At 74.2% G+C, this 55,976-nt stretch carries 55 protein-coding genes (2 of these 55 only partly in view); 20 read left to right on the forward strand and 35 right to left on the reverse strand.

From position 1 onward, the window contains the following. From dxs to ACGF5G_RS21720, 4 genes are all read right to left on the reverse strand, one after another. Positions 1-448, reverse strand: partial view of a 1-deoxy-D-xylulose-5-phosphate synthase gene (gene dxs, locus ACGF5G_RS21705; protein ID WP_393265332.1) — the start only. 1,505 nt of this gene lie to the left of the window's left edge; 448 of the gene's 1,953 nt are visible here — the first part of the coding sequence; the start codon lies at positions 446-448; its stop codon lies off the left edge, out of view. A gap of 146 nt (positions 449-594) precedes the next feature. Next, positions 595-1,764: an anhydro-N-acetylmuramic acid kinase gene (locus ACGF5G_RS21710; protein ID WP_393265335.1), complete on the reverse strand. Its 1,170-nt coding sequence runs from the start codon at positions 1,762-1,764 to the stop codon at positions 595-597. Then, positions 1,761-3,062: a class I SAM-dependent RNA methyltransferase gene (locus tag ACGF5G_RS21715; RefSeq protein ID WP_393265338.1), complete on the reverse strand. Its 1,302-nt coding sequence runs from the start codon at positions 3,060-3,062 to the stop codon at positions 1,761-1,763. Before ACGF5G_RS21715 ends, ACGF5G_RS21710 begins: the two co-directional genes overlap by 4 nt. After that, positions 3,059-5,134 carry an APC family permease gene (locus tag ACGF5G_RS21720; protein WP_393265340.1) on the reverse strand — a complete coding sequence of 692 codons (2,076 nt, stop codon included), beginning with the start codon at positions 5,132-5,134 and terminating at the stop codon, positions 3,059-3,061. The genes ACGF5G_RS21715 and ACGF5G_RS21720 overlap by 4 nt, the downstream gene beginning before the upstream one ends. Before the next feature lie 163 nt (positions 5,135-5,297). Here ACGF5G_RS21720 and ACGF5G_RS21725 point away from each other — a divergent pair, with 163 nt between their 5' ends. Next, complete coding sequence (locus ACGF5G_RS21725; protein ID WP_393265342.1) at positions 5,298-5,963, forward strand: potassium channel family protein; 666 nt, start codon at positions 5,298-5,300, stop codon at positions 5,961-5,963. 3 nt (positions 5,964-5,966) lie between these two features. Beyond that, complete coding sequence (locus ACGF5G_RS21730) at positions 5,967-6,656, forward strand: TrkA family potassium uptake protein (RefSeq protein WP_350681297.1); 690 nt, start codon at positions 5,967-5,969, stop codon at positions 6,654-6,656. A gap of 126 nt (positions 6,657-6,782) precedes the next feature. On the opposite strand, the gene ACGF5G_RS21735 is transcribed toward ACGF5G_RS21730, so the two are convergent. From ACGF5G_RS21735 to dut, 4 genes are all read right to left on the reverse strand, one after another. Further along, entirely contained in the window at positions 6,783-7,505 is a 723-nt protein-coding gene (locus ACGF5G_RS21735) for a DUF3159 domain-containing protein (protein ID WP_393265345.1), read from the reverse strand. 31 nt (positions 7,506-7,536) lie between these two features. Further along, positions 7,537-7,917, reverse strand: coding sequence for an OB-fold nucleic acid binding domain-containing protein (locus ACGF5G_RS21740; RefSeq protein WP_350681301.1), 381 nt, complete (start codon positions 7,915-7,917; stop codon positions 7,537-7,539). Between the two features lie 126 nt (positions 7,918-8,043). After that, a complete protein-coding gene (locus ACGF5G_RS21745) occupies positions 8,044-8,718 on the reverse strand; it encodes a DUF3710 domain-containing protein (protein ID WP_350710991.1) in 675 nt (224 codons plus the stop codon). A gap of 25 nt (positions 8,719-8,743) precedes the next feature. Further along, positions 8,744-9,313: a dUTP diphosphatase gene (dut, locus tag ACGF5G_RS21750; protein ID WP_393265348.1), complete on the reverse strand. Its 570-nt coding sequence runs from the start codon at positions 9,311-9,313 to the stop codon at positions 8,744-8,746. A gap of 90 nt (positions 9,314-9,403) precedes the next feature. On the opposite strand from dut, the gene ACGF5G_RS21755 reads away from it, so the two are divergent. Then, positions 9,404-9,904, forward strand: a complete 501-nt coding sequence (locus ACGF5G_RS21755) for a DUF3093 domain-containing protein (protein ID WP_393265604.1) — start codon at positions 9,404-9,406, stop codon at positions 9,902-9,904. A 110-nt stretch (positions 9,905-10,014) separates the two neighbouring features. Here the strand turns inward: ACGF5G_RS21755 and ACGF5G_RS21760 are convergent, their stop codons facing one another. Then, positions 10,015-10,935, reverse strand: a complete 921-nt coding sequence (locus ACGF5G_RS21760; RefSeq protein ID WP_393265351.1) for a hypothetical protein — start codon at positions 10,933-10,935, stop codon at positions 10,015-10,017. Between the two features lie 137 nt (positions 10,936-11,072). Then, the gene (locus tag ACGF5G_RS21765; RefSeq protein ID WP_007075406.1) at positions 11,073-11,369 is read right to left on the reverse strand and encodes a DUF4193 domain-containing protein; all 297 of its coding nucleotides are present in this window, start codon (positions 11,367-11,369) and stop codon (positions 11,073-11,075) included. A gap of 433 nt (positions 11,370-11,802) precedes the next feature. Here ACGF5G_RS21765 and ACGF5G_RS21770 point away from each other — a divergent pair, with 433 nt between their 5' ends. Next, positions 11,803-12,318 carry a LytR C-terminal domain-containing protein gene (locus ACGF5G_RS21770; protein ID WP_393265607.1) on the forward strand — a complete coding sequence of 172 codons (516 nt, stop codon included), beginning with the start codon at positions 11,803-11,805 and terminating at the stop codon, positions 12,316-12,318. A 118-nt stretch (positions 12,319-12,436) separates the two neighbouring features. On the opposite strand, the gene ACGF5G_RS21775 is transcribed toward ACGF5G_RS21770, so the two are convergent. Further along, positions 12,437-13,252 carry an inositol monophosphatase family protein gene (locus ACGF5G_RS21775; RefSeq protein WP_393265354.1) on the reverse strand — a complete coding sequence of 272 codons (816 nt, stop codon included), beginning with the start codon at positions 13,250-13,252 and terminating at the stop codon, positions 12,437-12,439. Between the two features lie 288 nt (positions 13,253-13,540). Between ACGF5G_RS21775 and ACGF5G_RS21780 the strand changes: the two genes are divergently transcribed. Beyond that, entirely contained in the window at positions 13,541-15,157 is a 1,617-nt protein-coding gene (locus ACGF5G_RS21780; RefSeq protein WP_393265357.1) for an RNA polymerase sigma factor, read from the forward strand. A gap of 244 nt (positions 15,158-15,401) precedes the next feature. Beyond that, positions 15,402-15,635 (forward strand): hypothetical protein, encoded by a 234-nt coding sequence (locus ACGF5G_RS21785; protein ID WP_036374862.1) that lies wholly within the window; start codon positions 15,402-15,404, stop codon positions 15,633-15,635. Positions 15,636-16,012: 377 nt separating this feature from the next. Here the strand turns inward: ACGF5G_RS21785 and ACGF5G_RS21790 are convergent, their stop codons facing one another. The 3 genes from ACGF5G_RS21790 to ACGF5G_RS21800 all read right to left on the reverse strand — a co-directional run bounded on the left by ACGF5G_RS21790 (position 16,013) and on the right by ACGF5G_RS21800 (position 18,845). Beyond that, the gene (locus tag ACGF5G_RS21790) at positions 16,013-17,743 is read right to left on the reverse strand and encodes a DEAD/DEAH box helicase (protein WP_393265359.1); all 1,731 of its coding nucleotides are present in this window, start codon (positions 17,741-17,743) and stop codon (positions 16,013-16,015) included. 192 nt (positions 17,744-17,935) lie between these two features. Continuing rightward, complete coding sequence (locus tag ACGF5G_RS21795; protein WP_393265362.1) at positions 17,936-18,586, reverse strand: trimeric intracellular cation channel family protein; 651 nt, start codon at positions 18,584-18,586, stop codon at positions 17,936-17,938. Positions 18,587-18,626: 40 nt separating this feature from the next. Then, entirely contained in the window at positions 18,627-18,845 is a 219-nt protein-coding gene (locus tag ACGF5G_RS21800; protein ID WP_091096469.1) for a DUF3039 domain-containing protein, read from the reverse strand. A gap of 86 nt (positions 18,846-18,931) precedes the next feature. Between ACGF5G_RS21800 and ACGF5G_RS21805 the strand changes: the two genes are divergently transcribed. Continuing rightward, positions 18,932-19,861, forward strand: a complete 930-nt coding sequence (locus ACGF5G_RS21805; RefSeq protein WP_393265364.1) for a pseudouridine-5'-phosphate glycosidase — start codon at positions 18,932-18,934, stop codon at positions 19,859-19,861. Then, positions 19,858-20,754, forward strand: a complete 897-nt coding sequence (locus ACGF5G_RS21810) for a carbohydrate kinase family protein (RefSeq protein ID WP_393265367.1) — start codon at positions 19,858-19,860, stop codon at positions 20,752-20,754. Before ACGF5G_RS21805 ends, ACGF5G_RS21810 begins: the two co-directional genes overlap by 4 nt. Before the next feature lie 47 nt (positions 20,755-20,801). Here the strand turns inward: ACGF5G_RS21810 and ACGF5G_RS21815 are convergent, their stop codons facing one another. Then, entirely contained in the window at positions 20,802-21,158 is a 357-nt protein-coding gene (locus ACGF5G_RS21815) for a DUF3099 domain-containing protein (RefSeq protein ID WP_350711071.1), read from the reverse strand. 106 nt (positions 21,159-21,264) lie between these two features. Between ACGF5G_RS21815 and ACGF5G_RS21820 the strand changes: the two genes are divergently transcribed. Together ACGF5G_RS21820 and ACGF5G_RS21825 are read left to right on the forward strand one after the other, a co-directional pair. Then, the gene (locus tag ACGF5G_RS21820) at positions 21,265-21,552 is read left to right on the forward strand and encodes a hypothetical protein (RefSeq protein WP_245724613.1); all 288 of its coding nucleotides are present in this window, start codon (positions 21,265-21,267) and stop codon (positions 21,550-21,552) included. Positions 21,553-21,565: 13 nt separating this feature from the next. Next, positions 21,566-21,877 carry a hypothetical protein gene (locus tag ACGF5G_RS21825; protein WP_350681320.1) on the forward strand — a complete coding sequence of 104 codons (312 nt, stop codon included), beginning with the start codon at positions 21,566-21,568 and terminating at the stop codon, positions 21,875-21,877. 104 nt (positions 21,878-21,981) lie between these two features. Here ACGF5G_RS21825 and ACGF5G_RS21830 read toward each other — a convergent pair whose 3' ends face one another. The 3 genes from ACGF5G_RS21830 to ACGF5G_RS21840 all read right to left on the reverse strand — a co-directional run bounded on the left by ACGF5G_RS21830 (position 21,982) and on the right by ACGF5G_RS21840 (position 25,723). Further along, positions 21,982-22,563 (reverse strand): HhH-GPD-type base excision DNA repair protein, encoded by a 582-nt coding sequence (locus ACGF5G_RS21830; protein ID WP_393265370.1) that lies wholly within the window; start codon positions 22,561-22,563, stop codon positions 21,982-21,984. Between the two features lie 140 nt (positions 22,564-22,703). Then, positions 22,704-23,375, reverse strand: a complete 672-nt coding sequence (locus tag ACGF5G_RS21835; RefSeq protein ID WP_393265373.1) for a response regulator — start codon at positions 23,373-23,375, stop codon at positions 22,704-22,706. Continuing rightward, on the reverse strand, positions 23,372-25,723 hold the full coding sequence (locus ACGF5G_RS21840) for a histidine kinase (protein WP_393265376.1): 2,352 nt from the start codon (positions 25,721-25,723) through the stop codon (positions 23,372-23,374). The genes ACGF5G_RS21835 and ACGF5G_RS21840 overlap by 4 nt, the downstream gene beginning before the upstream one ends. A 136-nt stretch (positions 25,724-25,859) precedes the next feature. Between ACGF5G_RS21840 and ACGF5G_RS21845 the strand changes: the two genes are divergently transcribed. The 3 genes from ACGF5G_RS21845 to dtd are packed head-to-tail and all read left to right on the forward strand — an operon-like array spanning position 25,860 to position 28,907. After that, complete coding sequence (locus ACGF5G_RS21845) at positions 25,860-26,996, forward strand: CPBP family intramembrane glutamic endopeptidase (RefSeq protein WP_393265379.1); 1,137 nt, start codon at positions 25,860-25,862, stop codon at positions 26,994-26,996. Positions 26,997-27,000: 4 nt separating this feature from the next. Then, positions 27,001-28,485 carry a methyltransferase gene (locus ACGF5G_RS21850; RefSeq protein WP_393265382.1) on the forward strand — a complete coding sequence of 495 codons (1,485 nt, stop codon included), beginning with the start codon at positions 27,001-27,003 and terminating at the stop codon, positions 28,483-28,485. Further along, positions 28,485-28,907, forward strand: coding sequence for a D-aminoacyl-tRNA deacylase (dtd, locus tag ACGF5G_RS21855; RefSeq protein ID WP_393265384.1), 423 nt, complete (start codon positions 28,485-28,487; stop codon positions 28,905-28,907). Before ACGF5G_RS21850 ends, dtd begins: the two co-directional genes overlap by 1 nt. 134 nt (positions 28,908-29,041) lie before the next feature. On the opposite strand, the gene ACGF5G_RS21860 is transcribed toward dtd, so the two are convergent. Beyond that, positions 29,042-29,830, reverse strand: a complete 789-nt coding sequence (locus ACGF5G_RS21860; protein WP_393265387.1) for a sporulation protein — start codon at positions 29,828-29,830, stop codon at positions 29,042-29,044. Between the two features lie 260 nt (positions 29,831-30,090). Here ACGF5G_RS21860 and sigB point away from each other — a divergent pair, with 260 nt between their 5' ends. Both sigB and ACGF5G_RS21870 read left to right on the forward strand, forming a co-directional pair. After that, the gene (gene sigB / locus ACGF5G_RS21865) at positions 30,091-31,107 is read left to right on the forward strand and encodes an RNA polymerase sigma factor SigB (protein WP_393265390.1); all 1,017 of its coding nucleotides are present in this window, start codon (positions 30,091-30,093) and stop codon (positions 31,105-31,107) included. 100 nt (positions 31,108-31,207) lie between these two features. After that, entirely contained in the window at positions 31,208-31,615 is a 408-nt protein-coding gene (locus ACGF5G_RS21870) for a VOC family protein (RefSeq protein WP_393265393.1), read from the forward strand. A gap of 68 nt (positions 31,616-31,683) precedes the next feature. On the opposite strand, the gene ACGF5G_RS21875 is transcribed toward ACGF5G_RS21870, so the two are convergent. From ACGF5G_RS21875 to ACGF5G_RS21885, 3 genes are all read right to left on the reverse strand, one after another. Further along, entirely contained in the window at positions 31,684-34,239 is a 2,556-nt protein-coding gene (locus ACGF5G_RS21875) for a GNAT family N-acetyltransferase (protein WP_393265396.1), read from the reverse strand. 24 nt (positions 34,240-34,263) lie between these two features. Then, the gene (locus ACGF5G_RS21880) at positions 34,264-35,445 is read right to left on the reverse strand and encodes an acetoin utilization protein AcuC (RefSeq protein ID WP_393265399.1); all 1,182 of its coding nucleotides are present in this window, start codon (positions 35,443-35,445) and stop codon (positions 34,264-34,266) included. 141 nt (positions 35,446-35,586) lie between these two features. Next, entirely contained in the window at positions 35,587-36,435 is an 849-nt protein-coding gene (locus tag ACGF5G_RS21885) for a sulfurtransferase (RefSeq protein WP_393265401.1), read from the reverse strand. A 155-nt stretch (positions 36,436-36,590) separates the two neighbouring features. Between ACGF5G_RS21885 and ACGF5G_RS21890 the strand changes: the two genes are divergently transcribed. Next, positions 36,591-37,286: a metal-dependent transcriptional regulator gene (locus ACGF5G_RS21890; RefSeq protein WP_393265404.1), complete on the forward strand. Its 696-nt coding sequence runs from the start codon at positions 36,591-36,593 to the stop codon at positions 37,284-37,286. 150 nt (positions 37,287-37,436) lie between these two features. Here ACGF5G_RS21890 and ACGF5G_RS21895 read toward each other — a convergent pair whose 3' ends face one another. The 3 genes from ACGF5G_RS21895 to ACGF5G_RS21905 form a co-directional block, all read right to left on the reverse strand. Further along, a complete protein-coding gene (locus tag ACGF5G_RS21895; protein ID WP_393265406.1) occupies positions 37,437-37,988 on the reverse strand; it encodes a hypothetical protein in 552 nt (183 codons plus the stop codon). A 91-nt stretch (positions 37,989-38,079) separates the two neighbouring features. Then, positions 38,080-38,322 (reverse strand): DUF5522 domain-containing protein, encoded by a 243-nt coding sequence (locus ACGF5G_RS21900; RefSeq protein ID WP_393265409.1) that lies wholly within the window; start codon positions 38,320-38,322, stop codon positions 38,080-38,082. A 20-nt stretch (positions 38,323-38,342) separates the two neighbouring features. Beyond that, positions 38,343-39,293 carry an asparaginase gene (locus ACGF5G_RS21905; RefSeq protein ID WP_393265610.1) on the reverse strand — a complete coding sequence of 317 codons (951 nt, stop codon included), beginning with the start codon at positions 39,291-39,293 and terminating at the stop codon, positions 38,343-38,345. Between the two features lie 550 nt (positions 39,294-39,843). On the opposite strand from ACGF5G_RS21905, the gene ACGF5G_RS21910 reads away from it, so the two are divergent. Beyond that, positions 39,844-40,158: a TraR/DksA C4-type zinc finger protein gene (locus ACGF5G_RS21910; protein WP_350710945.1), complete on the forward strand. Its 315-nt coding sequence runs from the start codon at positions 39,844-39,846 to the stop codon at positions 40,156-40,158. Positions 40,159-40,262: 104 nt separating this feature from the next. Here ACGF5G_RS21910 and ACGF5G_RS21915 read toward each other — a convergent pair whose 3' ends face one another. Beyond that, complete coding sequence (locus tag ACGF5G_RS21915) at positions 40,263-41,198, reverse strand: DUF2332 domain-containing protein (protein WP_393265412.1); 936 nt, start codon at positions 41,196-41,198, stop codon at positions 40,263-40,265. 17 nt (positions 41,199-41,215) lie between these two features. Continuing rightward, positions 41,216-42,796 carry a serine/threonine-protein kinase gene (locus ACGF5G_RS21920; RefSeq protein WP_393265414.1) on the reverse strand — a complete coding sequence of 527 codons (1,581 nt, stop codon included), beginning with the start codon at positions 42,794-42,796 and terminating at the stop codon, positions 41,216-41,218. A 67-nt stretch (positions 42,797-42,863) separates the two neighbouring features. Between ACGF5G_RS21920 and ACGF5G_RS21925 the strand changes: the two genes are divergently transcribed. Next, a complete protein-coding gene (locus tag ACGF5G_RS21925; RefSeq protein ID WP_393265417.1) occupies positions 42,864-43,061 on the forward strand; it encodes a DNA-binding protein in 198 nt (65 codons plus the stop codon). 173 nt (positions 43,062-43,234) lie between these two features. Here the strand turns inward: ACGF5G_RS21925 and ACGF5G_RS21930 are convergent, their stop codons facing one another. The 3 genes from ACGF5G_RS21930 to nrdR form a co-directional block, all read right to left on the reverse strand. Then, positions 43,235-43,816, reverse strand: a complete 582-nt coding sequence (locus ACGF5G_RS21930; RefSeq protein WP_393265419.1) for an NUDIX hydrolase — start codon at positions 43,814-43,816, stop codon at positions 43,235-43,237. A gap of 113 nt (positions 43,817-43,929) precedes the next feature. Continuing rightward, on the reverse strand, positions 43,930-46,803 hold the full coding sequence (locus ACGF5G_RS21935; RefSeq protein WP_393265421.1) for a vitamin B12-dependent ribonucleotide reductase: 2,874 nt from the start codon (positions 46,801-46,803) through the stop codon (positions 43,930-43,932). Positions 46,804-46,871: 68 nt separating this feature from the next. After that, a complete protein-coding gene (gene nrdR, locus ACGF5G_RS21940; protein WP_393265424.1) occupies positions 46,872-47,372 on the reverse strand; it encodes a transcriptional regulator NrdR in 501 nt (166 codons plus the stop codon). A 569-nt stretch (positions 47,373-47,941) separates the two neighbouring features. Here nrdR and lexA point away from each other — a divergent pair. Further along, the gene (gene lexA / locus ACGF5G_RS21945; RefSeq protein ID WP_393265427.1) at positions 47,942-48,724 is read left to right on the forward strand and encodes a transcriptional repressor LexA; all 783 of its coding nucleotides are present in this window, start codon (positions 47,942-47,944) and stop codon (positions 48,722-48,724) included. A gap of 55 nt (positions 48,725-48,779) precedes the next feature. Here lexA and ACGF5G_RS21950 read toward each other — a convergent pair whose 3' ends face one another. Both ACGF5G_RS21950 and hflX read right to left on the reverse strand, forming a co-directional pair. Continuing rightward, positions 48,780-50,513 carry a hypothetical protein gene (locus tag ACGF5G_RS21950; RefSeq protein ID WP_393265429.1) on the reverse strand — a complete coding sequence of 578 codons (1,734 nt, stop codon included), beginning with the start codon at positions 50,511-50,513 and terminating at the stop codon, positions 48,780-48,782. Between the two features lie 51 nt (positions 50,514-50,564). Further along, positions 50,565-52,019, reverse strand: coding sequence for a GTPase HflX (gene hflX / locus ACGF5G_RS21955; protein WP_393265432.1), 1,455 nt, complete (start codon positions 52,017-52,019; stop codon positions 50,565-50,567). A gap of 174 nt (positions 52,020-52,193) precedes the next feature. Here hflX and ACGF5G_RS21960 point away from each other — a divergent pair, with 174 nt between their 5' ends. Then, positions 52,194-53,660: an NAD-dependent malic enzyme gene (locus tag ACGF5G_RS21960; protein ID WP_357693731.1), complete on the forward strand. Its 1,467-nt coding sequence runs from the start codon at positions 52,194-52,196 to the stop codon at positions 53,658-53,660. A 175-nt stretch (positions 53,661-53,835) separates the two neighbouring features. Here ACGF5G_RS21960 and dapF read toward each other — a convergent pair whose 3' ends face one another. The 3 genes in view from dapF to ACGF5G_RS21975 are tightly spaced (at most 7 nt apart) and all read right to left on the reverse strand, a layout consistent with a single transcriptional unit that may run on beyond the window. Continuing rightward, positions 53,836-54,687: a diaminopimelate epimerase gene (gene dapF, locus ACGF5G_RS21965; RefSeq protein ID WP_393265435.1), complete on the reverse strand. Its 852-nt coding sequence runs from the start codon at positions 54,685-54,687 to the stop codon at positions 53,836-53,838. A gap of 7 nt (positions 54,688-54,694) precedes the next feature. Beyond that, positions 54,695-55,654: a tRNA (adenosine(37)-N6)-dimethylallyltransferase MiaA gene (miaA, locus tag ACGF5G_RS21970; protein WP_393265613.1), complete on the reverse strand. Its 960-nt coding sequence runs from the start codon at positions 55,652-55,654 to the stop codon at positions 54,695-54,697. Then, positions 55,639-55,976: the 3' end of a class III extradiol dioxygenase subunit B-like domain-containing protein gene (locus ACGF5G_RS21975; protein WP_393265437.1), read on the reverse strand. The gene runs 433 nt beyond the window's last position; 338 of the gene's 771 nt are visible here — the last part of the coding sequence; the start codon falls outside the window, past its right edge — the gene reads right to left on this strand; its stop codon occupies positions 55,639-55,641. The genes miaA and ACGF5G_RS21975 overlap by 16 nt, the downstream gene beginning before the upstream one ends.

The following is a 55,976-nucleotide window of genomic DNA, read 5'->3' on the forward strand; positions in this document are numbered from 1 at the left end:
CGACGCTGCGCTGCTCGCCCCGCAGGGCGTACGCCTTGGCCAGCCCGTCGGCGTAGGACAGGGCGGTGGAGGCGTGCGAGTTCTCGACCAGGTCGTGCTCGCTCTCGGCCTGGCTCGGGTAGCCGGAGAGGCCGCCGCGCTGGCGCAGCTTGTCGAAGCCGACCTGCCGCCCGGTGAGGATCTTGTGCACGTACGCCTGGTGGCCGGTGTCGAACAGGAGCCGGTCGCGCGGCGAGTCGAAGACGCGGTGCATGGCCAGCGTCAGCTCGACCACGCCCAGGTTGGGGCCGACGTGCCCGCCGGTGCGGGAGACCTTGGCGATCAGGAAGTCACGGATCTCGGCGGCGAGGATGTCCAGTTCCTCGGCGGACATCCGCTTGACGTCCTGCGGACCCCGGACGGTGGCCAGCAGCCCGGCGTGGTGGACCGTGCCCTCTTCAACACTCATGACGGAAGAGTCTATCGGCCGCCGCACAGTCCGCAGCCTGGCCGGGATCATCGCCGCCCGGTCGGGGTGCTGAGCGCCCGGTCAGCCGCGGATCCGCCCGGCCCGCTCCACCCGGCCGGGCGAAGCCCCCGGTCCGCCCGCCGTCGTCAGGGGCGGATCCGCAGCCGGCGGGGCGCGGCGGCGGCCGGCGCGTGCCGGCCCGCCGGCCCGGACGGGGTCCAGGAGCCGAGCACGGCTGCCCGGGTGGCGCCGGTCACCGAGGGCAGCGCGCCGGGCAGCCCGTGCCAGGAGAGCCAGCCCAGCAGCGCGAAGGCGTACGCCTCCTTGGCCTGCGCCGGGACGCCCAGCTCGTCGGTGGTGCGCAGCCGCCACCGGCCGGCCCCGAGCGCGGCCAGCCGGGCGGTCAGGGTGGGGTTGCGCACCCCGCCGCCGGCCGCCACCACCTCCGTGACGCCGTGCCGGTCGCACTCGGCGGCCACCACCCGGGCGGTCAGCTCGGTCAGGGTGGCCAGCACGTCGTCGGCGGGCACCGGCTCGCCGAGGGCGGCCAGCCGCGCGTCCAGGTAGCCGGCGTGGAACAGCTCCTTGCCGGTCGACTTGGGCGGCGGCGCCGCGTAGTACGGCTCGGCGAGCAGCGCGGCGAGCAGGCCGGGGTGCACCCGGCCGGCCGCCGCGCGGGCGCCGTCGAGGTCGCAGGGCCGGCCCAGGAGGCGCCGGGCCGCCGCGTCGAGCAGCGCGTTGGCGGGCCCGACGTCGTACCCGAGCACCGGCGCGCCCGGCGCGACCACGGTGAGGTTGGCGATGCCGCCCAGGTTGAGCGCGGCGCGCGGGGCCGCGCCGTCGGCCGGGTCGAGCAGCAGCGCGTCGAACGCCGGGACCAGCGGCGCGCCCTGCCCGCCGGCCGCGACGTCCGCCGAACGCAGGTCACTCAGCACGGGTACGCCGACCCGGGCGGCCACCCGCGCCACCGTGCCCAGTTGCAGGGTGCCCCGGGCCCGCCCGCCGTCGACCCAGTGGAAGACCGTCTGCCCGGGCGAGACCACGGCGTCGACCGCGCCGCCGGCCAGCTCGACGCCGACCGCCGCCGCCTCGGCGAAGACCTCGCCGAGGCGGTTGTCCAGCCGGCAGACCGCCTCGATCGTGGTGGCCTGCGGCGGCAGCAGCGCCCCGATCTCGGCACGCAGCGCGTCGTCGTAGTCGAGGCCGCGATGCCCGAGGGGGCGCAGCCAGAGCGTGTCGCCCTCGACGGTGAACTCGGCGGCGGCCACGTCCACCCCGTCGTACGAGGTCCCCGACATCAACCCGACGATCTTCATGTAAGGAAGGGCCCCTTCTTATCGGATCCGGTAGAGGAAGGGTCCCCTGCTAACACAAGGTCGGGCGGGAGGAGCAGACCCACCAGCTCGACGTGCTGGGTCATCGGGAACAGGTCGAAGCCGCGCAGCGCGGCGAGCCGCCACCCCGCCCCGGCGAAGGTGTGCACGTCCCGGGCGAAGGCGGCCGGGTCGCAGGCCACGTACGCGACCGCGCGCGGACCCGCGGCGACGACGTCCCGCACCACCCGGGCGCCCGCGCCGGAACGCGGCGGGTCCAGCACCACCACGTCAACGGGGCCGGTGACCCGGCGGCGGGCGAGCGCGGCCTCCACGCGGGCCGGCACGAGGTCGACCCGGGGCAGGTCGCGCAGGTTCTCCCGGGCCGCGGCGACGCCCTGCTCGGCGGACTCCACCAGGGTGACCCGGCCGGCGTCGCCGACCCGGCCGGCCAGCGCGGCGGCGAAGAGGCCCGCCCCGCCGTAGAGGTCCCAGGCGGTCTCCCCCGGCCGGGGGTCGAGCAGGTCGAGGACCGCGTCGACCAGGGTGTCGGCGGCTGCCGGATGGACCTGCCAGAACGACGACGCGGGCAGGACCCACTCCCGGCCGACGGCGACCTCGCGGACCCGCTCCGGCCCGCGCACCGGGCGCGGCACCCCCTCGGCGACGGCGGTCACCGCCACGTCCCCGCCGGTGGAGGCGACCGTCTCGACCGCGTCCGCCGCCGGCCAGCGCGCACCGCTCGGGGCCAGCACGGGCAGCTCCTGGATCGCCGGGTGGGCGATCAGGCAGCGGTCGATCGGCACCACCTCGTGCGAGCGGTGCTTGAGCAGCCCGGCCCGGCCCGCGGCGTCGACGGCGTAGCGGACCCGGGAGCGCCAGCCGAGCGGCCCGCCGGGCAGCGCCGCGACCCGGACGCCCAGCGCGTCCACCTCGGCGTCGGTCAGCCCGCCCAGGCGGGTGAGCTGCTCGCGCACCACCGCGGCCTTCCAGCCGAGCTGGGCGGCCGGGGCGACGTGCTGCAGGTCGCAGCCGCCGCACCGACCCGGCTTCGCGTACGGGCAGGGCGGCTCGACCCGGTCCGGGGCGGCCTCGAGCACGGTCACCGCGTCGGCCCGGACGAACCCCTTGTGCACCTCGGTGACCTCGGCGACCACCCGCTCGCCGGACAGCGCGTGCCGGACGAAGACCACCTGGCCGTCCACCCGCGCGACGCAGTGCCCGCCCGGGGCGACCGCCCCGACGGTCAACTCGACCCGCTCGGCCTCCTCCAACCCCCGGCCGTCCCGCGCCCCGGTCACCGCTCACCCCCACCGCTCGGGCCGCCCTCGCCGGGCGGCGCGGACACGACCGGCGGGACGCTCGGCGGCAGGGTGCCGCGCGGCGCCACCCGGGGCCCACGGGCCGGTCCCCGGCTCAGCGTGGCGTCCAGCCGGTCCAGGTCCTTGCTCGCCGTCGAGGCGAGCTGCCACGGCACGCTGGTCACCATCACGCCCGGCTCGAACAGCAGCCGGCCCTTGAGGCGCAGCGCGCTCTGGTTGTGCAGCAGGTGCTCCCACCAGCGCCCGACCACGTACTCGGGGATGAAGACCGTGACCACGTCGCGGGGCGACTCGCGGCGGACGCCGGCCACGAAGTCCAGGATCGGGCGGGTGATCTCCCGGTACGGCGAGTCGACCACGGTCAGCGGGACGGGCAGGTCCCGCAGCTCCCACTCCTGCTGCAACTCCCGCGTGTCCTTCTCGTCGACGTTGACGGTCACCGCGGTCAGCGTGTCCGGCCGGGTGGCCCGGGCGTACGCGATCGCCCGCAGCGTCGGCTTGTGCAGCTTGCTGACCAGCACGACGGCGTGGTTGCGGGCGGGCAGCACGGCGCGGCCCTCGTCCGGCGGGGTCAGCTCCGTGGCGACCCGGTCGTAGTGCCGGCGGATGGCCAGCATCAGCACGTAGATCATCGCCATGGCGGCGATGGCGATCCACGCGCCGAGCAGGAACTTCGTGACCAGCACGATGACCAGCACGGTGCCGGTCATCGCCATGCCGAAGGCGTTGATCGCCCGGGACCGGAGCATCCGCCGGCGCGCCTGCGGGTCCCGCACGGTCCGCAGGTGCCGGTTCCAGTGCCGGATCATGCCGGCCTGGGAGAGGGTGAAGGAGACGAACACGCCGACGATGTAGAGCTGGATGAGCCGGGTCACCTCGGCCTGGAAGCCGACGATCAGCACGATCGCGGCGACGGCCAGGAAGACGATGCCGTTGGAGAAGGCCAGCCGGTCGCCGCGGGTGTGCAACTGCCGGGGCAGGTAGCGGTCCTGGGCGAGGATCGAGCCGAGCACCGGGAAGCCGTTGAACGCGGTGTTCGCGGCCAGGAAGAGGATCAGCGCGGTGACCCCGGCGACCACGAAGAGCAGCACCGAGCCGGAGCCGAAGACCGTCTCCCCGAGCTGGGCGGTGACGGTCTTCTGCACGTACCCCTCGGGGCCGGAGATGATCTGCAGCTCCGGGTCCTCGACGAACTGCAGGCGGGTGAGCTTGGACAGCCAGATGATGCCGACGAGCATGGCCACCGAGATGGTGCCGAGCAGCAGCAGCGTGGTGGCCGCGTTGCGACTCTTGGGCGCCTTGAACGCGGGCACCCCGTTGGAGATCGCCTCCACGCCGGTCAGTGCCGCGCAGCCCGAGGAGAAGGTGCGCAGCAGCAGGAAGACCAGGGCGAAGCCGGTGACGCTGTGCTCGGCCTGGATCTCCAGGCCGGCGCTGGGCGCCCGCAGGTCGTCACCGAGCACGAAGACCCGGACCAGCCCGGTGAGCAGCATCCCGACCATCACGATGATGAAGCCGTAGGTGGGGATCGCGAAGGCCGTGCCGGACTCCCGCAGGCCGCGCAGGTTGACCGCGGTGAGCAGCACCACCGCGGTGACCGCGATCAGCACCTTGTGGGTGGCCACGAACGGCACCACCGAGCCCAGGTTGGCCACCCCGGAGGAGACCGAGACGGCGACCGTGAGCACGTAGTCGACCAGCAGCGCGCTGGCCACCGCGACGCCCGCCCGGGGGCCGAGGTTCACCGTGGCCACCTCGTAGTCGCCGCCGCCGGAGGGGTAGGCGTGCACGTTCTGCCGGTAGCTGGCCACGACGGTGAGCATCACCACCACGACGGCCAGGGCGATCCACGGCGAGAAGAAGTACGCCGAGGCGCCGGCGATGGAGAGGGTCAGCAGGATCTCGTCGGGCGCGTACGCGACGCTGGAGAGCGCGTCGGACGCGAAGACGGGCAGCGCGATGCGCTTGGGCAGCAGCGTGTGCTTGAGCCGGTCGGACCGGAACGGTCGACCGAGGAGCAACCGCTTCAGCAGCGAGGTGGGTCTGGCCACAACCGCCAAGAGTACGACGCCCCGGGCGGGCGGCGCGGGGTGGCCGAGCACGGGGCGGTGAACCGGCGGAGTACCGTCGGTCCCCGCCCCCGCCGGGAACGTGGCAGGCTCGCAGACGACACGCTCACCGGTCGGGCGGTTGCGCACCTTGAGGAGGGACGCGGTGCATGTCGTGATCATGGGTTGTGGCCGGGTCGGCTCGACCCTCGCCCACAGCCTGGAGTCCCGGGGCCACTCGGTCGCGGTCATCGACCAGGACTCCGACGCCTTCCGCCGGCTCGGCCCCGAGTTCGCCGGGATCACCGTCACCGGCGCCGGTTTCGACGGCGAGGTGCTCCGGCAGGCCGGCATCGAGCGCGCGGACGCCTTCGCGGCGGTCTCCAGCGGCGACAACTCCAACATCATCTCGGCCCGGCTGGCCCGCGAGACGTTCGGCGTCTCCCGGGTGGCGGCCCGGATCTACGACCAGCGCCGGGCGCAGGTCTACGAGCGGCTCGGCATCCCCACCGTGGCCACGGTCCGGTGGACCGCCGACCGGATGCTGCGGCACCTGGTGCCCGAGGGGAACGTGGAGATCTTCCGCGACCCGACGAGCACGGTGTCGATCGTCGAGGTGCCCGTGCACAAGGACTGGATCGGCCGGTCGGTGCTCGCCCTGGAGGATGCGACGGGGGCCCGGGTGGCGTACCTGATCCGCTTCGGCATCGGCACGCTGCCGACCGTGTCCACCGTCGTCCAGGAGGGTGACCAGCTCTTCATGCTGGTCACCGACGACATCGCCGGGACGGTCACGTCGGCGGCGGCGGCGCCGCCGGAAGGAGGGCTCTGAGCCATGCGCATCGCCATCGCCGGCGCCGGCAACGTGGGCCGCTCGATCGCCCAGGAGCTGATCGACAACGGCCACCAGGTGATGTTGATCGAGCGCCAGCCCAAGATGCTCCGGCCCGACCGGGTGCCCGCCGCCGAGTGGGTGCTGGCCGACGCGTGCGAGCTGACCAGCCTGGAGGAGGCCAACGTCGCCGGCTGCGACGTGGTGGTCGCGGCCACCGGGGACGACAAGGTCAACCTGGTGGTCTCGCTGCTGGCCAAGACCGAGTTCGCGGTGCCCCGGGTGGTGGCCCGGGTGAACCGGGCCGAGAACGAGTGGCTCTTCACCGAGCAGTGGGGCGTCGACGTCGCGGTGAGCAAGCCGCGGGTGATGGCCGCCCTGGTCGAGGAGGCGGTCACCGTCGGCGACCTGGTCCGGCTGATGACCTTCCGGCAGGGCGAGGCGAACCTCGTCGAGATCACCCTGCCGCCGACCGCGCCGTACGTCGGGCAGCCGCTGCACGCGGTGCCGCTGCCGCGCGACTCCGCGCTGGTGGCGATCCTGCGCGGCAAGCGGGTGCTGGTGCCCAGCCCGGACGACCCGCTGGAGGCCGGCGACGAGCTGATCTTCGTCTGCACCGCCGAGGTGGAGGACGCGGTCCGCGCGGTGGTGCTCGGGCCGGACAGCGTGGAGCGGACCCGCGAGCAGCGCTGACGGCGCGGCGGCGAGCACCGGCGCTCGCGGGGCTCCGCCACCCGGGCCGGCGTGCCGCACCGGGCCGCCGCACTCGGCCGCCGTGCCCGCGTGGCGGTACGGGCGCGCACCGAGTGGGCGCGCCCGTCAGCCGGGCAGCGGGGCGGGCCGGGGCTCCCGGGTCACCCGGCGGACCGTCCAGACCGTGATGAGCAGCAGCAACGCGTACGGCGGGTAGCCGAGCGCCAGCCGGGCGACGCCGAGCGCCGTTTCCATGTTGGCCGCGGCGGCCTCGTTGCCGGCGTCGTCGAAGTGGCGGGCGGCGAGGTAGAGCGCCGCCTGCACGCCGACCTTGGCCAGCCAGACGACGCCCCAGAGCACGGTCAGCCCGGTGAACGTCCGCACCAGGCGCGGGTCGTCGCGCCACTCGGAGCGCCCCTTGGCCACCAGCACCGACCAGATCCACCCCACCAGGGGCTGCCGGACGGCCGCCGAGACCAGCAGGGCCAGCCCGTAGCCGATGCCGTAGAGGATGCCGGGGAGGTAGAAGTCGCGTTCGTCGCCGGTGCGCCAGGCGATCGCGGCGCCGATGGCGACGCCGAACAAGCCGTTGACGGCGTGCCGGACGGGCCGCCGCTGGGCCAGCCGGAGCCCGGCGATCACCAGCGCCACCGCCACCGAGGCGATCACGGCGGGCCGCAGCTCACCGACGACGTTGGCCACCACGAAGACGACCACCGGGATGCTGGACTCGACCAGGCCTCGCCAGCCGCCGAGTTGGTCGGCCATCTGCTCGGCGAGGGTGGGCAGCCGCTCCTCGTCCTCCGGACCGCTCTCCGGCTGCGCCGCCCGGTGTTGTCCCGTCGTCATCGCACGCCTTCCGTCCGCCGCGCCCACCGGGTCACTTCGGCGGTTCCAGCTCGTAGTACGGGTTGTAGATCACCTTGCGGTCGTCACGCACCGCCACCCGCCCACGGGCGGTCAGGTGCCGGCCCGGCTCGATGCCGGCGATGTGCCGCCGGCCCAGCCACACCAGGGTCACCACGTCGCTGCCGTCGTAGAGGTCCGCCTCCAGCGTGGGCAGGTTGGTCCGCGGGGTGTAGACCACCGTGCGGAGCCGGCCGGCGACCGACACCACCTGCCCACGCAGGCACTCCCCGACCGGCTTGCCGCCGTGCTCGGCGCACTCCCGGCGCAGCTCCTGCGCCTCGATCTCCGCCTCGCTCGCGGTGAGTCGTCGCAGCATGCGGCGCAGCGAGCCCCGGTCCTCGTCGGTCGACATGACCTCCGCGTCACCCTCTCCACGCTGGCCGGCGCTGCCGGCACGGGCCTGGCACCCGGCGGCGCCGGGACCGTGCCGCCAGCGTACGCCGACGGGCCCGGTCCCGGCGTCGCCGGTGACGGGCGGTCAGGCCTCGCGCGGCCCGGGAGCGGGGTTGCCGCCGGCCGGCGCCCCGGCACCGGCCTGGTCGGCGACGTCGCGGGGCAGCCGCAGCGGCAGCGGCTCGCGCACCGGCTTCGCCTCCTGCCCCCGGTCGACCACCAGGCCGTCGAGGCACTCGGCGAGCGGGCCGGCGGCGGCCGGGTTGGTCGCCGCCTCGCCCTGGTAGACGCCGCGGACCATCCAGCGCGGCCCGTCGATGCCGACGAACCGCAGGTCGGTGATCCCGTCCTGGGTGCGCACCCGGGCGTGCAGCTCGGTGCCGTACTCGCCCTCGACCTCCTGGGCCGCCGCGCCGTCGTTGAACAGCGACTGGCGGATCTCCTCGCGCACCTCGTCCCAGATGCCCTCGGAGCGCGGCGCGGCGAAGACGCCGAGCTGGAGCGCGTTCTGGCCGTGCACCAGCACGACCTGCTGGATCACGCCCTCCGGGTCCGCCTGCACCCGCACCTCGACGTCACGCACCGCGGGGATCTGCAGGCTGCCCAGGTCGAGCCGCTGCACCCCGGCGGGCGCCTCCGAGACGTCGTACGGGCCGCGCGCCAGGGCCGCCGGGGCCGACTCGGTGGAGTCGAGGACCTCGGTCGTCCGCTCGTCACGGGCGTTCCGTCGGGCATCGTCCCGCTTACGGGAGAAGATCACTGCGCCCACCCTCCGCTGTTCGCACTCACCCTGCCACCTCTTCCGTCCGTCCGCCTGCCCGGTCCCGCTCGTCCGGCCGCCCGTCCGGCACGTCCGGCGCCCGCCGCCCGTCCGGCGCCCGGAGGGCCGCCGGGGACGGCACCAGGCCGGCGTGTCCGCCGGTGGAGCCGTGCCCGCCGGTCCCACGCCGGGACGTGGGCAGCTCGGGCACCGGCTGGAAATCGGCCCGCGCCACCCGCTGGACAACGAGCTGGGCGATCCGATCGCCACGGGAGATCTTCGCCGACGCCTCCCGATCATGGTTGATCAGGTTGACCAGGATCTCACCCCGGTAGCCGGCGTCGACCGTACCGGGCGCGTTGAGCACCGTCACCCCGAGTCTGGCCGCGAGCCCCGATCGGGGGTGGACCAGGCCCACGTACCCCTCGGGCAACGCGATCGCCACCCCGGTCGGGACCAGGGCCCGACCGCCGGGTGGCAGCTCGACGTCCGCGGCCGCCACCAGGTCGGCCCCGGCGTCACCGGGATGGGCGTACGCCGGCAGCGGCAGCTCCGGGTCGAGCTGCCGTACGGGCACGGGTACGACGTCGGTCACGGTTCCCCTCTTCCGTCCGGTTCGTGGGGTGACCCTGACATCCTGCCGGTTCCGCCGGCCGCCGTGCGCCGTACCCTGGCAGGAGTGAGCCTGTCGCCATCCTCGCCGTCCCCGGCGTCGCCCACCGCGGCGCCCCCGGAGCACACCGAGCGGCTCGGCCTGCCCTGGTGGCTGTGGCTGGGCGGGCTGGCCGCGGCCACGCTGCTGGCCGTGGAGCTGTGGATGGGCGCCCCCGGCGTGCGTGCCTGGCTGCCGTTCGTGGTGCTGCTGCCGACGGCCGTCGCCTGCCTGGCCTGGCTGGGCCGGATCCGGATCGCGGTACGCGACGGCGAACTGCGGGTGGACGACGCCCGGCTGCCCGTCCGGTTCGTCGCCGACGTCGTCCCGCTGGACGCCGCCGGCCGGCGTGAGGTGCTCGGGGTCGGGGCCGACCCGCTGGCGTTCGTGGTGCAGCGGCCGTGGGTCCCGGGCGCCGTCCAGGTGGTCCTCGACGACCCGGCCGACCCCACCCCGTTCTGGGTGGTCAGCACCCGCCATCCGGTCGAGCTGGCCGAGGCGGTCCTCGCCGCCCGCGACGCCGCTCGTTCCTGAGCCGCCCCCGCGCCCGTCCCGCCGCCCGGCTGTCCCGGGCCCGTTCCCCGGCCTGGCCTTCGGTCCCCGGGCCTGGTCTTCCCGCATCCTTCCCCGGCCCTGACGGGGCGTCAGGCGGGGCCGGGGAGGGCCGGCGGGCCGCCGGGGAGGGCGGGGCTCCTGCGGCGCAGGTCGCGGCGGAGTTCGTCGGCCATTGTCCGGGTGGCCCGGCGGTTGAGGTAGCTCGCCACCGCCGCCCCGGTGAGGAAGGGGCCGAGCGTGGTCAGGTTGCGGCCGAAGCGCTTGAGCAGCATGTCCCGCAACTCCTTGCGGGCGGCGGTGCCGAGCACCGCGCCCACCCCGACGCCGGGCATCATCGGGTTGATCCCGCGCTGGCCGGCCCAGGACTGCACCAGCGCGACCGCCCGCTGGGTGCCGCCGGGTGCCAGCGGCACCCCGTAGACCTCGTGCAACTCGCCGATCAGCTTGAGCTCGACGGCCACCACGGCGACCGTCTCGGCGGCGAGCAGGACCGGCGCGGAGAGCAGGGTCGGGGTGACGGCCCACTCGACCGCGGCGACTCCCCCGCCGGCGGCGCCGATCCCCGCCGTCGTCCGCGCGGCGTTGCGCACCAGCCGCTCGGCCAGCGCCTCGCCGTCCAGGCCGTCGAAGTGGCGACGCAGGGTCGCCAGGTCCCGCACGGGCACGTGCGGGGCGATCTCGGCGACCGTGTCGACCATCCACCGGACGGCGGTCTTCGGCTTGAACAGGTCGCCCAGCCCGCGCGCCCGCGCCTGCCCGACGAGCCGGCCGAGCAGTTGCCGCCGGCGGGCCGGTGCGACGTCGTCGGCGGTCAGGGCCGCGACGGTCGCGCCCAGCTCGTCGTCCGCGCCGGGCAAGGCGTCCGAGCCGGGCACGGCGTCCGAGCCGGGCACGGCGTCCGAGCCGGGCACGGCGTCGCCCCGGCTCCCGTCCGGGTCGCCGTCGCGTGCGCCCTCGGCACGGGTCCGGTCCGCGCCGCGCGTGCCGCGGGGCTCGCTCCGCTCGCTCATGGGTCCGACCTCCCGAATGGACTGTCGCCGGCGTGGCGGCACCCGTCACGAGTGAAGCAGGTCCCCCACCGCGTCGCACGGCAACTCGGGCAGCGGCGGCCCCACGAGGGAGCCGCCGCTGGTGGAGGCGCGTCGTGTCAGACGCACTCGCGGCAGATCAGCTCGCCGTTGCGCTCGACCGCCAACTGGCTGCGGTGGTGCACGAGGAAGCAGCGGGCGCAGCGGAACTCGTCCTGCTGCATCGGAAGCACCTTGACCGTGAGTTCCTCGTCGGCCAGGTCGGCGCCGGGCAGCTCGAAGCTCTCGGCCACCTCGGCCTCGTCGACGTCCACGGCGCCCGACTGTGAGTCGACGCGTCGGGCCTTGAGCTCTTCCAGGCTGTCCTCGCCGAGGTCGACCTCGTCGCGACGCGGGGCGTCGTAGTCGGTGGCCATCGGTTTCACTCTCCCATATCGATGTTGTCGCTTCCGGTTGTAACGCCGGACGACGCTGTTTCGGTTCCGCTGGCCGGCCACCACTTGTGTCGGTCACCCGACCCGAAGACAGCACGGACGGAGACCTCCGGAGGAACCCCCAGCGAGCGCGGAACCTTACCCCCCCTTTGGGCGAGGCATGTATACCGCCCTCGTGGCTGAGATGTACGCCCCCGCACGCGAAGTTGTTCCCAATGTGACTCAGGCGACACGAAGATAGGGGTAGTAGTACCCGGTTCCCGGATGGCGCGCCGGCATGTCGGGCTGTTTCCACGCGACGGCCGGACAACCGTTAACCTCAGCGGCGTACTCGACGGCCGGCGGGGCGGCCCGACCGCCGGCGGCCGCCGCCACCCACCTCTGTCCGGGGAGCACCCTGATGAGCTTTGCGCGAGTGCGAGCACTCGTTGTCGTCGGCCTGCTGGCGGTGCTGGCCCTGGTCTTCGTGGTGGTCGCCATGGTCCGCGACACCCAGGGCGACGGCGGCCTCGCCGGTGGCTGCCCGGAGGGCTGGCCGATGGCCGACGTGACCCTGCGCGAGCCCAAGGACGTCAAGATCAACGTGCTGAACGGCACGGACCGGATCGGCCTGGCCGGCGCCATCGCCGACGACTTCCGCAACCGGAAGTTCCAGGTCAAGAAGACCGGCGACGAGAAGAAGCAGATCGACGACATCGCGGTGCTCCGCTACGGCCCGAAAGGGGTCGGCTCGGCGCACCTGCTGCGGGCGTACTTCCTCGACAACGCCGAGTACGAGTACGACGCCAAGCGCACCGACGACGTCGTCGACGTGGTGCTGGGCAGCGGCTTCCAGCAGCTCGCCACCACCACCGAGGTCAACCAGTCCCTGGGCGACCTCGGCGCGCCGGTCGCCCCGGCGGGCTCCTGCCCGACGCGCGAGGACGGCTGACGCGGAGTGCCGCGCCCCGGCCGGGCCGGGGCGCTCACCACGCCCGCGCGACGCGGGAGCCGTACCGGCCACGTGCGGGCCATACCCGGCCGCGTGGGGCCACACTCGGCCGCGTCCGTCACGGGCCGCCGGAGGCGTCCAGGTCGGCGAGGCGGTCGTGCAGGGGCTTGAACAGGGCCGACGAGGCGGCGATCACCATGTCCGGGCCGGCCGGCAGCCCGCCCAGCCCGGCCACCAGCAGCCCTGCCTCGGTGGCCACGAGGGCCCCGGCGGCCTGGTCCCAGGCGGCCAGACCCTTCTCGTAGTAGGCGTCCACCCGCCCCTCCGCCGCCAGGCAGAGGTCCAGCGCGGCGGCGCCGAGCCGGCGGATGTCGCGGACGTGCGGGATCAGCTCGGCGACCACCCGGGCCTGGTGCGCCCGGCGCGCCGGGTCGTAGCCGAACCCCGTGGCGACCAGCGCCTGGCCGAGGTCGGTCTCGGTGGAGCAGCGCAGCCGCTCCCCGTCGCGCCAGGCGCCTCCGCCGACGGTGGCGGTCCACTCCTCGCCGGTGTTGACGTTGCGCACCACCCCGGCCACCACCTCGCCGTCGACCTCGGCGGCGAGCGAGACCGCGCAGTGCGGGATCCCGTACAGGTAGTTGACCGTGCCGTCGATCGGGTCGATGATCCAGCGCACCCCGCCGGGGCCGGTCGGGCCGGTCTCCCCCGCCCCGTACTCCTCGCCGAGTACGGCGTCACCCGGGCGCAGCCGGCGCAGCGCGTCGACCACCTGCCGCTCGACCGCCCGGTCGGCGGCGGTCACCACGTCGGTGACCGTGCTCTTGGTCGCGGCCACCGAGACGCCCTCGACCCGCATCCGGTACGCGGTCGCCGCCGCCTCGCGGGCCACCTCGATCGCGATCTCCAGCAGCTCCGCAGGCGCCGAGCGGTCCATCGTTCGTCCCCTTCCCGCACGGCCGGGGTGTTCCGGGTCACGCGCGGTACCATCCTTACAAAGTCCACATCTACGTCGAATCGGCGGTCCCCGCCGCCGGTCCACCGTGCGGCGACGGATGATCGCCGCAGACGGCGTTACAATTCACCCCTGCCCACGCTGCGACGGACCGCCAACGACCGGCCGGCCCGGGACACGGGGGTCCTTCAACCACATCGCCCGGCAAGGTGCACCGCTCTGCGTCGGACGACCCGGCCGTGCTCGCTCTTCGCCTCCGGAAGGTCATTCGTGACAGAACCCCGCCAGACCGGCGCCGACGTTCGCTCGCTCACCGACACCCTGATCGCCCACGCGCAGAGCGCCGGCGGCCAGCTCACGTCGGCCCAGCTCGCGCGCACCGTCGAGTCCGCCGAGGTGACTCCGGCCCAGGCCAAGAAGATCTTGCGGGCGCTCTCCGAGGCGGGAGTGACCGTGGTGGTGGACGGCTCGGCGAGCACCCGCCGCCGCGTCGCCGCCGCCCGCTCGGCCACTCCGGCGTCCCGGGCCACCACCGCCAAGACGACCAAGAAGGCCGCCGCGCCCGCCCCCAAGCAGGCGCCCGCCGCCGACGAGGCCGCCGCGCCCGCCCCGCGCAAGGTCGCCGCCGCCCGCAAGGCCGCCGGCACCACCGCCGAGGTGGCCGCCAAGGCCGCGGCGCCCGCGAAGGCGACCAGGTCCACCCGGGCCACCAAGGCCACCGTCGCCGCGGCGGCCGGTGCCAAGCCGGCCAAGGCCGGCGGCAAGGCCAAGGGCGAGGGCGCCGAGGGCGACATCGACCCGGAGGAGCTGGCCGCCGAGATCGAGGACGTGGTGGTCGAGGAGCCGGCCGAGCTGACCCAGGCCGCCGAGACCGACGCCGCCAACTCGGCGAGCGACAACGACTTCGAGTGGGACGACGAGGAGTCCGAGGCGCTCAAGCAGGCGCGCCGCGACGCCGAGCTGACCGCCTCGGCCGACTCGGTCCGGGCCTACCTGAAGCAGATCGGCAAGGTCCCGCTGCTCAACGCCGAGCAGGAGGTGGAGCTGGCCAAGCGGATCGAGGCCGGGCTCTACGCCGCCGAGCGGCTGCGTGCGGCCGAGGAGGGCGAGGAGAAGCTCACCCGCGACATGCAGCGGGACCTGCTCTGGATCTCCCGCGACGGCGAGCGCGCCAAGAACCACCTGCTGGAGGCCAACCTCCGGCTGGTCGTCTCGCTGGCCAAGCGCTACACGGGTCGCGGCATGGCGTTCCTCGACCTCATCCAGGAGGGCAACCTCGGCCTCATCCGCGCGGTCGAGAAGTTCGACTACACCAAGGGCTACAAGTTCTCCACCTACGCCACCTGGTGGATCCGGCAGGCGATCACCCGCGCGATGGCCGACCAGGCCCGCACCATCCGCATCCCGGTGCACATGGTCGAGGTGATCAACAAGCTCGGCCGCATCCAGCGCGAGCTGCTCCAGGACCTGGGCCGCGAGCCCACCCCGGAGGAGCTGGCCAAGGAGATGGACATCACACCGGAGAAGGTGCTGGAGATCCAGCAGTACGCCCGGGAGCCCATCTCGCTGGACCAGACGATCGGCGACGAGGGCGACAGCCAGCTCGGCGACTTCATCGAGGACTCCGAGGCCGTGGTCGCGGTCGACGCGGTGTCGTTCTCGCTGCTGCAGGATCAGCTCCAGCAGGTGCTGCAGACGTTGTCCGAGCGTGAGGCGGGTGTGGTACGCCTGCGCTTCGGTCTGACCGACGGCCAGCCGCGCACCCTCGACGAGATCGGCCAGGTCTATGGCGTGACCCGGGAGCGCATCCGGCAGATCGAGTCCAAGACCATGTCCAAGCTGCGCCACCCGTCGCGTTCGCAGGTGCTGCGGGATTACCTGGACTGATCGCGATCGTCAACCGAACGTGTCGTTTTGATCACCTGACGTGCAACGTCGGAAGGTGATCGTTCGGTTGCACGATTGTGATCGTTGACGTGGCACCCTTGGTGCACGGCACACTGTCCCTGCCATGTGTGACCTCGGTCCCCCGCGGGCACACAGGGAAGGCAGCGCCGGGACAGGGTGTTGCACGATAGGTGAGCAACGACCGAAGAGATTGTTCATCGGTGACGACCAGAGGAGGAAGGCGATGACCCCGACCCTCACGCCGCCGCCCGAGACGGTGGCTCCCCCAGCCGCCGATGAACGGTGCGACCGCTGCAATGCTGCCGGCAAGCTCCGGATCACTCTGGCGGGTGGGAGCGAGCTGGTGTTCTGTGGGCACCACGCGAACAAGTACGCGGAGGATCTCGTGAAGATCACCGTGCGGTACGCGACGGACCCGGAGTTCAGCTGGCGTGGCGCCGATCTGATGGCGAACTGAGTCCGCAAACCCACGACATAGCCGGCCGGAGGCCCCCAACGGGGAGCCTCCGGCCGGCTTTTGCGTACCCCCGCCCTGTCTGACCCACGGCCGCAACGGGCCGCGGTGGAACGGAGCGCGCGGCCGGGCCACGGGCTACCTGACGGGTGCAGCGGGGCGCGGAGCGCGCGGCGGGGCCCACGAGCGCCCGACGGGGCCCAGGGGGCCCGGGCGGGCGGATCCCACAGCCGGCCCACGGGCGGCCTGAGAGGGCACAGCGGGCGCGGGCGGAGCCGACCGCACACCGCCGGCCCCACAGGCGGCCTGACGGGCGCCGGGGGCGCGGACCGCGCGCCGGGTCCACGGCCACCACCCGGGCCGTGCGGGGCCGTCCGCCGTCAGAGGGTCTGGACGGTGGCGATGCGCTCCTCGAGCTGCTCGATCGTGGCCTGGGCGCTCGGCGGGCCGCCGCAGAGGCGGCGCAGCTCGGCGTGGATCTTGCCGTGCGGCTGCCCCGTCCGGTGGTGCCGGGCGGCCACCAGAGCGTTGAGTTGCCGACGCAGGGCGACCCGGCGCTGGGCGGCACTCATCGGTGCCGGCGGCGCCGCGGACGGCTCAGCGGCCGGCTCAGCGGGCCGCGCGGCCCTTCGGCGTTGGGCGGCGAGCTGCTCCTGCTGCCGCTTGGTCAGCAGCATGGCGACCTGGTCGGCGGTCAGCAGCCCGGGCAGGCCCAGGTACTCCTCCTCCTCGGGGGTGCCGGCCTGGGCGGCGGTGCCGAACGAGGCGCCGTCGAAGATCACCTGGTCCAGCTCGGCGGTCGCGGAGAGTGCGGCGAAGCGCTTCTCCAGCTCGCCGCTGGCCTGGTCGTCACGCTGGGCGCGTTCCAGCAGGTCGTCGTCGAAACCCTCGCGGTCCTTCGGCTTGCCGAGCACGTGGTCCCGCTCGGCCTCCATCTCGCTGGCCAGCCCGAGCAGGTGCGGCACGCTGGGCAGGAAGACCGAGGCGGTCTCCCCCTCGCGGCGGGCGCGGACGAACCGGCCGATCGCCTGCGCGAAGTAGAGCGGGGTGCTGGCGCTGGTCGCGTACACCCCGACCGCCAGGCGGGGGATGTCGACGCCCTCGGAGACCATCCGGACCGCCACCAGCCACCGCTGGTCGGACGCCGCGAACGTCGCGATCCGCGCGGAGGCCCCCACGTCGTCGGAGAGCACCACCGCCGCCCGTTCGCCGGTCAACTGCTCGATGAGCTTGGCGTACGAGCGGGCGGTCTGCTGGTCGCTGGCGATCACCAGCCCGCCGGCGTCGGGCATCCCCGCGTTGCGCAGCACGGTCAGCCGGGCGTCGGCGGCCCGCAGCACCTGCGGCATCCAGTCGCCCGCCGGGTCCAGGGCGGTACGCCACGCCTGCGCGACGAGGTCCTGGGTCATCGGCTCGCCGAGCCGCGCCGCCAGCTCCTCCCCGGCGTTGGTGCGCCACCGGGTCTCCCCGGAGTACGCCAGGAAGAGCACCGGGCGGACCACGCCGTCGCGCAGCGCGTCGGAGTAGCCGTACACCGAGTCGGCGCGGGAGCGGAGCAGACCGTCCCCGCCGCGCTCGTACGTGACGAACGGGATCGGGTTGTCGTCGGAGCGGAACGGGGTGCCGGTGAGCATCAGCCGGCGCTCGGCGCCCTCGAAGGCCGCCTTCACCCCGTCGCCCCAGGAGCGGCTGTCCCCCGCGTGGTGGATCTCGTCGAGGATGACCAGCGTGCGCCGGGTCAGGGTGCGCCGCCTGTGCACCTGGGGCGCCATCCCCACCTGCGCGTACGTCACGACGGCGCCGTGGAAGTCGGCGGCGGAGTGCAGGTCGGCGTTGCGGAAGGCGGCGTCGAGCTGGATGCCGACCCGGGCCGCCGACTGCGCCCACTGGGTCTTCAGGTGCTCGGTCGGGGCCACCACGGTGACCGCCTCGACGGTGCCGTCGGCGAGCAGCTCGGCCGCGATCCGCAGGGCGAAGGTGGTCTTGCCGGCACCCGGGGTGGCGACGGCGGTGAAGTCGGGGTCCCGCCGGCGCAGGTACTCCACCAGTGCCTTGCGCTGCCACGCACGCAGTGCCGGAAACGTCTCGATCGCCGGCAACCGGGCCGCCACGCGAAGCTCCTCTCCGACCGCCTGAAACGGGCGGACCCCGGCCGAGGGCCACGGGTGCCGCCGCCCATGAAAACGCCTCCGCGCCGATGGTGCCGCGAAGGCCGACTCAGCATAACCAGCGGGGCGCTCCCGACCCAGCCGACACCACGCGGCTCACATCCCCCACGCCCGTCACCCCGCCCCGGCGAGGGCTCAGGGATGGGGGCCGGGGGCGTGGGTACGTGGGGGGCGGAGGGTGGCGATCGGGGCCGACCAGCGCCGGCGCAGGGCGACCAGGCGGAACAGGAAGACGAACGCCGCCGCCGCGGTCAGCCAGGCGGCGTTGGCGTGCCCGAGCGCGTCCAGCAGCGCCACGGCGATCGAGCCGGCGAGCGCGGCGACCGCGTAGATCTCGCGCCGCAGCACCACCGGGATCTCGGCGGTGAGCAGGTCCCGCCCGAGGCCGCCGCCGATCGCGGTGAGCATGCCGATCACGCACGCCCCCACCGCCGGCACCTGGGCGTCGAGGGCCTTGACCGTGCCGGTGACGGTGAACAGCCCCAGCCCGGCCGCGTCCAGCACGAGCACGGTGGTGCGCAGCCTGGCGAGCTGGGGGTGCAGCCAGAAGACGGCGGCGGCGGTGACGGCGGCCGTGGCGGCGTACCGCCAGTCGGCGAAGGCCAACGGCGGCACCTCGTCGATCGCCAGGTCCCGGAAGATCCCGCCGCCGAGCGCGGCGACGAAGCCGACGAAGACGACGCCGAAGAGGTCGAGCCGTTTGGCCACCGCCGCGGAGGCCCCGGAGGCGGCGAAGACCGCCACCCCGGTGAGGTCGGCGAGGAGCAGGGCGGTGGAGGTGGTCACCGCCGCAGGTTACGTGGGCGGCCGGGACGACCGCCCCGGTTCACTCGGCGTACGAGTCGTAGATCTCCTTGCACTTCGGGCAGACCGGCGAGCCGGGCTTGGCGGCCTTGGTCACCGGGAAGGTCTCCCCGCAGAGCGCGACGACGAAGGTGCCCATGACGGCACTCTCGGCGATCTTCTCCTTGCGCACGTAGTGGAACATCTCGGGACCGGTGTCGGCGTCCTTCAGCTCCGGACGCTCGAGAACCTGTGTGCTCACTTCTACACCTCCAACCGTCAAGTCTGGCAGGTCACCGCGGCCCGGTCCACTTCAGGCCACCCCGGCGAAGGCCGTACGGTGGTGACGTGACCGACTTTCACATCCACTACGGCGCCGAGGTGGCCGAGGCGCTGCGCGCCGGACGCCCCGTCGTCGCCCTGGAGAGCACCATCGTCTCGCACGGCCTGCCCCGGCCCGACAACCTCCGGGTGGCCCGGGAGATCGAGCAGGCGGTCCGGGACGCGGGCGCGGTCCCGGCGACCATCGGCATGGTCGGCGGCCGGCTCGTGGCGGGCCTGGACGACGCGGAGCTGACCCGGCTCGCCACCGCCGACGGGGTCGCCAAGCTCTCCGTACGCGATCTCGCCGTGGCGGCGGCCACCGGCGCGGACGGCGCCACGACCGTGGCCGCGACCAGCGCGGTGGCCGCCGCCGCCGGCATCGGGGTGTTCGCCACCGGCGGCCTCGGCGGGGTGCACCGGGAGGCCGCGCAGACCTTCGACGAGTCCGCCGACCTGGTCACCCTGGCCCGGACCCCGATCGCGGTGGTCTGCGCCGGCGTCAAGTCGATCCTCGACGTGGGCGCCACCCTGGAGCGGCTGGAGACCCTCGGCGTCGGCGTGGTGGGCTACCGGACCCGGCGGTTCCCCGGCTTCTTCATCACCGACGGCGGCTTCGACCTGGACTGGTCGCTGGACTCCGCGGAGCAGGTCGCCGACGCGCTGGCCGCCCGGGAGCAGCACAACGTGCACCACGGCGGCCTGATCGTGGCCAACCCACTGCCGGCCGACGAGCAGCTCGACCCGGAGCTGCACGACCGGACGCTCGCCGACGGGCTGGCGCTGCTGGAACGCGACGGGGTGACCGGCAAGGCGGTGACGCCCTACCTGCTCGCCCACTTCCACTCGGCGACCGAGGGGGCGAGCCTGGCGGTGAACGTCCGGATCATCCTGCGCAACGCCGACCTCGCCGCCCGGATCGCGGTCGCCGCGGCCGCCCGTCGCGCCGACGCATGACCGCAGGCCGCGTCCTCGTCGTCGGTGACCTGATCACCGACGTGGTGGCGGTGCTGGACGGGCCGCCGGCCACCGGGTCCGACACGCCGGCGACCATCCGGTTCAGCGGCGGCGGACAGGCCGCCAACACCGCGGCCTGGCTCGCCGCCCAGGGCGTGCCGGTGACGTTGGTGGGCGCGGTCGGCGACGACGGCCAGGGGCGGGAGCGGGTGGCCGAGCTGGAGCGGGCCGGGGTCGACTGCGCGGTGACGCGGCATCCGGAGCACGCCACCGGCACGGTCATCGTGCTGGCCACCGCCGGGGAACGGACGATGATCACCGAGCGGGGCGCGAACCTGCGGCTGGCCCCGGCGGACGTCGACGCGGCGCTGGCCGCCGCGCCGGACGCGCGGCACCTGCACCTGTCCGCGTACACCCTGCTGGACGCCGGGTCCCGCCCGGCCGGGCTGCGCGCGCTGGCCGCCGCCCGCGAGCGCGGGCTCACCACCAGCGTCGACGCGGCCTCCGCGGCGCCGCTGCGGCGGGTCGGCGCGGCGGCCTTCCTGTCCTGGGTACGCGGGGTCGACCTGCTCCTGGTCAACGCCGACGAGGCGACGGTGCTGGCCGGCGGGCTCGACCCGGCGGCGCAGGGGCGGGCGCTGTCGGCCTCCGCCCGGCGGATCGTCGTCAAGCAGGGTGCGGCCGGGGCGGTCTGGGTGGACCGGGACGCCACGGTCGCCGTGGCGCCGGCCCGCCGGGTGGCGGTGGTGGACGTCACCGGGGCCGGGGACGCCTTCGCGGCCGGCCTGCTGGCCGCCTGGCTCGCCGGCGCGGACCCGACGGTGGCGCTGCGCCGCGCGGGCGACCTCGGCGCCCTGGCGGTCTCGCAGGTGGGCGCCCGCCCCACTCCCTGACCCGAACCCCGCGCCCCACCCCCGCTCGCCCGCGGGGGGCGGGGCGGTCAGGGCTCGGCGTCGATCACCTTGTGCGGCCGCTCCTCGGCGGTCAGGCTCATCGGCGGGGTCTCGTCGCGGTGCCGCGGCTGGAACCGGGACGCCAGCCGGTGTTGCTCCTTCGGCGGCCGGTCGTTCGCCAGCAGCACCGCCAGCCAGGGGATGAGCACCATGCCGAGGGCCACCAGCGGCAGCCAGAGCCAGAGCAGTGGGGCCTGCACGCCGACCAGGACGGCACCGACGATCACGCACGCCACCCGGATCCCCATCATCAGCACGTAGCGCCGCTGGCGGCTGGTGAGCTGGTCGTCCTGGCTGCGCGAGGCGTCGGTGATCAGGATCGGCTGGTACGCCTGACGCTTCACCACGGACCTCCTCGAGGGGGTTACGCCTCATCCTGTCACCTCGAACGCGTGATCAGCGAAAATCGGCACAGCCGGGCTCGTGTTACATCCGTGGTACGCTCGCGCCGTGGGCAGCAGGTTCAGCTTCACCGACGAGGCGTTGGCCAACCTGAGGGTCTACGACGTCACGCCTGGGGAAGTCTGGGAGGCGCTGCACAGCACCCGCCGGGTGATCCGTCACCTGGGTGACGACGTGATGGTCGTCTACGCCGCCGCCCGCCGGGGGCGCCGGCTGGCCGTGCTGCTCGCCGAGGCCGACGGCACCGACAACGACTGGGACATCCTCTCCGCCCGCGAGCTCAGCGACGCCGAGGCGAAGCGCTACGACGAGGCCGTGCGGAGATCTCGCCGATGAGGAGGCGGTGACGATGAACCGTAACGACGCGACCAAGCAGTTCCACAGCGGCGGTGACCGGCTCGCGGAGCTGATCGACGAGAGCCAGCCGGTGGAGCTGCCCACCCCCGACACCGACACCCCCATGGTCAGCCGCTCGGTGCGCCTGCCCCTGGAGACGTACGAGCGGGTCCGCGCGGCCGCCGACGCCCGCGGCATCGGGGTCACCACTCTGATGCGGCAGTGGATCGAGGCCGGCCTGGCCGACCTGGACGACTCGGCGACGGTCTCGCTTGCCGACGTCCGGCGGGCGCTGGCCGCCCTGTCCCGCCCGACCGCCGCCTGACGTCGCGGCGCACCAGGGCACACCCCACGACCGCCGTCCGACCCCGGCCCGCACGGGTCGCCCTGGAAACTCCCGCCCACCGGCCCCGCCGCGCGGCAGTGGCGTCAGCCCTGGGCGGCCTTCGCCTTCGCCGCCGCCTTCATCTGCTGCTTGTAGTCGCGCACCCGGCGCAGCGATTCCGCGTCGACGACGTCCGCCACCGACCGGTGGGCGTCCAGGTCGCCGTACCCGCCGGCCGCCTCCCGCCAGCCCTCCGGCGTGACCCCGAACCGCTTGCCGAGCAGGGCGAGGAAGATCTGCGCCTTCTGCCTGCCGAAGCCGGGCAGCTCGGCGATGCGGCGGAGCAGTTCCCGGCCGTCGGCGACGTCGGACCAGAGCCGGGCGGCGTCGCCGTCGTACCGGTCGACGAGGACCCGGCACACCTCCTGCACCCGGGCCGCCATCGCCTTCGGGAACCGGTGCAGCGCCGGCGGCCGGGCGAACAGGGCCACCAGGGCCTCGGGGTCGTGGTCGGCGATCTCCCGGGCGTCCAGGTCCCGCCCGAGGCGCTGGGTCAGCACGTACGGCGAGGAGAAGGCCTTCTCCATCGTCACCTGTTGGTCGAGGACCATCCCCAGCAGCAGGGCCAGCGGGCTGCGCTCCAGCAGCCGGTTGGCCTCGGGGTCGATGGGCAGCGCGAGCGTCATGGGGACATCCTGCCCAATGGCGGGGGCCGGGGCGGAGGGGCCGCGCCGATCCGCCCCACCTTCCCGCCGCCGACGGGCCGGCCCCGGCCGCCGCCGCGCGGGGCGTCACCGCCCGGCCCCGGGTTACCCGACCGGCGCCCCTACGCCGGTGACCGCCGGGAGGCGGGCCGGACGAGCCCGAGATCGTAGGCGAGGATCGTCGCCTGCACCCGGTCCCGCGCACCCAGCTTGCCCAGCAGGGCGTTGACGTGCGCCTTCACCGTGCCGGTCGCGACGCCCAACTGCGCGCCGATCTCCGTGTTGGTCAGCCCGGCCGCCAGCCGGACGAAGACCTCGCGCTCCCGTGCGGTGAGCGCGGCCAGCTCGACGGGCTCCGCCGGCGGGGTGAGCGCCCCGGTGGCGAAGGCGTCGATCAGCCGGCGGGTGACGGTGGGGGCGAGCAGCCCGTCGCCGGCGGCCACCACCCGGATCGCGTGCAGCAGGTCGACCGGTTGGGCGTCCTTGAGCAGGAAGCCCGAGGCGCCCACCCGCAGTGCCTCGAACACGTGGGCGTCCAGGTCGAAGGTGGTCAGCACCAGGACCCGGGGGCCGGCCGGGTCGGCGGTCAGCCGGGCGGTGGCGGTGAGGCCGTCCATCCCCGGCATCCGGATGTCCATCAGCACCACGTCCGGTCGGCTCCGGGCGGCCTGGTCGAGCGCGTCGGCGCCGTCGGCGGCCTCCCCGACCACCGTCAGGTCCGGTTCGGCGTCGACGATCGCCGCGAACCCGGCCCGGACGACCGGCTGGTCGTCCACCACCAGCACCCTGATCATCGCGCCCCCTCCGGCACCCGTTCCCGCCGCTGCCCGGGCCGGGCGACGGAGGCCCCGGGGACCGGCGGCAGCGGCAGCCGCGCCCGCAGTTCGCCGCGGCGCAGCGCGAGCCGGCCGCCGAGCGCGTCGACCCGGGCCCGCAGCCCGGCGACGACCAGCGGGTCCGCCGCGGTGGGCAGGCCCGTGACCGACACCCGCAGCTCACCACCGGCCAGCCGCAGCACCACCCGGGCCGGCCCGGTGCCCGCGTCCAACGCGGCCTCCACCAGCCGGTACGCCGACACGTCCACGTCGGTCGGCAGGGCCGGCACGGTCGCCGGCGCGTCCAGCAGGACGTCCCGGCCGTCCGCCTGCCGCGACGCGCAGAGCCCGCCCACATCGGCGAGGGTCGGTTGCGGACCGTGCGGCGTCGGCCGCTCGTCGGCGCGCAGGTCGTCCAGCAGGCCGCGCATCGCGGCCAACGTGGCCCGTGCCTCGACCAGGATCTCGGCGAGCCGGCCCTGGTCGGCGACGACCACCAGGCGACCAGCCCGGTCCAGCACCGCCGAGCGTAGTCCGGCGCCGACCCGCTCCCGCTCGGACCGGGCGGCCGCCACGGCCCGGGCGGTCGCTGCGGCGAGCGCGTCGTCCTCCCGGCCGAGCACCTGCCGCCGCCGGCGCCGGACCAGCGCGCCGCCGCCCCAGGCCAGCAGCATCGGCGCCAGCAGCAACCCGGCGACGAAGACGGTCATGAAGACGGTGACGGGAACGTGCACGGGCTCCCCCGCGATCGAGCCGTCCGCCGCCGCCGTACCGACCAGGCCCACGGCGAGCACCGTGGCCGCCACCGGCGCGGCCAGCCACGTCGGGCCGGCCCGTCGGGCGTACGCGGCCACGGCCCAGACGGCGGCCAGGTCGGCGAAGCCGGCGGTCAGCAGCACGAACTCCGCGCCCCGGGGCAGCTCGACCAGCAGCGCCGTGACCGGCCAGAGCAGCGCGGTCCCGGCGACGCCCGCGAACGCGGCCCACGGTCGGCGGCACCGCCACGCCAGCGGCGCGGCGTGCGCCACGGAGAACAGCAGGAGCTGGAGCAGGACGATCGGGTCGCGCAGCCCCGCCAGTTCGACGTCGGTCTCCACCGACACGAGGGCCGCGGCCACCGGAAGCACGAGCGCGTTGCCGACCAGCGCGGCGGTCACCAGGGACCGGCCGTTCTCCGACCGGACCGGCGACGGCAGGCTGCCGGGATCCGCCCCGACCGGCAGCCGTGCCTCGACCCGCCAGCCGTCGCCGTCCGGGCCGGCCCGCAGGGTGCCACCCAGGGCGGCGACGCGCTCCCGCAGGCCGCTGATCCCCCGCCCGGCGCCCAGCGTGAAGGTGGCCGTCGGCCCCGGTACGCCGGTGTCGGCGACGGTGACGGTGACGGTCCCGGCGTCGACCGCGACCCGGACCGAGGCGTCGGCTCCGGCGGCGTGCCGCACCACGTTGGTCAGGGACTCCCGGACGACGGCGTGGACGACCTCGGTCAGCGCGGCCGGCGGTTCCGGACCGACCCGGTCCAGGCGCACCGGCTGGCCGAGCCGGTGGAAGCCGGCGACCAGGTCGTCGAGCCGCCGCCGCAGCGGCCGGTGCGCCTCGGTGTCCTCGCCCATCACCGCGACCAGGCGACGCAGCGCGACCAGGGTCTCCCGCCCCGTACGCGCCGCGAACTCCACCGCCTCCGCGGCCAGTTCCGGACGTCGGGCCGCGAGCCGCTCGGCCGCTCCCGCCGTCACCACGATGGAGGTGAGGTGGTGGGCGCTGACGTCGTGCAGCTCCCGGGCGAGCCGGTGGCGTTCGGTCTCCGCCGCCCGGCGGGCCTCCGCCTCGACGGCGACGAGCCGGCCGGCCACCGCCGCCCGCCCGGTCACCCAGTGCCGGCGGCTGCGCCCGAGCCCGGCGGCCAGCAGGTAGCCGAGCACGGCGACGACGACCTCCCCCAGATAGGCCGCGGCGGTGTCGAAGCGGGGCAGGTTGACCGACGCCACCCACAGGGCGCCGGCGGCCAGCGCCACCCGGACCACCCGGCCGGGCGCCCGGACGGCCACGGACCAGATGGCGACCAGCTCGGCGAGGCTGAGCACCAGCAGGTCGTCCGGAGAGACGCCGAGCCGGCCGAGGGTCTGCGCGGCCAGGACCACGCCCAGCGCCGGGAGCGGCCGACGTTGCCGCCAGCCCAGCGCCAGGAGGGTGACCACGGCGGCGACCAGACCCGCCGTGGTCGCCGCCACGTCCGGTGCGTCACCCCGCAGCAGCGGCAGGCCGGGCCAGACCAGGATCTGGGCGCCGACCAGCGCCGACGGCAGCAACCAGGTCCGCAGGAGAGTCATGATGAGGGCAACCCTACGTAGGCCCGCCGACCGGTCACGTCACCCGCGGGCACGAGGCGGCCTATACCCCAGGGTGGTGCCGAAATCGGTCCGCACGTCGACCCGTCGGCCCGTCGGCGGCGGCAGGCTTGCCTCCATGATCAGTACTACTCCCCCGGGCGCCCCGTACCACCGACTGGCCCGGACCGGCCGGCAGCGGTGGTGGCGGCCGCTCGTCGGCGTCCTCGCCCTGCTCGGCGGGGCGCTGCTCGTCGGCTGCGCGATCTTCGGCGTCGCCACCATCGTGGCGGAGATCACCGACCGGCCGACGGACGCCGACGGGCTGCCCGTCTTCGGTCCCGTCGTGGACACCGCCCTGCTGGTGCTGTCGGTGGCGGTGGCCCTGCCGCTGACGATGGCCGTCACCCGCTGGGTGGAACGCCGGCCGGCCGGCAGCCTCTCCTCCGTGCTCGGCCGGGTGCGGTGGCGCTGGCTGGGCACCTGCCTGCTGACGGCGGCCCCGGCGATCACGGTCATGCTGGTCGGCAGCCATCTGCTCCTGCGGGCCACCGGGGACGAGATGGTCCTCGTCGGCCCGCTCGACGCCTGGGTCGGCTGGCCTGCTTTCGCCGCCGGCCTGCTGATGATCGTCACGCTGGTCCCGTTCCAGGCCGCCGCCGAGGAGTACCTGTTCCGCGGCTGGCTGCTCCAGGCCTTCGGGACCTGGCTGCGCTCGCCCTGGCCGGGGCTGGTGGTGCAGGCGGTGCTCTTCGCCGCGGCGCACGGCTGGGGCACCGTCTGGGGCTTCGCCGACCTGGTCGTGATGGGTCTGCTCTGCGGGTGGCTCACGGTGCGTACCGGCGGCCTGGAGGCGGCCGTCGCGTTGCACGTGGTCAACAACGTGAGCACGTTCGGGCTGGCCGCGGCGTTCGGCGGGCTGACCGTGGACGAGACAATGGCCGACGCGCCGTGGCAGCTGGTGCTGGTCGACGTGCTCGTGCTGCTGGCGTACACCTGGCTGGTGGCACGGGCCGCCGACCGGCGCGCGCTGGCGACGGCGGCGCCGGGCGGCGGATCCCCCGAGCGTCCGGGCGGCGGATCTCCCGGCCGTCCGGGCGGCGGTCAGGGCGGCGACCCGGAGGCCGACGCCGGAGTGGCCCATCCCGACGGGCGGTCCGTGTGGCCGGTGGGGTCGGTTGACGGCGACGGGCCGGCGGTCGGGCCGGCGCCGGGGTCGGCGGCCCGCCGATCTCCCGGGTGGTCGAACGCCGGCGCGCGGCGCCAGGCAGGATGACGGCGTGGACGGACACGACATGTTGCTCTCCCCCGCCGGCGTCGAGGCGCTGCGGACCGCGCTGACCAGGGCCGGGTTCACCTCGAACGGCATCGCCACCCGGCTCGGCCCGCAGGCCACCGGCGGCGTGGCCCGCAACGACTTCCGGGCCGCGCTGCGCGCCACCGAGGACCGCGACCCGCTCGGCACGCTGATCCGGGTGTTCGTCTGCGAGCAGACCGAGCCGGAGGCCGCCGTGGCCGCCGCGCTCGCGCCGCTGTCGCTGGACGAGGCGCTCGCCGGGGGCCTGGTCGAGCGGCATGGCGACGGGCTGCGGATGGGCCTGGACCTGGAGCCGTACGGGGACGACTGGTGGGTGCTGGCTGACGTGCCCGCCAGCGCCCGCCCGGGCCGCCCGTTGCACGCCCACCACGTGCTCGGCATCGGCGGGGCGACCCAGACGCTGATCGGCGCGACGGTCCGCCGGCCGGTGGAGACCGCGCTGGACCTGGGCACCGGCTCCGGCGTACAGGCGCTGCACCTGGCCACCCACGCCCGGCGGGTGACCGCCACCGACGTCTCCGAGCGGGCGCTGCGCTTCGCCGCCACCACCGCCGCGCTCAACGGCCAGGACTGGGAGCTGCTCCGCGGCGACCTGGTCGCCCCCGTCGCCGGGCGCCGCTTCGACCTGGTGGTGAGCAACCCGCCGTTCGTGGTCGGGCCGGGCACCACCACGCACGTCTACCGCGACTCCGGCCGGGTCGGCGACGCGATCGGCGCGGAGCTGGCCGCCGCCGCGCCCGGTCTGCTCACCGAGGGCGGCACCATGCAGTACCTGGCCAACTGGGTGCACGTCGCGGGCGAGGACTGGGCCGAGCGGGTGACCGGCTGGTTCGCCGGCACCGGGCTGGACGCCTGGGTCGTCCAGCGCGAGGTGGCGGACCCGATGGCGTACGTCAACCTGTGGCTCACCGACGTCGGCGAGGCCGCCGACCCGCAGCGGATGGCGGACTGGCTGGACTGGTTCGACGCGCACAAGGTGGAGGCGGTCGGCTTCGGCATCGTCTCGCTGCGCCGCTCCGGCCACGACGACCCGGTGATCCGGGTGGAGGACCTGCGGCAGCGGGTGGAGGCGCCGCTGGGCGACCGGATCGGCGCCTGGTTCGACCGCCAGGACTGGCTGCGCGCCCACGACGCCGACGGGCTGCTCGCCGCGCGCTACCGGGCGGCTGACGGCCTCCAGCTCCGGCAGGAGGCCACGATGGGCGACGAGGGCTGGGCGGTGGACCGGCAGGTGCTGGCCATGCCGCACGGGCTGCGCTGGACGGAGGAGATCGACCCCCTGGTGCTCGCCCTGGTGGGCGGGGCCGACGGGCGGCTGCCGCTGCGCGACCAGCTCGCCCTCCTCGCGGCCGCGCACGACGTCGCCCCCGAGGAGCTGGCCGACGCCGCCGGCCCGATCGTGGCGCACCTCGTCGAGCGCGGCTTCATCGAGCCGGTGACCGGCTGATGCGGGCCGTGGTGCAGACCGTCAGCCGGGCGGGCGTGACGGTCGACGGCGAGGTGGTCGGCGCGATCGACGACGGGCTGCTGGTGCTGCTCGGGGTGACCCACACCGACACCGTCGAGACCGCCCGCACGATGGCCCGCAAGGTGCACGAGCTGCGCATCCTCGACAACGAGCGGTCCGCCGCCGACACCGGCGCGCCGATCCTGGTGGTCAGCCAGTTCACCCTCTACGGCGACGCCCGCAAGGGACGCCGTCCGAGCTGGACGGCGGCAGCCCCGGCCGAGGTGGCGGAGCCGCTGGTGGCGGCGGTCGTGGAGGCGCTGCGTGCCCGGGGCGCGAAGGTCGAGACCGGTCGCTTCCGCGCCCACATGCTGGTCGAGAGCGTCAACGTCGGTCCGCACACGATCCTCCTCGACCTCTAACCTCCACCTTCCCCTCCCCCACCCGCACTCCCCGAATCCCACCCCGTTGATCATGAAGTTATTGCCGTGACACGCCGCGGCGAACGACAACAACTTCATGATCAACCTGCGCCTGTGGGGGCGGGGTGGGCGGGTCAGGAGAAGAGGCCGCGGCGCTGGAGCGACTGGCGGATCCAGGCGTCGAGCTGGGCCGTCCAGTCGGTGCGCTCGGCGGTGGCGTGGTCGATGGTGAAGCGGCCGAAGGCGTCCCGGCCCTCGGTGAACAGGCCGCCGCGCTTGTCGAGCTCCAGCACCACCTGGATCTGCTGCGGGTCGGTGACGAAGGTGACCTCGAGCTGGTTGATCGCGCCGGCGTACTGCGGGGCGGGGTAGAACTCGATCTCCTGGTAGAAGGGCAGGCTCTGCCGCACGCCGTAGATGTGGCCGCGCTCCACGTCGGCCCGGGCGAACCGGAAGCCCAGCCGCAGGAACGCCTCCAGGATCCGCTGCTGGGACGGCAGCGGGTGCACCGCCACCGCGTCCAGGTCGCCCTTGTCGACCGCGCGGGCCACCTCCAGCTCCGTACGCAGCCCCATCGTCATCCCGTGCAGGTGCTGCCCGTACAGCTCGGTGAGCGGCGTCTCCCACGGCACGGCGAAGCGGAACGGGATGTCGTGGCGCTGGCCGGGCTCCAGCCGGAACGCGCCGGTCGCCGCCTGCCGGTGGAACTCCTGCGTGGTCTCGTAGTCGTTGTCGCCGCTCTCCACCTCGACCCGGGTGACCAGGCCCAGGGACACGTAGGAGATGTCGACGGGGTGCTCGCCGCCGGCCACGTGGACGACGCCCTCCAACTGGCCGCCGGGGCGGCAGTTCGGGTTCGCCAGGACCGTTTCCACCGACGGGCCACCCACGCCCATCGCCTGCATGAGCCGCTTGAAGACCACGACACCCTCCAAAACCTGTTCCGGTGCGCCGACGTCGCCGGCGGCGCCGGCCCCACTGGCCGACCGCTGGCACGGTAACCGCACGCGACAAGGAACGCTCGGCGACGACACGCGCACGGTACGCAGGACCCGGGCCGGATTCGTGTCGGGTCCCCGATCGCCTCACTCCCGTTTCACGCCCCGCCCGCCAAGCTGTGTGTCACACCGGCACCACTGGGCCGGAACGAGCGGCACAGACGTGGACACGGGGAGAAGACGAGATGGCCCTGCAGATGATGGAGCACCGGATGCGCCCGGCCGGCACCACCGAGGCCGACCACGCCCACGACACCCTGACCGACCTCGACGCCACGGACGAGCGCGGCGTCTCCACGGACCTGGTCCGGGCATACCTGAACGGGATCGGGCGGACGAAGCTGCTGACCGCCGCGCAGGAGGTCGACCTGGCCAAGCGGATCGAGGCCGGCCTGTTCGCCGAGGAGAAGCTGGCGACCTGCACCCCGGTCTCCGCCGAGCTGCGGGCCGACCTGGAGCTGATCGTCACGCAGGGCCGGGCGGCGAAGGACCACCTGCTGGAGGCGAATCTCCGCCTGGTGGTCAGCATCGCCAAGCGCTACACCGGTCGCGGCATGGCGTTCCTCGACCTCATCCAGGAGGGCAACCTCGGCCTGATCCGCGCGGTCGAGAAGTTCGACTACGCCAAGGGCTACAAGTTCTCCACCTACGCCACCTGGTGGATCCGGCAGGCGATTACCCGCGCGATGGCCGACCAGGCCCGCACCATCCGCATCCCGGTGCACATGGTCGAGCAGGTCAACCGCATGGTCCGGGCCCGCCGCGAGCTGTCCGTCTCGCTGGGCCGCGAGCCCACCGTCGCCGAGGTCGCCCGAGCCATGGACATCCCGGAGTTCCAGGTGATCGAGCTGATCTCGTACGACCGGGAGCCGGTGAGCCTGGACCAGGCGGTCGGCGAGGACGGCGAGAGCGCGCTCGGTGACTTCGTGGCCGCGGTGGACCCGAGCGCCGAGCCGGGCGACGTCGCCGCGCAGGGCGAGCTACGCAACGAGGTGAGCATCGTGCTGGCCACCCTCTCCCAGCGGGAGCAGGCGGTGATCCGGCTGCGGTTCGGTCTCGACGACGGCCGGCAGCGCACGCTCGACGAGGTCGGCCGGGAGTTCGGCCTGTCCCGGGAGCGGATCCGGCAGATCGAGAAGGTGACCCTGCTGAAGCTGCGCGACCCGGAGCGGGCGCAGCGCCTGGAGGCGTACGCCTGCTGACGTTCCCTGAGCCACGCGAGGCCCCGGCGGTTCGCCGGGGCCTCGCGTGCGTCCGGGCCGTGGTCCTTGACGCGGGCCGCCGGGCGGGCTAACAACATGTGTGAACTGGACCCTGGAAGTGGTGGTCGTACCGGTTTCCGACGTGGACCGGGCCAAGGCGTTCTACGCCGACCAGCTCGGCTTCGTCGTGGACCACGACACGGTGGTCAGCGCCGACGCCCGGATCGTGCAGCTCACCCCGCCCGGCTCGGGCTGCTCGATCGTCATCGGCGAGGGCGTGCTGCCGGACATGCCGCCGGGCTCGCTGAAGGGCCTCCAACTGGTCGTGCCCGATCTGCCCAGGGCCCGGGCCCAGCTGGTCGAGCGCGGCGTGGCGGTCAGCGAGATCCAGGTGGTGGGCGAGAACCCGCGCCCCGTGCCGGACCCGCTGGACAACGTCGGCTTCGTCTTCTTCACCGACCCGGACGGCAACGCCTGGGCGGTGCAGCAGATCTCCTCCCGGGCGTGAGTGCTCGACCTCCCGCCGGTTAGGAAGGGCCCCTTCCTCTACCGCAGGCGTTAGGAAGGTGCCCTTCCTTACAGGCGGCGGGGGCCGGTGTCGGGGCGGGCGACGGCGGAGCCGATGCGTACGGTGGCGTGCAGCACCGAGATGCCGTCGGGGCGGGCGAGCACCGGGTTGAGGGTGAGCGCGCGCACCCGGGGCTGCTCGTCGGCTAGCCGGCCGACGCGCAGCAGCAGGTCGGCCAGGGCCGCCCGGTCCACCGGCGCCGCGCCCCGGTGCCCGCGCAGCAGCGGCGCGGCCCGTGGCTCGTCGACCAGCTCGGCCGCGTCCAGGTCGGTCAGCGGCACCGCGCGCCAGGCCCGGTCGCCGAGCAGTTCGGTGGCGACGCCGCCCAGCCCGAAGCCGACCACCGGGCCGAACGCCGGATCCTCGACCAGCTCGACCACGCAGGCCACGCCGGGCGGCACCATCGGCTGCACCAGGACGTCCGCGCCGAAGACCGCCGACATCTCCGCATACGTGCGGTGGACCGTGGCGGCGTCGGGCAGGTCGAGCCGGACCGCGCCGAGGTCGAGCCGGTGCCGCAGGCCCGGGGCAGCGGCCTTGAGGGCCACCGGGAACCCGAGCCGGGTCGCCGCGTCGACGGCCTCCCCGGCGGAACGCACCGGTGCCGACTCGACCACGTCGATCCCGTACGCGGCGAGCAGCCCCACCGGGTCGAGGGCCTCGGGTCGCAGGGCCGCGTGCGCCGCCACCCGGTCGACCCGGGGCAGCTCCGGCAGCAGGCCGGCCGGGCGGCGCAGCCAGTCGGCGTACGTGGCGACCCGGGCGAGGGCGCGGACGGCCTCCTCCACGCTCGGGTACGCGGGCACCCCGGCCGGCGCCCGGCCGACCAGGAACGTCGCCACGGTCGGCTTGCCGGCGGCGAGCGCGGCCGGCAGGGCGGCGGTGAAGTCCGCCTCGGTGTCGGTGAGCTGGCCGGGCAGCGGCGGGGCGAAGACCACCACGAGCGCGTCCACGCCCTCGTCGGCGGCGGTGTCGGCGAGCGCGGCGGCGAACTCGGCCGCGCCGGCGCGGGGCCCGACGTCGCGGGGGTAGCCGCGGGCGACGGTGAGCCCCTGCGCGGCGCAGGCGGTGGCCGCGAGCCCGGTCAGCGCCGAGGAGTTGCCGACCACCCCGACCCGCGGCCCGGCGGGCAGCGGCTGGTTGGCCAGCAGCACCCCGACGTCGAGCAGCTCGGCGACGGTGTCCACCCGGATCACCCCGGAGTGCGCGAACAGCGCGCCGACGGCGACCTCGTCCGGCCCCGCGGAGTCGCCCACGCCGGGCGGGCGGGCCGGCGAGGCGAGCGCCACGACCGGCTTGTCCCGGCCGATCCGGCGGGCCAGCCGGGCGAACTTGCGCGGGTTGCCGAAGGTCTCCAGGTACAACATGATCACGTCGGTGCCGGGGTCGTCCTGCCAGTACTGGAGCAGGTCGTTGCCGGAGACGTCAGCCCGGTTGCCGGCCGAGACGAAGCTGGACAGTCCCAGCCCGCGCCGGTCCGCCTCGGCCAGCAGCGCCACCCCGAACGCGCCGGACTGGCTGAAGATGCCCACCCGGCCGGGCACCGGCAGCCGCGGGGCGAGGGTGGCGTTGAGGCGTACGGTCGGGTCGGTGTTGGCCACCCCCAGGCAGTTCGGGCCGACGACGCGCATGCCCGCCGCGTGCGCCGCGCGGACCAGCGCGCGCTGCGCGGCGGCACCGTCCGGGCCGGCCTCGGCGAAGCCCGCGGAGATCACCACCAGGGCGTGCGCGCCCGCGGCGGCGGCGTCGTCGACCGCCTCCCGCGCCGTCTCCGGCGGCACCGCCACCACGGCCAGGTCGACCGGCACGCCCGCGTCGGCCGCCGACGGGTACGCGGGCAGCCCGGCGACCGCCGCCGCGCTCGGGTGCACCGGCACCACCGAGCCGGTGTAGCCGCCGTCGCGCAGGTGCCCGAGCACCGCCGCGCCGACGCCCTGCCCGGTGGCGCTGGCACCGTAGACGGCGACGCCGCGCGGGGCGAGCAGCCGGGCGACGGAGCGGGCCTCGGTGCGGTGCTCGCGACCGCGCTGCACCTCGAGCGTGGCGTCGGTGGGCGCGATCGGGAAGGTCAGGTGCACCACGCCGTCGGCGAACTGGCGCTGGAGCTGGTAGCCGAAGTCGGAGAAGACCCGCAGCATCGCGCCGTTGGCCGGGAGCACCTCGGCCACGAAGTTCGCGATGCCGGTCTGGCGGGCCGCGTCGGCCAGGTGTTCCAGCAGCACCGAGCCGATGCCCCGGCCCTGGTAGGCGTCCTCGACCACGAACGCCACCTCGGCCTCGGGCGCGTCGGGGCCGAGCCGCTCGTAGCGGCCGACGGCGACGATCCGGTCGCCGGCCAGCACCACAAACGCCTCCCGGTCGCGGTGGTCGACGTTGACGAAGCGGTGCAGGTCCCGCTCGGGGATGCGCGGGTACGGCGAGAAGTACCGCAGGTAGCGGGTGCGCTCGGAGAAGCGCGAGTGCATCGCCACGATCCCCGGCCCGTCCGACGGGCGGATCGGTCGCAACTGGACGGTGGTGCCGTCGCTGAGCAGCACGTCCACTGGTTGTTCCACCGTGGTCACCTGTGTAGTTCCTTCCGGCCCGGCTCAGTCGCGCGGGTCGTGCGGGTCGAGCCCGAACAGCGGGAACGCCGTCTTGCGGGCCGCCGCGATCGCCCGGTCCACCGCGTTCGGCTCGCCGGTCGGCTGCCACGGCTCGTACGACGGGTCGACGTCGTCGGTCATCCGCAGCGGGATCTCCCGGCCCGGCCGGCGCGCGGCGGCCAGTTCCCGCCAGGCCGGCGGGGTCAGCGTGGCCGGCGCGATCGGCTCGCCCGTGGCCACGGCGAGCAGGTGCGTCCAGGCCCGCGGCACCACCTCGACCAGCGCGTACCCGCCGCCGCCGGTGGCCGCCCAGCGGCCCTCGCACAGCTCGTCGGCGAGCGCCCGCAGGGCCAGGTAGGTGGCGCGCTGACCGTCGACGGAGAGGTGCAGGTCGGCGAGCGGGTCGAGCCGGTGCCCGTCGGCCCCGCACTGGGTCACCAGCACCTGCGGCCGGAACGCGCGCAGCACCGACGGCACGACCGCGTGGAAGGCGCGCTGCCAGCCGGCGTCGTCCACGCCGGGCGGCAGCGGGACGTTGACGGCGCTGCCCACAGCACCTGGCCCGCCGGTCTCGTCGGGGAAGCCGGTGCCCGGGAAGAGCGCCAGCGGCGTCTCGTGCAGGCTGACCGTCAGCACCCGAGGATCGTTCCAGAAGATCTGCTGCACCCCGTCGCCGTGGTGCACGTCCACGTCCACGTACGCGACCCGCTCGGCGCCGAGGTCGAGCAGGCGGGCGATGGCCACTGCCGGGTCGTTGTAGACGCAGAAGCCGGCGGCCCGGGCGGGCATCGCGTGGTGCAGCCCGCCCGCCACGTTGACCGCCCGCCGGGCCTCGCCCCGCCAGACCGCCTCGGCCGCGGCCACGCTCGCCCCGGCGACCAGCGCGCTCGACTCGTGCATCCCCGCGAAGACCGGGTTGTCGGAGGTGCCCAGCCCGAAGCCGGCGAAGAGCGGGTCGCGCGGGGCGGCCCGCACCGCGTCGAGGTAGCGGGGGTCGTGCACCCGGGTCAGCAGCGCGTCGTCGGCCGGCTCGGGCTTGACCAGCCGCACCCCGGGACGCGCCAGCACGCCGAGCTCGCGGGCCAGCGCGACGGTCAGCTCCACCCGGACCGGGTCGAGGGGGTGATCCCCCATGTCGTAGGCGAGCAGGGACTCGTCCCACACCACCACCGTGTCCTCGGACATGGCCTCATCGTCGCACGCGCGCCCGCACGCCCCCAGCGCGCGTGCTGGGGGCGCGCCCCGGTGTCGGCCTGCTCACGCGCCCTCGTGTCGCCCGGCGCACGTGCCGTCAGCCGGCCGGCGTCGCCGGGGTGGGCGTGCCCCTCAGCCCTCCCCGGTGGCGACCGGTCGGGACGGGTCGGCGACCCAGTTGCTCCACGACCCGACGTAGAGCGCCGCGTCGGGCCGACCCGCCAGGTGCAGGGCGAGCACGGCCTGCGCGGCGGTCACCCCCGACCCGCAGTACGCCCCGACGGGAGCGCCCCCGGCCACCCCGGCGGCGGCGAACCGCGCGCGCAGCGCGTCGGCGGCCGGAAACCGGCCCTCGGCGACGTACTCGCCGGCGGGCAGGTTCACCGCGCCCGGGACGTGCCCGGCGACGGGGTCGATCGGCTCGGTCTCGCCCCGGTAGCGGGGCGCGGCGCGCACGTCCAGCAGGACGCCCTCGTCGGCGGCGGCCAGCCGGGCGGCCTCCCCCGCGTCGAGCACCGGCAGCGCGCCGGGGCGCACCTCGACGTCGCCCGCCGCCGGGGTCGGTTCCGCCGTGCTGGTGGGCAGTCCGGCGGCCTGCCACGCCGGGAAGCCGCCGTGCAGCAGGCGTACCGGCCGGTGACCCGCCCAGCGCAGCGTCCACCAGGCGCGGGCGGCGGCCATGCCGTCGCCGCCGTCGTACACCACCACGGGATGACCGGCACGGACGCCGGCGGCCCGCAGCGCGGCCTGGAGCGCGGCCGGGTCGGGCAGCGGGTGGCGGCCGGCCGGGCCGGGCGGGCCGCAGAGCGCGGTGTCGAGGTCGACGAAGACCGCGCCGGGCAGGTGACCGGCGGCATAGTCGTCCCGGCCGGGCGGGCCCGTCAGGCGCCAGCGGACGTCGAGCAGGGTGGGCGGGTCGGCGTGGTCGAGCTCGGTCGCGAGCCGGTCGGCCTCGACCAGCAGCTCCTCGGTTCCGGACATGAGGTCAAGTCAACACCATCCGGGCCCGGGCCTCGCGGTTCGTCAAGGGTCGTTCGGCCTGCGTCGGGGTACCATCGTGGGCCGGAGGGCCGCTGACGTGGGGCATGATCTGGTCGGCACGACCGAGCCTGAAGTTACCTCCGCGGCAGGGAGGGATGAAGGTGTCCAAAACGGATCTGGTCGACACGACCGAGATGTACCTCAAGACCATCCTCGAACTGGAGGAGGAGGGCGTGCCGCCCCTGCGCGCCCGGATCGCCGAGCGGCTGGGGCAGAGCGGGCCCACCGTCAGTCAGACCGTCGCCCGGATGGAGCGCGACGGCCTGCTCACCGTGGAGGGCGACCGGCACCTGGCGCTCACCCCGCACGGTCGCAGCACCGCCGTTTCGGTGATGCGCAAGCACCGGCTCGCCGAACTGCTGCTGGTCAACGTGATCGGGATGCCCTACGAGGAGGCCCACGAGGAGGCCTGCCGGTGGGAGCACGTGATGAGCGACGCCGTCGAGAAGCGGGTCTACGACCTGCTCAACCGGCCGACCCGCTCGCCCTACGGCAACCCGATCCCGGGGCTGGAGGCGCTGGGCACCCCGGGGCCGGAGACCACCGACGCCGTCGAGGGTGAGCGCAACCTGGCGTTCCCCGGCCTCTCCGGGCCGGTCGTGGTCCGGCGGATCTGCGAGAGCGTGCAGACCGACGCGGACGTGCTGCGGCAGTTGCACGCGGCCGGCGTCGACCCGGGCGCGACGGTGATGGTGGCGCAGGAGCGCGACGGGGTGTCGATCGACCGCTCGGGCGACCGCGTCCGCCTCCCCCGCGAGGTCGCCTCCCGCGTCTTCGTCGCCGCCCACTGACCCCTCCCACTCCGCCCCCACCCCGCGCTCCCTGCCCCGGATTGGCTCGGCTCGGCGATCTTGCACCTTGTGCCCGGAAATATCCGACACAAGGGACGGATCGGGGGCCGAAAGTGCAAGATCGCGGAGTGGGCGGAGTGGCGGCGCGGTTCAGATGGCGCGGATGTCGAGCTGCTTGGCCAGGGCGATCAGGGCGTCCGTGAGCTTGTCGGCGTCTGGCTTGGGCGTGTCGGGTGGGGTGGTGTAGCGGAGGGTGGCGAGGCGGCCCTCGGTTGCCAGCCAGCCCACCTCCGCGACCGGGCCGAAGGCACCCTTGGCCGACAGCGTCCGCCGGTACGCCTTCTGGCCCAGCCCGGTGACCTTGCCCGCTTTGTCCGGCACCACGTCCATGGTGAAGGTGGCCGCGTCGATCGACGCCTCGGTGACGATCAGCGTCAACTCCGGCAGGGTGGCCTGCTCGGCGCGGACCACGCAGGTGTGGCTGTCGCCCGTCTCGCTGGCGGCGGCGATGTCGAAGCGGGCCCCCGCGTGCTGCTCGATCACGCCGAAGTCCAGCAGCCGGCACGCCCCGCCCGACGAGGCGGCCGCCACGTCGACCGCGATCGGCGCGGGAGGCGGCACCGCCACCGGTTCGGCCGCCTCCGCGCCGCAGCCCGTCGCCAGCAGTACGGCCACCCCGGCGCCCACGATCCGCCCGCGCACGATCACTCCTCCGCTGTCCACCCCGACGTGTCCGCCGGACACCGTACGGCCTGCCCCGCCCTCGCGGTAGCCCTCGATCAGCCGGTCGCCGTCAGTCGTCGACGTACGGGCAGTGCCGACAGCCGCGACCGCAGCAGGTGCCGCGTCGGGCCAGGAACCCCGCGCTCAGCACGAACAGGCCGGTCGCCGGGTCGAGGTAGCCGGCCTCACCGGCAGCCAGGGCGGCGGCGTGTGCGGCCAGGATCCGCTCCCGGTCCGGATGCTCCGGCGGCAGCCGGGACGGGTGTGGCTCGGTCAGCGGCCGGCCCGCCAGCGGTCGTCGCTCTCCGGTCACCGGCGCAGTCTAGAGAGCGGTCAGCCGTGCCGGGCCAGGGCGGCGGCGATCTCCTCGCGGCCCGCGCCGGCCGCGAGCAGCAGCCGCAGCAGCACCTTCGCCTTGTACGGGTCGAGCAGCCCACCGTCCAGCAGGCCCCGGCGGCGCAGGTCCGTCTCGGAGCCGACCGCGCCGTAGGTGTGCCGCAGCACCGAGCCGGCACCGGTGCGGGAGGTGAGCACCACCGGGATCCGCTCGGCCAGCGCGCCGAGCACCGGGGCCAGGACGGCCGGGACATGCCCGACTCCGAAGGCGGCGACGACGAGCCCGTGGTGGGTGTCGGCGACCCGGTCGAGCAGGCCGCCGTCGTCGTCGAGCGTCACGGTGTGCAGCGCGACCCGGGTGGCGTCGAGCCGTGCCGGGTCGACCGGCGGCAGCGGCTCCCGCCGGGACGGGCGGGCCAGCACGCGTACGCGTCCCTCGACCACGTGCCCGACCGGGCCGGCGTTCGGCGAGGCGAACGTGCCGGTGCTGGTGCTGTGCGTCTTGCGTACCCAGCGGGCGGCGTGGATCTCGTCGGCGAACGCGACCAGCGCGCCCAGGTCGCGGGCGGCGGGGGCCGCCGCCACGCGGGCCGCCGCGAGCAGGTTCGCCGGGCCGTCCGGGCCGGCCAGGGTCGGGTTGCGCATCGCGCCGGTGAGGACCAGCGGCGCGGCGTGCGGCCAGACCAGGTCGGCCAGGAACGCCGACTCCTCCAGCGTGTCCGTGCCCTGGGTGACCACCACACCGGTCGCCCCGTCGGCCACCGCCCGCGAGGCGGCGTCGACCACGTCGAGCAGTTGTCGGTACGTCAGGTGCGCGCTCGGCACCGCGTGGGTGTCGCGGACCTCCAGCGGCAGGCCCAACTCGTCGAGGCCCGGCACGGCGGCGGTGAGGTCGGCGCCGGTCAGCCGGGTGACCACCCCGGCCCGGCCGGGGTCCACCCCGCCCATCGCGATCGTGCCGCCGAGGGTGAACAGGGCGATGGACACGCCGGGCCTCCCGTCCGCCGCCTGGAAGGCGGCCCGCAAGAACGTACCCTCCGGGTCGGATAACCGGTGGCGCCGGTCTGCGGGCGGCCCCGCCGGCGCTGGTGGTTCCGACGGCGACGGGGTCGTCCTGCTCCGCCACCAGCGCGTCCACGACTGACGAGCGCCCCGGTCGGGTGAGGCCGGTTTCCGCACGGACGGAAGCACGTTGGTTTTCCGTTCCGCCCGGCCTATGGTGGCTCCATGTGTTCGTTCGGTCAGCAGAGGAGCACCGCCGTCGTGGTGACGGCGGCGTCCGCTGCTGCCCGTCGGCGTGCCCTGTCGGTGACCGTCGAGACCCGGGTGGTGCGATCCGCGGCCGCGCCGTCGCCTGCCGGCTCGGTGGCCTCCGGACTCCCGAGCCCCGTCCCCGCCGGACGTAGCCCTCCGTGAACCGCTTGCAACTGTGCGAACGGCCACCAGGGCGAAGCTTCTCAAGCTTCGGCCCTTTTCTTTTTTCAGAGGGAGCTACGCCATGACCACGCACACCCAGCCGGACCAGCAGTGGCTCGATGAGCTGCGGGCGACACTGACGACCGACTTCGAGGCGCAGACCGTCCGGCTCACGCAGCTGACGGCCGACACCGGCGACCCGGGCGAGGCGCACACCCAGAGCGCGATGATCGCCGCGACCCGGCAGAGCCTGGACCAGATCACCGGGGCGCTGCGGCGCATCGCCGACGGCCGCTACGGCATCTGCGAGAAGTGCGAGGCGCCGATCCCCCGGGAACGCCTGGAGGTGCTGCCGCACGCCCGCTTCTGCGTGCCCTGCCAGCAGAAGCAGTACTGAGTGAACCGGGTCGAGGGCTGCCTCGTACGGCGGAGGCAGCCCGCGACCCGAGCGGACGCGATCTGGCCGTCACGCCGCGACCGCGCCCGGTGTCGGACGCCAGGTCAGCCCCACCAGGTCATCGCCTGGCCGTGCGTGCGGGTCCAGGCGAGGGGTACGCCGTCGAGGGACAGCACGTTGTGCAGCGCCTCGCCCGGTGGCTCCGGCAGCGCGTCGTGGGGCAGCACACCCAGCGTCTCGTTCGCGATCCAGTGGCCGGGCAGTCCGCGTACCAGCTCGGTGAACGCTGCCCGGCGCGGAGCCGGCACCTGATAGAGCACGGAGGTGTGGAACACCACCAGCGTCGCGCCGGGCGGCGCCTGCGCGGCCAGTGCCGGCAGGTCGTCCACCAGGTCGCCGCGCGCGAGCAGCGGCGGGTCGGTCGCGGCGACGGCCGCGGCGGCCCGCAGCCGGGCGCGGCGGTGCGAGTGCTCCGGCCAGATGAGCGCGTCGAGCCAGGCGACGTCCGCCGGGTCGGTGACCCGCAGCGGGTTCAGGTCCAGCCCGGCCCGCCACACCACCTCGGGTAGCTGGTCCGGTGGCGCGGTGCCGGTGAGCGCGCAGTCGAGGACCGGCTCGCCCGTGCCGAGCAGGTGGTCGCCGTAGCGGTAGGCGTACCGGTCGGGGTAGAGGCAGAACCCGGCGGACGCGCCGACCTCCAGCAGCGCCAGCGGCTGCGGCAGCGCGGCGAGCACCGGCAGCAGGACGGCGCACCGCCCGGGCTCGTTCGTCTGGACGGCCCGGGTGCGCATTTCCGCCTCGATCGTCGGCCAGTTCGCCACCGTGAAGTCGTGGAACGCGGCCGGGTCGTCGACGGGCCCGCCGAGTAGTCGTACGACGCCGAACAGCAGGTTCGGCTGCCGCTTGGCCGGCGGGAGCGTTTCGACCAGCGCGAGCAGTTCGTCGTCACGCGAGACCGCGAGGGAAAGGCGCTCGTAGGTCGACGACACGCCGCGCGCCTCACGGGTGCCGAACTCGGCGTAGCTCTCGGCAATCGTCATGTCTTGATGATCGCCAACTAGGTCACCGGCTCCCGCTTGACCCACTGGTCCAGGGCCCGCGTGAATTCGATCACCGCAGCCTTGGCGGAGGGCGGCATCGACGTCCGGGACGCTTGGCGGTACTTCAGGCACACCGCGAGGTTGTTGACGCGAAAGTAGACACGCACGTCACGGTCGTGCCAGCCGTGCTCGTCGAGGTCCCCCTCTTCGGAGATGTACGCCTCCTCGCCGACGCCGGGAAGCCGCTCGCCCTCGGTAGGACAGCCACCCAGGTTGGCGGGGAGCAGGGGGGCCTCCACGTCGAGCTGGGTGAGTTCCCCGTCGTCGGGATCTTGGCCGGGCTCCCATTTACAGCTGTTCGTGGCCTGGTGTGCGGACCAGAGCTTGGCCCTGGGAATCAACGGCGCAATGACCTCGGGGTGGTCGGCCAGGTACAGGCACACGCTCGGTGCGGTCGTGAACCGTCTGACCGACGGCGATGCGGACGGGGCTGCGGGCGTGGTGGCCGACGGGCTGCTGGCCTGTTGGTCCCCGGCCCGGCCGGTCTCCCGATTCGGCGCCCCGTCCGGCGCGAGCGCGTAGCCGGTCGCCAGTGCGCCGGCCGCCAGGGCCGTGGCGAAGATGATCGCGGCAATGCGCGTGGGCGCGACACGTCGGGCACGCGGGCCGCTCCCCTCGGACAGCAGCGGCTCGGTCAGCTTCTTGGTCGCCCCTGCGGCCTGCTCCTTGGCTGGCATGGTGACGCGAACCGTCGGGTGGTCGCCGGCCGTGACGCCGGCGGCGACCTCCCGCAGACGCTCCGCGGCCACATCGGCAGACAGCCGTTCGCCCGGGCGACGCGCCATCAGGCCGAGCAGCGTCGGACTCAGCAGACCAGCACGTTCAGCCGGCCCGGGGTCGCGGCTCAACACGGCAGCGACCAGTTCTGCCGGATCGTCCGAGTCGTACGCGGGCCGACCTTCGACGGCGAAGTACAGCGTCGCACCGAGCGACCACAGATCGGATGCCGGCTCGGCACCCTGCCCGGTCAGCCGCTCGGGCGCCACGTAGCCCAGCGTGCCCATGACCGAGCCAGTCCCGGTGAGGCCCCGGGTGGCGCCGATGACCGCGGCGATCCCGAAGTCCGTGAGTACGGCGCGCCCGTCCCGCCCCAACAGGACGTTCTGCGGCTTGACGTCGCGATGCAGGATGCCGGCAGCGTGAGCGACCCGCAGTGCCGCAAGCAGTCCCGCGCCGATCTCCGCGGTCCGCCGCGGACTCAGCGGTCCGTCCTCGCGCACCACCGAGTAGAGAGACGACCCCTCGACCACGCCCATCACGATCCACGGGTGGCCATCCTCGATCAGAACATCGTGAATGGTCACGATGCCGGGGTGGTCCAACCGCCCGGCGGCCCGCGCCTCGGTTATCGCACGCTCTCGGAGCGCCTCATGTTCGGATTCGCTCAGGCCCTCGGGCAGTCGTAGCTCCTTCACTGCCACGTCGCGGTCCAGCAGGGTGTCCACAGCTCGCCAGACCACCCCCATGCCCCCGCTGCCGATCGGCTTGGCCTGCAAGACATACCGGCCCCCGGCCAGGGTGCGCCGCTCCTCCGCCATGCTCGGAAGGATAGCCAGGGTCCGCTGGCGAGGAAGCCATCGAAGGTTGTTCCATGAGGGAGTGGTCATGGCCTCGGATCGCGTGCGAGTTGGCGGCTTGTTCGGCGTGTCACGGCAGCGGGTTCTGCAGATCACCCGCAGGCCCGGCTTTCCTGAGCCGGTCGCCCGCCTGATCGGTACGACCATCTGGGACGCGGACGAGGTGGACGAGTGGGCGCGACACAACCGCCCACCCCGCCCGACCGAAGGCGACGAGGACCGCTGACGAGGCACCTCGATCACGGACGGGCGAGACAGCGCGGGCCCCCCAGTGTCGCCGTACCCGGACGGGTGGCTAGCGCTCGTCGGATTTGGCGACCATCTGTAGATAACCCGGCGGGGTCGTGTCGGTCGGTCGACCGGCGCTGCCGCTGGTTGTACTGCTGAGGTGGCGTGGTGTCAGTGGTGCCATGGCAGCTGGACCGGCTGTTGCGGGATAAGACCGGCCAGGATGTCGGCCAGCAGTTGAGCGAGCCCGAACGGGTAGATGGTGTCGGTGGTCGTGGCCAGTTCGTCGAGGGGCCACCACCGGTGTCCGGCGTGGTGTGTGCGTTCGAGTGTCTCCATACGCGTGATGTCGACGTCGTGCGTGTCGATGCGGTGGTAGAAGAAATCGTCGCGGAACATGCCACTGGCCCAGCCGAGGTCCGCATAACCCGCGCAGTAGGCGACCGGTTGACCGAGGTGGTGCGGGGCGACCGCCAGGCCGATCTCCTCGTGGAGTTCGCGGGCCGCAGCGTGCGGTAACGGCTCGCCGTCGTTGACTCCGCCGCCAGGGGTAACCCAGCCGTGGCCGAGGTCGGGGTCGGGGTCGGGGTCGGGGTCGGGGTCGGGGTCGGGGTCGGGGTCGGGGTCGGGGTCGGGGTCGGGGTCGGGGTCGGGGTCGGGGTCGACCAGGAATCGTAAGAGCAAGATCCGTCCGGCGCTGTCGAGCAGCAGAACCCGCGCGGAGCGGCGCCGGTACGGCAATGACTCTGACACGCAGCTGAGCGTACGAGATCCACACGAGAGCCGAAGCAACGAATGGCCCGGCCGGTGGCGGAAAGGAATGAGCCCCGGGCGCGGGAACGCCCGGGGCTCATCGCGGTCGTACGTCAGCTGCAGCCGCTGGTGGAGCCGCAGCCCTCGCAGACGTAGCAGCTACCGGCCGGACGCATCTTCGTACCGCAGGTGAAGCAGAGCGGCGCGTCGGCGGCCTTGCCGATCACGGCCTCCAGCAGCTCCGTGCTGGAACCCACGGACGGCGCCGGCTTGGCGGCGGCGACGTCCGCGACCTCCTGCGCCGGCTGGGCAACCGGCCCGGTCTTGGGCTCGGCCGGCGCCTCGACCGGGGCGGAGGCGGCCATCGCGGTGAGGTCCGCACCGTTCGCCTCCGCCTCCGCCTCGGCCCGGAGCTGGGCGGCCCGCTCACTGGCGGTGAAGATGCCCAGCTCCGCGCGGCGCTCGTACGGCAGGAAGTCCAGCGCCAGGCGACGGAAGATGTAGTCCATCACCGAGGCGGCCATCCGCACGTCCGGGTCGTCGGTCATGCCGGCCGGCTCGAAGCGCATGTTGGTGAACTTGCTGACGTACGTCTCCAGCGGGACGCCGTACTGGAGACCGATGGAGATGGCCACCGAGAAGGCGTCCATCACGCCGGCCAGGGTCGAGCCCTGCTTCGACATCTTGAGGAAGACCTCGCCGAGGCCGTCGTCCGGGTAGGACGACGCGGTGAGGTAGCCCTCGGCGCCGCCGACGGAGAAGCTGACCGTCTGGGACGGGCGCTTCTTCGGCAGCCGCTTGCGCACCGGGCGGTACTCGACGACCTTCTCGACGACCTTCTCCACCTCGGCGGGGGCGGCCTCGGTGGCCTTGTTGGACTTGGCCACCGAGAGCGGCTGACCGACCTTGCAGTTGTCGCGGTAGATCGCCAGCGCCTTGAGGCCGAGCTTCCAGCCCTCGAAGTAGATCTTCTCGACGTCCTCGACGGTGGCCGCCTCCGGCATGTTGACCGTCTTGGAGATGGCGCCGGAGACGAACGGCTGGATCGCCGCCATCATCCGCACGTGGCCCATCGGGGCGATGGAGCGCTCGCCCATCGCGCAGTCGAAGACCGGGTAGTGCTCCGGCTTGAGGCCGGGGGCGTCCACCACGTGGCCGTGGTCGGCGATGTGCTCGACGATCGCCTCGACCTGCTCCTCGGGGTAGCCGAGGCTGCGCAGGGCGCGCGGCACGGTCTGGTTGACGATCTGCATGGAGCCGCCGCCGACCAGCTTCTTGAACTTGACCAGCGCCAGGTCCGGCTCCACGCCGGTCGTGTCGCAGTCCATCATGAAGCCGATGGTGCCGGTCGGGGCGAGCACGCTGGCCTGCGAGTTGCGCCAGCCGAACTTGTCACCGATCTTGTTGCCCTGGGTCCACTGCTTCGTCGCCTCGCGGACGATCGCGGTGGCCACGGTGCCCGCCGGCTTGATCTCGTCGTTGGCGGCGGCGTGCTTGCGCATGACCCGCTTGTGCGGCTCGGCGTTGCGGGCGTAGCCGTCGTACGGGCCGACGACACCGGCCAGCTCGGCCGAGCGGCGGTAGGCGGTGCCCGTCATCAGCGAGGTGATCGCCGCGGCGACCGAGCGGCCCTGCTCCGAGTCGTACGGGAGGCCGGAGGCCATCAGCAGGGCGCCGAGGTTGGCGTAGCCGATGCCGAGCTGCCGGTAGGCGCGGGACGTCTCACCGATCTTCTCGGTGGGGAAGTCGGCGAAGCAGATCGAGATGTCCATCGCGGTGATGACGAACTCGACCGACTTGACGAACTTCTCCACCTCGAAGCCGCCGTCGGCGCGGAGGAACTTCATCAGGTTCAGCGAGGCCAGGTTGCACGAGGAGTTGTCCAGGTGCAGATACTCCGAGCACGGGTTCGACGCGGTGATCCGCCCGGTCTCCGGGCAGGTGTGCCAGTCGTTGATGGTGTCGTCGTATTGCAGGCCGGGGTCGGCGCACTCCCAGGCGGCCTGGGAGATGGAGCGGAAAAGGTTCTTGGCGTCGATGGTTTCGATCACCGCGCCGTCGAGCCGGCCGCGCAGGTCGAAGCCGCCGCCGTTCTCCACGGCGGTCATGAACTCGTCGGAGACCCGGACCGAGTTGTTGGCGTTCTGGTACTGCACGCTGACGATGTCGGCGCCGCCCAGGTCCATGTCGAACCCGGCGTCGCGCAGCGCGCGGATCTTGTCCTCCTCGCGCGCCTTGGTGACCACGAACTCCTGGATGTCCGGGTGGTCCACGTCGAGGATGACCATCTTCGCCGCGCGCCGCGTGGCGCCGCCGGACTTGATGGTGCCGGCGGAGGCGTCCGCGCCGCGCATGAAGCTGACCGGGCCGGAGGCGTTGCCGCCGGAGGAGAGCAGCTCGCGGGAGGAGCGGATCCGGGACAGGTTGACCCCGGAGCCGGAGCCGCCCTTGAAGATCAGCCCCTCCTCCTTGTACCAGTCGAGGATGGAGTCCATCGAGTCGTCGACGGCCAGGATGAAGCAGGCGCTGACCTGCTGCGGCGAGGGCGTGCCGACGTTGAACCAGACCGGCGAGTTGAAGCTGAACACCTGGTGCAGCAGCATCCAGGTCAGCTCGTGGGCGAAGACCTCGGCGTCGGCCGGGCTGGCGAAGTAGCCGTACTCCTCACCGGCGGTGCGGTAGGTGGTGACCACCCGGTCGATCAGCTGCTTGAGCGACCACTCCCGCTCCGGGGTGCCCACCGCGCCCCGGAAGTACTTGGTGGTCACGATGTTCGCCGCGTTGACGCTCCACGACTCCGGGAACTCGACCCCGCGCTGCTCGAAGTTGATCGAGCCGTCGCGCCAGTTCGTCATCACGACGTCGCGGCGCTCCCAGGCGACCTCGTCGTAGGGGTGCACCCCCTCGGTGGTCCACACCCGCTCGATCTTGAGCCCCGCGCCGGCCTTGCTCCGTGCCCTGCTCGTCGTCACACCATCCCCCGACATCTCATCCGCCCCCTCGTCCGCGCGGCCACCTCGCCACGCGATCCGACTGTCATCAACTGCGAAGAACTTCAACTGGTACGGCCGGCGGCCTCGGCCGCGTCGGCCCCGGCGCCCTCCCGGGCGCGTGCGGCGGCCCGCAGCGTCTCGATCTCCCGCTCGAAGTCGGCGAGCGAGTCGAACGACCGGTAGACGCTGGCGAACCGCATGTAGGCGACCTCGTCCAGGTCCTGCAGCGGACCCAGGATGGCCAGCCCCACCTCGTGGCTGGGGATCTCGGCGGCCCCCTTGGCCCGGACGGTCTCCTCGACCTTCTGCGCGAGCAGCGCGATCGAGTCGTCGTCCACCGGCCGCCCCTGGCACGCCTTGCGCACCCCGCCGATGATCTTCGTGCGGCTGAACGGCTCGGTGACCCCGCTGCGCTTGACGACCGCGAGGACCGCCTCCTCCACCGTGGTGAACCGCTTCCCGCACTCCGGGCAGGACCGCCGCCGGCGGATCAACTGGCCGTCGTCGGCCTCCCGCGAGTCGACCACCCGGGAGTCCGCGTGCCGGCAGTACGGACACCGCATCGGCCCGACCTCCTTCATCGACTGCGGGCACGCCGACCGCTTCCCGGGCACGCGTCAGCGCGGCGGAGCCATCTGTCGATGGTCTTCGCCGTGTCGACGGTACGGGAGTGCGGTCGGTAGTCGAACCCAACCTGTAGGCGACTTACGCCCGTGTGACTACTACATCTAGGGGTCGACCGTATGCCGCCGACGATCCGCGGTCAAGTTGAGCGGCGTGTCCGGCGCGTCACCGCCATCCGGAGTCGACCCCGGCCGGCGCCACCCGCCGCAGAACCAACCGTCCGACGCCTCCCGGGGTTATTCGTCCGGTCGCGGCGAAACCGCCGCCGATCGGGCAGGCGTCGAACACCCGTTCGACCCGACGTACCATTTATCAGAACGTGAGTACGAGCAGGGCCACTTTTCACCCCGACACGCCGAGGTGATGTCGTACAGACGTTTGAAAATGACCGATCTCACCTATACGGTCATGAACAACCGGGCGCGGATCGTTCCGTCACCGGTCACCACGCACCGCCGCACGCACCACGAGCCGCCAAGGCACCCAGCGCCGACCAGGGAGGACGGACGTGACCGAGGACCGGGCCAGCCGGCCGAAGAGCCCGCAGCAGATCACCGAGGCGGGCCCGCCGGCCACCCGACGCCGGAGCGCCGCGCGCAGCCGGGCCGGGCAGCCCGCCGTGCGCCCGGTCACCCCGGTGGTGAGCGCCTTCCCCGACCCGGCGACGGTGGATCTCACCGCCCGGCAGCGGCGGATCCTGGAGTTCATCCGCACCTGGGTGGACCGGCACGGCTATCCGCCGAGCGTGCGCGAGATCGGCGAGGCGGTCGGCCTGGTGTCGCCGTCCAGCGTCGCCTACCAGCTCAAGGAGCTGGAGAAGAAGGGCTTCCTGCGCCGCGACCCCAACCGGCCGCGCGCCGTGGACGTCCGGGCCCCCAGCGACGTCGACGACGAGCTGACCCGCTCGCAGCGCCCCGCCCCGGCGTACGTGCCGATGCTGGGCCGGATCGCGGCCGGTGGCCCGATCCTCGCCGAGCAGGCCGTGGAGGACATCTTCCCCCTTCCCCGCGAACTGGTGGGTGAGGGCGAGGTCTTCATGCTCCAGGTCAAGGGCGACTCGATGCTCGACGCGGCGATCTGCGACGGCGACTGGGTCGTGGTCCGGCAGCAGCCGACCGCCGAGGCCGGCGACATCGTCGCCGCGATGCTCGACGGCGAGGCGACGGTCAAGACCTACCGCCGCCGTGACGGGCACGTCTGGCTGATGCCGCAGAACCCGGCCTTCGACCCGATCCCCGGCGACGACGCGACCATCATGGGCCGGGTCGTCGCGGTGCTGCGCCGCATCTGACCCCGTGGCGCCTCCGGAGCGGTCGCCGACGGCGGCCCCCGGAGGCTCAGGGACGTCAGTAGCGGTCGCCCCGGTAGCCGCGGCCGCCACCCCGCCCGTGGCCGTTGGGGCCGCCGCGGCCGTCGTCGTAGCCCTCGTCGCGCCGGCGGGCCGGCCGCTGACCGCGAGGATCCTGCTCGCCGCCGCGACGGGGCGGCTCCGCCCGGCCACCGCCGCCGTGGACGCCGGGGCCCGGTTGGCCCCCGCCGCCGTAGACGCCACCACCGGGACGGCCGCCGCCACCCTGCCGGCCACCGCCGCCACCGCCTGCGGGGCCACCGGGGCCCGGCGGCCGGCCGCCACCGTAGGCTCCGCCACCGCCACTGGCCGGGCGACCGCCGCCACCACCACCGCCGGCAGGGCGACCGCCACCGTAGACGCCGCCGGCCGGGCGGCCACCGCCGTAGACCCCGCCGCCGGCCGGCGCGGCCCCGCCGCGACCACCGCCCGCCGGGACCGCCCCGCCCCGCCCGCCACCGGGCGCACCGCCGTAGACGCCACCGGAGGGCGCGCCACCGTAGACGCCGCCCCGCGCCCGGTCGCCCGGCGGCAGGAAGTCGTCGTCCGCCGGGCCCCGCGGATCGTCGGCGAGGTCGTCGCGCTCCGGCCCGTCGGCGTCCCGACGCGGGGCGGCCGGTCTGCGCCGGGCCCGCAGGATGCCGAAGACGCCGGCGGCCACCATCAGCGCGCCGATCACGCCGACCGCGGCGATGATGTACGTGATGTCGCTCAGGCTCAGGCCGTCGAGCCACGACTGCCCGGCCGCCTTCTTCGGCGCGTCGCCCTTGCCGGCGACCGGCTTCGCGCCCTCGGTGGAGGGGGTGTAGCTGAGAATCTCGACCGGCTCGGCCTCGTCGAGCTGGCCGCCGTCGGAGACGGTGACGAACGTCTTGCCGTCCGGGGTGTAGGCGATCGCCTCACCGAACGGATCGGTCAGCGCCGTCACCCGGGGCTTGACGGAGGTCAGGGCCGCCACGATGTCGCCGCCGGTCACGTCGTACTCGAAGGCGTCGGCGTAGGTGCGCACCACCACCCGGGACCCGTCGGGGGAACGGGCGGCTCCGGTGATCGCCACGCGGCCCGGAGCGCCGAGCCGGTTGTCCGTGTCCGTCCTCGGCAGGGCGATCTCGCCGACCTTCTTCATCGGCACCGCCTCGGTGTCCCCGCTCTTCATCTTCGCGGCGGGGGTGAAGATCTGCGCCTTGCCCGACATCACCTTGGTGATGATCAGCGGGTTGCCGTCGTCGCCGATGAGCAACGCCTCGGCGTCGTGCGGTTTGCCCTCGGGGTAGGAGAGCCGGTGCAGCACCGGCCGCTTGGACCCGTTGACCGGCATGGTCCACAGCGCCACCCGCTCGCGGCGGTTCCGGCTGGTGACGTTGTCGCCCGTGTCGGCGATCCAAAGCGTCTTGCCGTCCGGGGAGAGCGCGAGATCCTCGGTGTCGGAGGGGCCACCGCCCGAGTAGCGGACCGGCTCCTTCGAGATCTCACACTTGGCGTCGAGGAAGAAGACCCGCTTGCGGCTCTCCACCTCGGTGCCGTCGTTGATCACGATGTAGCCGCTCTTGGTGGCCACCAGGCCGGACAGCTCGCGCAGCCGCTCGTCGGTCACCGCGCACCGCTTCTTGCCGGCGGCGGCCGTGAGCGGGGACGAGGCCGAGGCGGGCGCCGCCAGGGCGGCCCCCGCACACGCCACGGTCGCCCCCAGCAAGCCGAGGGCGACCGTGACCGAAGCAACAGCGCGGCGCATTGAATCAGTGTCGCATGCCGCAGGTTTCCGCCGGGTGACGCCGGGACGCCGTCACCGGGCGGACGCGACCGCCTGGCTCTCCGCCGCCGCTCGGAACGGGGCCAGCTCGGCGGCGAGCGCCTCGCCCACCCGGACGTGCACCAGCGTCCCCTCCGGCAGGTGGGAGGTGCTCAGCACCTCACCCTGCCGGTGCACCCGCGCCACCAGGTCGCCCCGGTCGTACGGGAGCACCGCGCGGACCTCCACCGCCGGGCGGGGCAGCCGCTCCTCGACGGCCTCGCGCAGCCCGTCGAGCCCGCGCCCGGTGTGCGCGGAGACGAAGACCGCCTCCGGCCAGAGCCGCTTGAGCCGCAGCAGCGTCTCCTCGTCGGCCGCGTCGGTCTTGTTGACCACCAGCAGCTCGGGCAGCCGGTCGGCGCCCACCTCGGCGAGCACCTCACGGACGGCGCGGACCTGCTCCTCCGGATCCGGGTGGGTGCCGTCGACGACGTGCACCACCAGGTCGGCCTCGGCCACCTCCTCCAGCGTCGAGCGGAACGCCTCGACGATCTGGTGCGGCAGGTGCCGGACGAAGCCGACGGTGTCGGAGAGGGTGTAGAGCCGCCCGTCGGAGGTGGTGGCCTTGCGGGTGGTCGGGTCGAGGGTGGCGAAGAGCGCGTTCTCGACCAGCACACCCGCGCCGGTCAACCGGTTGAGCAGGCTGGACTTGCCGGCGTTGGTGTAGCCGGCGATGGCGACGGCGGGAACGGCGTTGCGGGACCGCCGGGCGCGCTTGGTCTGGCGTACCAACCGCATGCCCTTGATCTCCCGGCGCAGCCGGGAGATGCGGTGGCGGATCCGGCGCCGGTCGGTCTCCAGCTTGGTCTCACCGGGGCCACGCAGGCCCACGCCGCCGCCGGCGCCCCCGCCACGACCGCTACCACCGGTCTGCCGGGAGAGCGTCTCACCCCAACCGCGCAGGCGGGGCAGCAGGTATTCGAGCTGGGCCAGCTCGACCTGCGCCTTGCCCTCCTTGCTCTTGGCGTGCTGGGCGAAGATGTCGAGGATCAGCGCGGTGCGGTCCACCACCTTGACCTTGGTGCGCTGCTCCAGGTTGCGCAGCTGGGACGGCGACAGCTCGCCGTCGCAGATCACCGTGTCGGCGCCGCTGGAGAGCACGACCGAACCGAGGTCGTCGACCTTTCCCCGGCCGATGTAGGTGGCCGGGTCGGGGCGGTTGCGCCGCTGGATCAGCCCTTCGAGCACCTGCGAGCCGGCGGTCTCCGCCAGCGCGGCCAGCTCGGTGAGGCTGTTCTCGGCGTCGCTCTGGCTGCCCTCGGTCCAGACGCCCACCAGGACCACGCGCTCCAGGCGCAGCTGGCGGTATTCGACCTCGGTGATGTCGGCGAGCTCGGTGGAGAGGCCAGGGACCCGCCGCAGCGCCTGCCGCTCTGACAGCTCGAACTCGCCGGTGGTGGCGTCGAGCTCGTCGTCGGTGTAGGGGAGGTAGGTCTCCTGGTTGGTCAAGCTGGTCTCCTGTCCGTTCTGTCACGTACCGAGCAATCCTGACATGTGTCAACGCCGGGCGCACCCGCTATATGCCCGCGTGAAATGCCACAAAAGCGGGGGCGGCCGGTGGGCCGGCCCGGGTGGGCGAGTAGAAATGCGGTGCGAGCCGCTCAGCGTCGACGGAGGGATCCTGTGTCAATCACCCGACTTCCGAGTGCCGGATTCTCGATCACCATCCGGATCGCCGTGCCTGCGGACGCGTCCTCCATCGGCCGGCTGACCACCTCCGTCGGCGAGGCCGGCGCGATCGTCACGGCGCTCGACGTGGTCGACTCCGACCCGACCCACGTGATCGTCGACCTGACCTGCGACACCGCCGACGCCGCCCACGCCGACCAGGTGGTCGACGCGCTGACCGCGCTCGACGGCGTGGACGTGCGCAAGGTCTCCGACCGGACGTTCCTGCTGCACCTCGGCGGCAAGATCGAGGTCAGCTCGAAGGTGGCGCTGCGCACCCGCGACGAGCTGTCCCGCGCGTACACCCCGGGGGTGGCCCGGGTCTGCCAGGCGATCGCGGAGAACCCGGCCGACGCCCGGCGGCTCACCATCAAGCGCAACACCGTGGCCGTGGTCAGCGACGGCTCGGCCGTGCTGGGCCTGGGCAACCTCGGGCCGGCGGCGTCGCTGCCGGTGATGGAGGGCAAGGCGGCGCTGTTCAAGCGCTTCGGCGGGGTGGACGCCTGGCCGGTGGTCCTGGACACCCAGGACACCGACGAGATCGTGCAGATCGTCAAGGCCATCGCGCCCGCGTACGGCGGGATCAACCTGGAGGACATCGCCGCGCCGCGCTGCTTCGAGATCGAGGCCCGGCTGCGGGAGGCGCTGGACATCCCGGTCTTCCACGACGACCAGCACGGCACCGCGATCTGCGTGCTGGCCGCGCTGACCAACGCGCTGCGCGTCGTGGGCAAGCAGCTCGCGGACGTCCGGGTCGTGGTCTCCGGCGCCGGCGCGGCCGGCACCGCGATCATGAAGCTGCTGCTGCGCCAGGGCGTGGGCGACATCATCGCGTACGACCGGCAGGGCGCCCTGCACCGCGGCCTGACCGGGCTCAACCCGGCCTGGCAGTGGCTGGCCGACCACACCAACAAGGACAACTACGCTGGTGACCTGCCCGGGGCGGTACGCGACGCGGACGTCTTCATCGGCGTCAGCGCGCCGAACCTGCTCACCGGCGACGACATCGCCATGATGGCCAAGGACGCCATCGTCTTCGCGCTGGCGAACCCGGACCCGGAGGTCGACCCGCGCGAGGCGCGCAAGCACGCCGCCGTGGTCGCCACCGGCCGTTCCGACCAGCCGAACCAGATCAACAACGTGCTCGCCTTCCCGGGTGTCTTCCGCGGCATGCTGGACGCGCACGCCGAGGAGTTCACCGAGGAGATGGCGATCGCCGCCGCCCGGGCCATCGCGGACGTGGTCGGCGAGGACAAGATCAACCCGACGGTGATCGTGCCCAGCGTCTTCGACTCCCGGGTGGCCCCGGCGGTCGCCGCGGCGGTGCGCGCCGCCGCCCAGAACCCGGCCCCGGCCCCGGCCGCGGACCCCGGCCCGGCCGACCTCCCCGAGATCGCCGCCGAAGCCAGCGCCACCCCCTGACACCCCACACCCCACCCCGCCCCACCCACCCCGGCCCACCCCGCCCCACCCCGGCGATCTTGCAGTTCCTGCCCAGGCATTCGGGACAGAGCCGACAAAACACGGGCCGGAAGTGCAAGATCGCGCCGTGGGTCGTGGCGGGTGGATGGGGCGAGAGGGCAGGGGGAGGCTGGGGTCAGGCGGGGGCGGTCAGGGCGGCGGGATCGACCTCGCCGACCGCGACCAGGACGGCGGGGCCGGCCAGCCAGCAGGAGTCCTCGGTGACCGTGACCGTGAGGCGACCGCCGGGGACGTCCACGGCGATCACCCCGGTGTCCCGGCCGGCGTCGCGCAGGGCCACGGCGGCCACCGCGCACGCGCCCGTGCCGCAGGAGAGCGTCTCGGCGGAGCCGCGCTCGTACACCCGCATCAGCACGTGCCCGTCGGCGCCGTCGACCGGCTCGCCGGGCGCGGTGAACTCGACGTTCACTCCGGCCGGGAAGGCAGCCGGGTCGAACTCCGGCGCGCGGGTGAGGTCGAGGCCGGTCAGGTCCAGCCCGGTCGGGAGCGCGCAGACCAGATGCGGGTTGCCGACGTCCACCGCCGCGCCCGGCAGGGTCAAGCCGCCCAGGGTGGCGGTCGAGGCGTCGTACACCCGGGGGCGGCGCATCTCGACGGCGACGGCGTCCCCCTCGACGCGCGCGCGCACGAGGCCGGCCCGGGTGGCCACCGGCAGCGCCGCGCCGACCGGCGTGGCCAGCCCGGACGCCAGCAGGTAGCGGACGAAGACGCGGGCGCCGTTGCCGCACATCTCGGCGAACGAGCCGTCGGAGTTCCAGTAGTCCATGAACCACTCGGCCTCGCCGGCCAGGGCGGCGCCCTCGGGGTGTTTGGCCGCCCGCACCACCCGCAGCACGCCGTCGCCGCCGAGGCCGCGCCGCCGGTCGCAGATCGCGGCGACCAGCCCGGGCGTCAGGTCGAGCGCCCCGTCCGGGTCGGGCAGGATGACGAAGTCGTTGCCGGTGCCGTGGCCCTTGGTGTACTCCACACCCCCATCATCGCGCAGCGGCCGGCAGCAGGCGCAGGGCGGCCGGGATCAGGTCCGGCGCGGCCGAGTCCAGCCAGTGGATGCGCTGGTCACGGCGGAACCAGGAGCGTTGCCGGCGGACGAACCGCCGGGTGGCCCGGACCGTCTCGTCGTGTGCCTCGCCCTCGGTGATCTCCCCGGCCAGGAAGCGCAGCACCTGCTGGTACCCGAGCGCCCGGCTGGCCGTCCGCCCCTGCGGCAGGCCGCGGCCGACCAGCTCGCGGGTCTCGGCGACCAGGCCGTCGGCCCACATCCGGTCCACCCGCAGCGCGATCCGCTCGTCCAGCAGCGCCGTGTCCAGGTCCACCCCGAGCTGCACGGACGGGTAGTACGGCGTCGGGCCGGGCAGCGACGCGGTGAACGGCGCCCCGGTCAGCTCGATGACCTCCAGCGCCCGCACGATCCGCCGGCCGTTGGTGGGCAGGATCCCCGCCGCGGCGACCGGGTCGGCCTCCCGCAGCCGGGCGTACAGCGGGGCCGGGCCGGTCTCGGCCAGCTCCCGTTCGAGCCGCTCGCGGGCCGCCGGGTCGGTGCCGGGGAACTCGAACCGCTCCAGCACCGCCCGCACGTAGAGGCCGGAGCCGCCGACCAGCAGCGGCACCCGGCCCCGGGCCAGGATGTCGTCGACCGCCGCGCGGGCCAGCCGCTGGTATTCCGCCACGCTCGCCGGCTCGGTGACGTCCCAGACGTCCAGCAGGTGGTGCGGCACCCCCTCGCGCTCGGCCGGGGTGAGCTTCGCGGTGCCGATGTCCATGCCCTGGTAGAGCTGCATCGAGTCGGCGTTGACCACCTCGCCGTCGAGGGCGTGCGCGAGCGCGATGCTCAGTGCGGACTTCCCGGCCGCCGTCGGCCCGACCACCGCGACCACCGTCCCGACCGGCGGGTGGCCGCCGCCGGCGTCGGCCGGCCCGGTCACGCCGGCTCCCAGGTGGCCACGAAGTAGGCCACGCCGTAGGGCGCCGCGTCGTGGGTCAGCTCACCGTGCCAGCGCCCGCCCGCCGCGCCCGCCGCGCCGGCGAGCACCTGCCAGGCCGCCCGACCGGCGACCTTCAGCTCGGCCGACAGCACCGGGTCCAAGCCGTGCAGGGCGTCGGCGTCCGCGTCCGCCAGGGCCCGGGCGACCCCCTCGTCGTACGCCTGCGCGCGCGGGTCGTCGTAGCCGGGCGCCTTCTCGCCCCGGCAGGCGGACCCGTCCCCCATCACCAGCAGCGCGACCCGGCCCTCGGCGCGGCGCACCAGCTCCGCCCCGA

Source organism: Micromonospora sp. NPDC047730, from assembly GCF_043204765.1.
In the GTDB taxonomy this organism is placed as follows: domain Bacteria; phylum Actinomycetota; class Actinomycetes; order Mycobacteriales; family Micromonosporaceae; genus Micromonospora.

Excerpts from the sequence above, each read along its gene's own strand:
- ACGF5G_RS21710 (WP_393265335.1), bottom strand. The coding sequence starts at position 1,764 with ATGAAGATCGTCGGGTTGATGTCGGGGACCTCGTACGACGGGGTGGAC.
- ACGF5G_RS21730 (WP_350681297.1), top strand. The coding sequence starts at position 5,967 with ATGCGCATCGCCATCGCCGGCGCCGGCAACGTGGGCCGCTCGATCGCC.
- ACGF5G_RS21735 (WP_393265345.1), bottom strand. The coding sequence starts at position 7,505 with ATGACGACGGGACAACACCGGGCGGCGCAGCCGGAGAGCGGTCCGGAG.
- ACGF5G_RS21740 (WP_350681301.1), bottom strand. The coding sequence starts at position 7,917 with ATGTCGACCGACGAGGACCGGGGCTCGCTGCGCCGCATGCTGCGACGA.
- ACGF5G_RS21760 (WP_393265351.1), bottom strand. The coding sequence starts at position 10,935 with ATGAGCGAGCGGAGCGAGCCCCGCGGCACGCGCGGCGCGGACCGGACC.
- ACGF5G_RS21765 (WP_007075406.1), bottom strand. The coding sequence starts at position 11,369 with ATGGCCACCGACTACGACGCCCCGCGTCGCGACGAGGTCGACCTCGGC.
- ACGF5G_RS21775 (WP_393265354.1), bottom strand. The coding sequence starts at position 13,252 with ATGGACCGCTCGGCGCCTGCGGAGCTGCTGGAGATCGCGATCGAGGTG.
- ACGF5G_RS21785 (WP_036374862.1), top strand. The coding sequence starts at position 15,402 with ATGACCCCGACCCTCACGCCGCCGCCCGAGACGGTGGCTCCCCCAGCC.
- ACGF5G_RS21810 (WP_393265367.1), top strand. The coding sequence starts at position 19,858 with ATGACCGCAGGCCGCGTCCTCGTCGTCGGTGACCTGATCACCGACGTG.
- ACGF5G_RS21825 (WP_350681320.1), top strand. The coding sequence starts at position 21,566 with ATGAACCGTAACGACGCGACCAAGCAGTTCCACAGCGGCGGTGACCGG.
- ACGF5G_RS21830 (WP_393265370.1), bottom strand. The coding sequence starts at position 22,563 with ATGACGCTCGCGCTGCCCATCGACCCCGAGGCCAACCGGCTGCTGGAG.
- ACGF5G_RS21835 (WP_393265373.1), bottom strand. The coding sequence starts at position 23,375 with ATGATCAGGGTGCTGGTGGTGGACGACCAGCCGGTCGTCCGGGCCGGG.
- ACGF5G_RS21840 (WP_393265376.1), bottom strand. The coding sequence starts at position 25,723 with ATGACTCTCCTGCGGACCTGGTTGCTGCCGTCGGCGCTGGTCGGCGCC.
- ACGF5G_RS21845 (WP_393265379.1), top strand. The coding sequence starts at position 25,860 with ATGATCAGTACTACTCCCCCGGGCGCCCCGTACCACCGACTGGCCCGG.
- dtd (WP_393265384.1), top strand. The coding sequence starts at position 28,485 with ATGCGGGCCGTGGTGCAGACCGTCAGCCGGGCGGGCGTGACGGTCGAC.
- sigB (WP_393265390.1), top strand. The coding sequence starts at position 30,091 with ATGGCCCTGCAGATGATGGAGCACCGGATGCGCCCGGCCGGCACCACC.
- ACGF5G_RS21880 (WP_393265399.1), bottom strand. The coding sequence starts at position 35,445 with ATGTCCGAGGACACGGTGGTGGTGTGGGACGAGTCCCTGCTCGCCTAC.
- ACGF5G_RS21885 (WP_393265401.1), bottom strand. The coding sequence starts at position 36,435 with ATGTCCGGAACCGAGGAGCTGCTGGTCGAGGCCGACCGGCTCGCGACC.
- ACGF5G_RS21890 (WP_393265404.1), top strand. The coding sequence starts at position 36,591 with ATGAAGGTGTCCAAAACGGATCTGGTCGACACGACCGAGATGTACCTC.
- ACGF5G_RS21905 (WP_393265610.1), bottom strand. The coding sequence starts at position 39,293 with ATGGGCGGGGTGGACCCCGGCCGGGCCGGGGTGGTCACCCGGCTGACC.
- ACGF5G_RS21910 (WP_350710945.1), top strand. The coding sequence starts at position 39,844 with ATGACCACGCACACCCAGCCGGACCAGCAGTGGCTCGATGAGCTGCGG.
- ACGF5G_RS21915 (WP_393265412.1), bottom strand. The coding sequence starts at position 41,198 with ATGACGATTGCCGAGAGCTACGCCGAGTTCGGCACCCGTGAGGCGCGC.
- ACGF5G_RS21920 (WP_393265414.1), bottom strand. The coding sequence starts at position 42,796 with ATGGCGGAGGAGCGGCGCACCCTGGCCGGGGGCCGGTATGTCTTGCAG.
- ACGF5G_RS21925 (WP_393265417.1), top strand. The coding sequence starts at position 42,864 with ATGGCCTCGGATCGCGTGCGAGTTGGCGGCTTGTTCGGCGTGTCACGG.
- ACGF5G_RS21935 (WP_393265421.1), bottom strand. The coding sequence starts at position 46,803 with ATGTCGGGGGATGGTGTGACGACGAGCAGGGCACGGAGCAAGGCCGGC.
- nrdR (WP_393265424.1), bottom strand. The coding sequence starts at position 47,372 with ATGCGGTGTCCGTACTGCCGGCACGCGGACTCCCGGGTGGTCGACTCG.
- ACGF5G_RS21950 (WP_393265429.1), bottom strand. The coding sequence starts at position 50,513 with ATGCGCCGCGCTGTTGCTTCGGTCACGGTCGCCCTCGGCTTGCTGGGG.